Origin of the sequence: Providencia sp. PROV197, from assembly GCF_028479625.1 — a bacterium.
Taxonomy (GTDB): Bacteria; Pseudomonadota; Gammaproteobacteria; order Enterobacterales; family Enterobacteriaceae; genus Providencia; species Providencia vermicola.
This window is the reverse complement of sequence record NZ_JAMPNZ010000027.1, coordinates 1-57,671: the sequence shown is the minus strand read 5'-3', so window position 1 is coordinate 57,671 and position 57,671 is coordinate 1. Positions and strand designations below refer to the sequence as shown.

General features: G+C 39.6%; 54 protein-coding genes, 1 tRNA gene and 1 pseudogene (1 of these 56 running past the window's edge). 28 read left to right on the top strand and 28 right to left on the bottom strand.

Features of this window, described 5'->3' with window-relative positions; all coding sequences use genetic code 11:
• A protein-coding gene (locus PR808_RS15805; protein ID WP_272539628.1) for a 5-oxoprolinase/urea amidolyase family protein crosses the window boundary here: on the top strand, positions 1-327 show its 3' portion. The gene continues 1,260 nt to the left of window position 1, outside the view; the window shows 327 of its 1,587 coding nt (coding positions 1,261-1,587); the start codon falls outside the window, past its left edge; its stop codon occupies positions 325-327.
• 4 nt (positions 328-331) lie between these two features.
• Positions 332-2,074 (top strand): acetyl/propionyl/methylcrotonyl-CoA carboxylase subunit alpha, encoded by a 1,743-nt coding sequence (locus PR808_RS15800; protein ID WP_272539627.1) that lies wholly within the window; start codon positions 332-334, stop codon positions 2,072-2,074.
• A 40-nt stretch (positions 2,075-2,114) separates the two neighbouring features.
• Here PR808_RS15800 and PR808_RS15795 read toward each other — a convergent pair whose 3' ends face one another.
• The gene (locus tag PR808_RS15795) at positions 2,115-2,384 is read right to left on the bottom strand and encodes a hypothetical protein (RefSeq protein ID WP_206082311.1); all 270 of its coding nucleotides are present in this window, start codon (positions 2,382-2,384) and stop codon (positions 2,115-2,117) included.
• A 418-nt stretch (positions 2,385-2,802) separates the two neighbouring features.
• On the opposite strand from PR808_RS15795, the gene PR808_RS15790 reads away from it, so the two are divergent.
• On the top strand, positions 2,803-3,345 hold the full coding sequence (locus PR808_RS15790; protein ID WP_206082310.1) for a DUF924 family protein: 543 nt from the start codon (positions 2,803-2,805) through the stop codon (positions 3,343-3,345).
• A gap of 54 nt (positions 3,346-3,399) precedes the next feature.
• Here the strand turns inward: PR808_RS15790 and PR808_RS15785 are convergent, their stop codons facing one another.
• From PR808_RS15785 to PR808_RS15765, 5 genes are all read right to left on the bottom strand, one after another.
• Positions 3,400-3,993 carry a TorD/DmsD family molecular chaperone gene (locus tag PR808_RS15785; RefSeq protein WP_206082309.1) on the bottom strand — a complete coding sequence of 198 codons (594 nt, stop codon included), beginning with the start codon at positions 3,991-3,993 and terminating at the stop codon, positions 3,400-3,402.
• Between the two features lie 150 nt (positions 3,994-4,143).
• On the bottom strand, positions 4,144-4,920 hold the full coding sequence (locus PR808_RS15780) for a dimethyl sulfoxide reductase anchor subunit family protein (protein ID WP_272539626.1): 777 nt from the start codon (positions 4,918-4,920) through the stop codon (positions 4,144-4,146).
• 1 nt (position 4,921) lies between these two features.
• Positions 4,922-5,539: a DMSO/selenate family reductase complex B subunit gene (locus PR808_RS15775; protein ID WP_206082307.1), complete on the bottom strand. Its 618-nt coding sequence runs from the start codon at positions 5,537-5,539 to the stop codon at positions 4,922-4,924.
• Between the two features lie 11 nt (positions 5,540-5,550).
• A complete protein-coding gene (locus PR808_RS15770) occupies positions 5,551-7,980 on the bottom strand; it encodes a DMSO/selenate family reductase complex A subunit (RefSeq protein ID WP_206082306.1) in 2,430 nt (809 codons plus the stop codon).
• A gap of 283 nt (positions 7,981-8,263) precedes the next feature.
• Complete coding sequence (locus tag PR808_RS15765) at positions 8,264-9,532, bottom strand: mechanosensitive ion channel family protein (protein ID WP_206082305.1); 1,269 nt, start codon at positions 9,530-9,532, stop codon at positions 8,264-8,266.
• A gap of 333 nt (positions 9,533-9,865) precedes the next feature.
• Here PR808_RS15765 and PR808_RS15760 point away from each other — a divergent pair, with 333 nt between their 5' ends.
• Together PR808_RS15760 and PR808_RS15755 are read left to right on the top strand one after the other, a co-directional pair.
• Entirely contained in the window at positions 9,866-10,372 is a 507-nt protein-coding gene (locus PR808_RS15760; RefSeq protein ID WP_241016769.1) for an anti-virulence regulator CigR family protein, read from the top strand.
• A 423-nt stretch (positions 10,373-10,795) separates the two neighbouring features.
• Positions 10,796-11,644: a D-amino-acid transaminase gene (locus PR808_RS15755; protein WP_272539647.1), complete on the top strand. Its 849-nt coding sequence runs from the start codon at positions 10,796-10,798 to the stop codon at positions 11,642-11,644.
• Positions 11,645-11,658: 14 nt separating this feature from the next.
• On the opposite strand, the gene PR808_RS15750 is transcribed toward PR808_RS15755, so the two are convergent.
• The 3 genes from PR808_RS15750 to PR808_RS15740 form a co-directional block, all read right to left on the bottom strand.
• Positions 11,659-12,234 (bottom strand): cysteine hydrolase family protein, encoded by a 576-nt coding sequence (locus PR808_RS15750; protein WP_206082304.1) that lies wholly within the window; start codon positions 12,232-12,234, stop codon positions 11,659-11,661.
• Positions 12,235-12,329: 95 nt separating this feature from the next.
• Positions 12,330-13,691 (bottom strand): sensor histidine kinase, encoded by a 1,362-nt coding sequence (locus PR808_RS15745; protein WP_272539625.1) that lies wholly within the window; start codon positions 13,689-13,691, stop codon positions 12,330-12,332.
• Positions 13,681-14,355 carry a response regulator gene (locus tag PR808_RS15740; protein ID WP_206082302.1) on the bottom strand — a complete coding sequence of 225 codons (675 nt, stop codon included), beginning with the start codon at positions 14,353-14,355 and terminating at the stop codon, positions 13,681-13,683. The genes PR808_RS15745 and PR808_RS15740 overlap by 11 nt, the downstream gene beginning before the upstream one ends.
• Before the next feature lie 171 nt (positions 14,356-14,526).
• On the opposite strand from PR808_RS15740, the gene PR808_RS15735 reads away from it, so the two are divergent.
• Both PR808_RS15735 and PR808_RS15730 read left to right on the top strand, forming a co-directional pair.
• Positions 14,527-14,772, top strand: coding sequence for a hypothetical protein (locus PR808_RS15735; RefSeq protein ID WP_206082301.1), 246 nt, complete (start codon positions 14,527-14,529; stop codon positions 14,770-14,772).
• A 22-nt stretch (positions 14,773-14,794) separates the two neighbouring features.
• Complete coding sequence (locus PR808_RS15730) at positions 14,795-15,586, top strand: MipA/OmpV family protein (protein WP_272539624.1); 792 nt, start codon at positions 14,795-14,797, stop codon at positions 15,584-15,586.
• 54 nt (positions 15,587-15,640) lie between these two features.
• Here the strand turns inward: PR808_RS15730 and PR808_RS15725 are convergent, their stop codons facing one another.
• Positions 15,641-15,901 carry a DinI-like family protein gene (locus PR808_RS15725; protein WP_206082299.1) on the bottom strand — a complete coding sequence of 87 codons (261 nt, stop codon included), beginning with the start codon at positions 15,899-15,901 and terminating at the stop codon, positions 15,641-15,643.
• 261 nt (positions 15,902-16,162) lie between these two features.
• Here PR808_RS15725 and PR808_RS15720 point away from each other — a divergent pair, with 261 nt between their 5' ends.
• Complete coding sequence (locus PR808_RS15720; protein ID WP_272539623.1) at positions 16,163-16,696, top strand: GNAT family N-acetyltransferase; 534 nt, start codon at positions 16,163-16,165, stop codon at positions 16,694-16,696.
• 19 nt (positions 16,697-16,715) lie between these two features.
• On the opposite strand, the gene PR808_RS15715 is transcribed toward PR808_RS15720, so the two are convergent.
• Positions 16,716-17,129, bottom strand: coding sequence for a GNAT family N-acetyltransferase (locus PR808_RS15715; protein WP_272539622.1), 414 nt, complete (start codon positions 17,127-17,129; stop codon positions 16,716-16,718).
• A 206-nt stretch (positions 17,130-17,335) separates the two neighbouring features.
• Here PR808_RS15715 and PR808_RS15710 point away from each other — a divergent pair, with 206 nt between their 5' ends.
• Entirely contained in the window at positions 17,336-17,932 is a 597-nt protein-coding gene (locus PR808_RS15710; RefSeq protein WP_241016767.1) for a pentapeptide repeat-containing protein, read from the top strand.
• A gap of 60 nt (positions 17,933-17,992) precedes the next feature.
• Here the strand turns inward: PR808_RS15710 and PR808_RS15705 are convergent, their stop codons facing one another.
• The 4 genes from PR808_RS15705 to PR808_RS15690 all read right to left on the bottom strand — a co-directional run bounded on the left by PR808_RS15705 (position 17,993) and on the right by PR808_RS15690 (position 20,695).
• Positions 17,993-18,121, bottom strand: a complete 129-nt coding sequence (locus PR808_RS15705) for a hypothetical protein (RefSeq protein WP_263974613.1) — start codon at positions 18,119-18,121, stop codon at positions 17,993-17,995.
• 459 nt (positions 18,122-18,580) lie between these two features.
• Positions 18,581-18,657 (bottom strand) — tRNA-Pro (locus PR808_RS15700).
• Between the two features lie 73 nt (positions 18,658-18,730).
• On the bottom strand, positions 18,731-20,446 hold the full coding sequence (gene yejM, locus PR808_RS15695) for an LPS biosynthesis-modulating metalloenzyme YejM (RefSeq protein ID WP_206082292.1): 1,716 nt from the start codon (positions 20,444-20,446) through the stop codon (positions 18,731-18,733).
• A gap of 21 nt (positions 20,447-20,467) precedes the next feature.
• On the bottom strand, positions 20,468-20,695 hold the full coding sequence (locus PR808_RS15690) for a YejL family protein (protein ID WP_047755730.1): 228 nt from the start codon (positions 20,693-20,695) through the stop codon (positions 20,468-20,470).
• A gap of 241 nt (positions 20,696-20,936) precedes the next feature.
• Here PR808_RS15690 and yejK point away from each other — a divergent pair, with 241 nt between their 5' ends.
• The gene (gene yejK, locus PR808_RS15685) at positions 20,937-21,938 is read left to right on the top strand and encodes a nucleoid-associated protein YejK (RefSeq protein ID WP_272539621.1); all 1,002 of its coding nucleotides are present in this window, start codon (positions 20,937-20,939) and stop codon (positions 21,936-21,938) included.
• 129 nt (positions 21,939-22,067) lie between these two features.
• On the opposite strand, the gene rplY is transcribed toward yejK, so the two are convergent.
• Entirely contained in the window at positions 22,068-22,349 is a 282-nt protein-coding gene (gene rplY, locus PR808_RS15680) for a 50S ribosomal protein L25 (RefSeq protein WP_206082290.1), read from the bottom strand.
• Between the two features lie 167 nt (positions 22,350-22,516).
• Positions 22,517-24,274 (bottom strand): DEAD/DEAH box helicase, encoded by a 1,758-nt coding sequence (locus tag PR808_RS15675; protein WP_206082289.1) that lies wholly within the window; start codon positions 24,272-24,274, stop codon positions 22,517-22,519.
• A 222-nt stretch (positions 24,275-24,496) separates the two neighbouring features.
• Between PR808_RS15675 and rsuA the strand changes: the two genes are divergently transcribed.
• The 3 genes from rsuA to PR808_RS15660 all read left to right on the top strand — a co-directional run bounded on the left by rsuA (position 24,497) and on the right by PR808_RS15660 (position 27,408).
• On the top strand, positions 24,497-25,204 hold the full coding sequence (rsuA, locus tag PR808_RS15670) for a 16S rRNA pseudouridine(516) synthase RsuA (protein ID WP_206082288.1): 708 nt from the start codon (positions 24,497-24,499) through the stop codon (positions 25,202-25,204).
• A gap of 17 nt (positions 25,205-25,221) precedes the next feature.
• Positions 25,222-26,406, top strand: coding sequence for a Bcr/CflA family multidrug efflux MFS transporter (locus PR808_RS15665; protein WP_206082287.1), 1,185 nt, complete (start codon positions 25,222-25,224; stop codon positions 26,404-26,406).
• 660 nt (positions 26,407-27,066) lie between these two features.
• Entirely contained in the window at positions 27,067-27,408 is a 342-nt protein-coding gene (locus tag PR808_RS15660; protein WP_206082286.1) for a hypothetical protein, read from the top strand.
• Between the two features lie 208 nt (positions 27,409-27,616).
• On the opposite strand, the gene mepS is transcribed toward PR808_RS15660, so the two are convergent.
• Both mepS and PR808_RS15650 read right to left on the bottom strand, forming a co-directional pair.
• The gene (gene mepS / locus PR808_RS15655; RefSeq protein ID WP_206082285.1) at positions 27,617-28,201 is read right to left on the bottom strand and encodes a bifunctional murein DD-endopeptidase/murein LD-carboxypeptidase; all 585 of its coding nucleotides are present in this window, start codon (positions 28,199-28,201) and stop codon (positions 27,617-27,619) included.
• 737 nt (positions 28,202-28,938) lie between these two features.
• Positions 28,939-29,538 (bottom strand): YrbL family protein, encoded by a 600-nt coding sequence (locus tag PR808_RS15650; protein WP_206082284.1) that lies wholly within the window; start codon positions 29,536-29,538, stop codon positions 28,939-28,941.
• Positions 29,539-29,867: 329 nt separating this feature from the next.
• Between PR808_RS15650 and PR808_RS15645 the strand changes: the two genes are divergently transcribed.
• On the top strand, positions 29,868-30,212 hold the full coding sequence (locus PR808_RS15645) for a hypothetical protein (protein ID WP_272539620.1): 345 nt from the start codon (positions 29,868-29,870) through the stop codon (positions 30,210-30,212).
• Positions 30,213-30,333: 121 nt separating this feature from the next.
• Here PR808_RS15645 and yeiP read toward each other — a convergent pair whose 3' ends face one another.
• The 3 genes from yeiP to PR808_RS15630 form a co-directional block, all read right to left on the bottom strand.
• Positions 30,334-30,906 carry an elongation factor P-like protein YeiP gene (gene yeiP, locus PR808_RS15640; RefSeq protein ID WP_206082282.1) on the bottom strand — a complete coding sequence of 191 codons (573 nt, stop codon included), beginning with the start codon at positions 30,904-30,906 and terminating at the stop codon, positions 30,334-30,336.
• A 157-nt stretch (positions 30,907-31,063) separates the two neighbouring features.
• Entirely contained in the window at positions 31,064-32,308 is a 1,245-nt protein-coding gene (gene mtr / locus PR808_RS15635; protein ID WP_206082281.1) for a tryptophan permease, read from the bottom strand.
• Positions 32,309-32,459: 151 nt separating this feature from the next.
• On the bottom strand, positions 32,460-32,897 hold the full coding sequence (locus PR808_RS15630; RefSeq protein WP_206082280.1) for a nucleotide triphosphate diphosphatase NUDT15: 438 nt from the start codon (positions 32,895-32,897) through the stop codon (positions 32,460-32,462).
• 165 nt (positions 32,898-33,062) lie between these two features.
• On the opposite strand from PR808_RS15630, the gene fruK reads away from it, so the two are divergent.
• The gene (gene fruK, locus PR808_RS15625; RefSeq protein ID WP_206083006.1) at positions 33,063-33,998 is read left to right on the top strand and encodes a 1-phosphofructokinase; all 936 of its coding nucleotides are present in this window, start codon (positions 33,063-33,065) and stop codon (positions 33,996-33,998) included.
• 50 nt (positions 33,999-34,048) lie between these two features.
• Here fruK and PR808_RS15620 read toward each other — a convergent pair whose 3' ends face one another.
• The 4 genes and pseudogenes from PR808_RS15620 to PR808_RS15605 all read right to left on the bottom strand — a co-directional run bounded on the left by PR808_RS15620 (position 34,049) and on the right by PR808_RS15605 (position 36,780).
• Positions 34,049-34,363: a HigA family addiction module antitoxin gene (locus PR808_RS15620; RefSeq protein WP_272539619.1), complete on the bottom strand. Its 315-nt coding sequence runs from the start codon at positions 34,361-34,363 to the stop codon at positions 34,049-34,051.
• Positions 34,363-34,617: pseudogene (locus tag PR808_RS15615) on the bottom strand (type II toxin-antitoxin system RelE/ParE family toxin); the annotation flags it as partial. The gene PR808_RS15620 and the pseudogene PR808_RS15615, both read right to left, overlap by 1 nt.
• A 140-nt stretch (positions 34,618-34,757) precedes the next feature.
• Entirely contained in the window at positions 34,758-35,603 is an 846-nt protein-coding gene (gene nfo / locus PR808_RS15610) for a deoxyribonuclease IV (RefSeq protein WP_272539618.1), read from the bottom strand.
• Between the two features lie 97 nt (positions 35,604-35,700).
• On the bottom strand, positions 35,701-36,780 hold the full coding sequence (locus tag PR808_RS15605) for a YeiH family protein (protein WP_272539617.1): 1,080 nt from the start codon (positions 36,778-36,780) through the stop codon (positions 35,701-35,703).
• A 191-nt stretch (positions 36,781-36,971) separates the two neighbouring features.
• Here PR808_RS15605 and yieE point away from each other — a divergent pair, with 191 nt between their 5' ends.
• The 8 genes from yieE (at position 36,972) to dld (ending at position 49,410) form a co-directional block, all read left to right on the top strand.
• Complete coding sequence (gene yieE / locus PR808_RS15600; protein WP_272539616.1) at positions 36,972-37,835, top strand: DNA-binding transcriptional regulator YeiE; 864 nt, start codon at positions 36,972-36,974, stop codon at positions 37,833-37,835.
• Between the two features lie 305 nt (positions 37,836-38,140).
• Entirely contained in the window at positions 38,141-39,631 is a 1,491-nt protein-coding gene (locus PR808_RS15595; RefSeq protein ID WP_206082275.1) for an amino acid permease, read from the top strand.
• A gap of 246 nt (positions 39,632-39,877) precedes the next feature.
• Entirely contained in the window at positions 39,878-41,014 is a 1,137-nt protein-coding gene (locus PR808_RS15590) for an ABC transporter substrate-binding protein (protein ID WP_206082274.1), read from the top strand.
• Positions 41,015-41,033: 19 nt separating this feature from the next.
• Positions 41,034-42,128 (top strand): FecCD family ABC transporter permease, encoded by a 1,095-nt coding sequence (locus tag PR808_RS15585; RefSeq protein ID WP_206082273.1) that lies wholly within the window; start codon positions 41,034-41,036, stop codon positions 42,126-42,128.
• Positions 42,122-42,910: an ABC transporter ATP-binding protein gene (locus PR808_RS15580; RefSeq protein ID WP_206083004.1), complete on the top strand. Its 789-nt coding sequence runs from the start codon at positions 42,122-42,124 to the stop codon at positions 42,908-42,910. Before PR808_RS15585 ends, PR808_RS15580 begins: the two co-directional genes overlap by 7 nt.
• A gap of 284 nt (positions 42,911-43,194) precedes the next feature.
• Entirely contained in the window at positions 43,195-45,192 is a 1,998-nt protein-coding gene (locus PR808_RS15575; RefSeq protein ID WP_272539615.1) for a ligand-gated channel protein, read from the top strand.
• 598 nt (positions 45,193-45,790) lie between these two features.
• The gene (locus tag PR808_RS15565) at positions 45,791-47,173 is read left to right on the top strand and encodes an APC family permease (RefSeq protein ID WP_206082271.1); all 1,383 of its coding nucleotides are present in this window, start codon (positions 45,791-45,793) and stop codon (positions 47,171-47,173) included.
• A 497-nt stretch (positions 47,174-47,670) separates the two neighbouring features.
• Positions 47,671-49,410 (top strand): D-lactate dehydrogenase, encoded by a 1,740-nt coding sequence (gene dld / locus PR808_RS15560; protein ID WP_206082270.1) that lies wholly within the window; start codon positions 47,671-47,673, stop codon positions 49,408-49,410.
• Positions 49,411-49,468: 58 nt separating this feature from the next.
• On the opposite strand, the gene sbcB is transcribed toward dld, so the two are convergent.
• The gene (gene sbcB, locus PR808_RS15555; protein WP_206082269.1) at positions 49,469-50,896 is read right to left on the bottom strand and encodes an exodeoxyribonuclease I; all 1,428 of its coding nucleotides are present in this window, start codon (positions 50,894-50,896) and stop codon (positions 49,469-49,471) included.
• A 336-nt stretch (positions 50,897-51,232) separates the two neighbouring features.
• On the opposite strand from sbcB, the gene PR808_RS15550 reads away from it, so the two are divergent.
• Positions 51,233-52,516 (top strand): MFS transporter, encoded by a 1,284-nt coding sequence (locus PR808_RS15550; protein ID WP_272539613.1) that lies wholly within the window; start codon positions 51,233-51,235, stop codon positions 52,514-52,516.
• A 124-nt stretch (positions 52,517-52,640) separates the two neighbouring features.
• Positions 52,641-52,973 carry a PTS system regulator TmaR gene (tmaR, locus tag PR808_RS15545; protein WP_004253179.1) on the top strand — a complete coding sequence of 111 codons (333 nt, stop codon included), beginning with the start codon at positions 52,641-52,643 and terminating at the stop codon, positions 52,971-52,973.
• Positions 52,974-53,030: 57 nt separating this feature from the next.
• Here tmaR and PR808_RS15540 read toward each other — a convergent pair whose 3' ends face one another.
• Complete coding sequence (locus tag PR808_RS15540; RefSeq protein WP_272539612.1) at positions 53,031-53,720, bottom strand: helix-turn-helix domain-containing protein; 690 nt, start codon at positions 53,718-53,720, stop codon at positions 53,031-53,033.
• Between the two features lie 207 nt (positions 53,721-53,927).
• On the opposite strand from PR808_RS15540, the gene PR808_RS15535 reads away from it, so the two are divergent.
• The 3 genes from PR808_RS15535 to PR808_RS15525 are packed head-to-tail and all read left to right on the top strand — an operon-like array spanning position 53,928 to position 57,630.
• Positions 53,928-56,258 (top strand): molybdopterin-containing oxidoreductase family protein, encoded by a 2,331-nt coding sequence (locus PR808_RS15535; RefSeq protein WP_206082266.1) that lies wholly within the window; start codon positions 53,928-53,930, stop codon positions 56,256-56,258.
• A gap of 2 nt (positions 56,259-56,260) precedes the next feature.
• Entirely contained in the window at positions 56,261-56,809 is a 549-nt protein-coding gene (locus tag PR808_RS15530) for a 4Fe-4S dicluster domain-containing protein (RefSeq protein WP_225818851.1), read from the top strand.
• 2 nt (positions 56,810-56,811) lie between these two features.
• Positions 56,812-57,630 carry a dimethyl sulfoxide reductase anchor subunit family protein gene (locus tag PR808_RS15525; protein WP_206082264.1) on the top strand — a complete coding sequence of 273 codons (819 nt, stop codon included), beginning with the start codon at positions 56,812-56,814 and terminating at the stop codon, positions 57,628-57,630.
• The last annotated feature ends 41 nt before the right edge of the window (positions 57,631-57,671 follow it).

Below are 57,671 nucleotides of genomic sequence, written 5' to 3'. Positions count from 1 at the left end.
CAGGAGGCTATTGAGCGACTCACTCACCAATTATGGCAAGTGACTGCTGCATCGAACCGTATTGGTTTGCGACTTCTGGGTGAACAACCGTTTGAGCGAAAAATCCAACAGGAATTACCGAGTGAAGGGACCTGTATTGGGGCGATCCAAGTCCCTGCAAATGGACAACCTGTTTTATTTTTAAACGACCACCCATTGACGGGCGGATACCCCGTTATCGGTACTGTCTGTGAGTATCATTTGGATCTCGCAGGGCAAATTCCAGTGAATGCCTTAATACGTTTTAACCCATTAGGCGAGTTTAAAGAATTACAAGGGAGTGATTGAGCTTATGAATACGAACAACAATAACAAAGACCATAAAGTATTGATTGCCAATCGTGGCGAAATTGCTGTACGCATTATCCGTGCATGTCGTGATTATGGTTTTCAATCTGTTGCCGTGTATGCAGATAGCGATATAGCTGCGTTACACGTCAAAATGGCTGATGAAGCTTATGCTTTAGGGGGGAGCACCCCAGCTGAAAGTTACTTAAATATTGAAAAGCTGATAAGTATTGCCAAGAAATCAGGGGTAACAATGGTTCACCCAGGATACGGTTTTTTATCCGAACGAGCAGAGTTTGCTCGCGCGGTTAACGAGGCAGGGTTAATTTGGATTGGCCCGAGTGCTGAAAGCATTGATATCTTAGGGGATAAAGTGCAAGCTCGTCATATCGCAATGCAGGTCGGAGCCCCTTTGGTTGTCGGGACAAAAGACCCTGTTAAAGACGCGCGAGAAGTGGTGGAGTTTGCCCATCAACATGGCTTGCCGATTGCAATAAAAGCGGCGTTTGGCGGTGGTGGACGAGGCTTAAAGGTTGCATGGCAAATGCATGAGGTCGAAGAGCTTTATCATTCCGCTGTGCGCGAAGCGACCGCTGCATTTGGTCGAGGTGAATGCTTTGTTGAGCAATTTTTGCATAATCCACGCCATATTGAAGCACAGGTTATTGCAGATACGCATGGCAATGTACTGGTCGTGGGAACCCGCGATTGCTCATTGCAACGTCGTAATCAAAAATTAGTCGAAGAATCTCCTGCTCCATATTTATCAGAAAAGCAATTACAGCAAATTATCACTTCATCGACCGATATTTGTAGTAAGGCGGGGTATGTCGGCGCGGGTACGGTTGAGTTTTTGCTTAGCCAAGATGGAACGTTATCTTTCCTTGAGGTCAATACAAGATTACAAGTTGAGCATCCTGTGACAGAAGAAACGGCAGGAATTGATCTGGTTATTGAACAGTTGCGTATTGCACAAGGCCTGCCGTTAAGTATCAATGAAATGCCTAAACCGCGGGGGCATGCTTTTGAGTTTCGTATAAATGCAGAAGATGCAGGAAATGGTTTCTTACCGACGCCAGGGACGATTACCGTTTTTGATGCACCATCAGGGCCAGGTGTACGAGTGGACAGTGGGGTAGAAGCAGGCACAACAATCCCGCGAACTTTTGACTCTTTAATGGCAAAACTGATCGTGGTTGGAAATACCCGTGAACAAGCTATTTCACGTGCTCGTCGTGCTTTGGCTGAGTTTACTATTGAGGGGGTGGCTTCTGTTTTACCTTTCCACCAGGCTGTGATGGAACAGGCTGATTTTTGTGGCGATTTTAAAGTGCACACTCGCTGGATTGAAACGGAGTTTAATGTGGATATTCCTCCTGCGCCACGTCAAATTCCACAAGATAGCAATGCATTAACGCGTACGTTTATTGAAATTGATGGCAAACGCTGTGAATTGGGCTTGCCAGCTGAGCTCCTTTCTGGTTTATCCGTTAACAATGCACCAGTAACAAAAGTGACTTCTAAAAAGGAGAGTAATCCAGATGCTGTTAATGCTCCGATCTCAGGTGTGTTATTTAACTGGTTAATCCCACAAGGTGAAAAAGTGAACGAAGGGGATATTATTGGGGTAATGGAAGCAATGAAAATGGAAGTTCAGGTGCTTGCTCATCAAACAGGAACCTTAGAACATAGTGTCAATAAAGGCGATTTTATCGAAGCAGATTGCCAAATTGCACAAATAAATTAGTTAATCCTTTAGCTAACTTGGGTTCAAATAGGGGCTCAAGTTAGCGTGAATGGCGTTCTGGCAGTGAACGTAGAGGGGGATGCGGTGCTGGAACAGCATGTTTTTCTTCCGCAGTCATTTCTTCGCTATCACGATAGACCTCCCCGCAGAGGAAATACAGATTAGGGCGTTTTGACTCGAGGTAGCTTTTTCTGCTAACACATTGTTCTTGAGTGAAAATGGTGTCAGTGACAGGAAGTGCATCACATGAATCTGTCCCGCAAGGGCTGACCCATAATGCCCAACCAATAAGTACCATATGTCCTGCCATTTACATTGCCATCCTTAATGAGAGCCAATATTAAACGCTGAAGAATTATTAATGTGGCGTCGTGTACTTAAACGCGTTAGCTATACAATTATCTTATCAGTGAAATTCTAACATTAGCTTAACCAAATGTATCTATTTCCTCTTGATAAACAGATGTCCTCACATTAAATAACAAAACATGAAAATTGAAAAAGTTTAAACCTATTATAGTGATAGATACAATAATTTACCTCAGGTATAAACAAGCTAATTTGTTAAATTGTGACAAAAAATGTTGTGCAATTTTTTAGCGTTAGGTCTCAAAAAAACAAAATAATTTGCTGTGAATTGCTGTTTTTAGAGTTTAACTCTGTTAATTAATACGATTATTAACTAGGATTACGATAACGTCTAATAAGAAAATCGATAGGAATATACGATGAATGCCATGGAAGAAGTGCTTTCATTTTGGTTTGAAGAATCAACACCAAAACAGTGGTTTGAAAAAAGTACAAAATTTGATTCGACGATTGCCCGCCGTTTTTCAGCGATTTGTGAGCGTGCAGCGAAAGGAGAACTCGCTTATTGGCGTGCGTCAATTCGTGGTCGTTTAGCGGAAATTATCGTGCTTGATCAGTTCTCTCGTAATTTATGGCGTGATACTCCGCGCGCTTTTGCTCAAGATGCGATGGCGTTGGCGTTAGCGCAAGAAGCCATCAAGCAGCATGATTATAATTTATTGACGCTATCGCAACGTAAATTTGTCTTAATGCCTTATATGCACTCAGAGTCCAGTTTCATTCATTTACAAGCAGTGGAACTCTTCCGTATGTTAGGGGATGACAATACGTTAGATTATGAAATGCGCCATAAAGCGATTATTGATAAATTTGGTCGTTATCCGCATCGTAATACGGTTTTAGGCCGCCCATCGACCCAACAAGAGCTGGCTTTTTTGCAAGAGCCAGGCTCCTCATTTTAACGTTTAAACAACCAAAGAGCAGATAGCTTGAGCTTACTCTTGGGTATAATAAAATTAGCGGAATAACTCAACCTGAATTGGTGTAAGTTCAAGTTGTTTTTGTAAGTCAGTTAAGTAGACTTCAGTGACCTTGGCGATATTTGGGTAGAAGGCGTTTTCTGTTTGCGTTTGTTGAACTAAGGTTAAGTAGCGGTATGCCCACGGTAATAAATGCTGCTCCAACAATTCAACGATAGCGTCATCTTCCCCATGTTCTGCGAGCGCTGAAATTGCCATCAACATCAAGCCAAACTGGTCTTCAGGTTCTCGAATGCCAGTATCAGTAACTAACCCTTTTGATTGCAGTAAGTTGCGATAAGCCGCAGTTGACTCTCCCATGACGGTATTATCATGCTCAAAGTACACTGATCCCCAAGGTGGAGCAGGCATGCTACCTTGCCCTTCAAATAAGACAGAGTAATCATAAGCAATATCATTAGGGGCAGTTTGTGCCAATGAAGCACAAATAGCCTGAATTTGTTCTGAGTCTTTCCATGAGTGTAATTGTGGTAATTCACCTAAGGCGGAATAGACGTTCTGTAAGGTATCTGATTGTGGGGAATAGTAAAAAAACGCACCTAAAATGCGCAGTATAGTGGTGTCTAGCATCGTATTTTATCCATCTTATTTCGCGCTGCAGCATGGCATTTTAATCTGATTACGTTCAATGATATTGTTGCAGAGTAATTTTGGCATTTAATCAAAGAACGCCAAAAGGCGTCCTTTGATAGGTCATTTTAACACAGTAACAACAAAGGGTTACATGGTGATTTGCCATAAATTATAGAAAGCAATGCGACCCGCAAGTTCAGCCAGTAAAACCGCTGCCGCACAGGTAGCTAAGGTCGCTTTCGGTGCGCGTTGTTTCAGTGCGATACCAACAAATGCAGCTAAGGCAATAGCTAAAACAACCACTTGGAAGCCCCAGAAACCTGTTTGCTCGCTACTGAGAACAGGGCCTGTTTCTGTTAGGAACGCTTGATATCCCGCTCGGCTGGCAAAAATAGCGAACGTACCGATAAGAAAAGCAGCAATGCCTAATCCGCGAGCACCAATGGCAATGGCAAGTGCACCACCCCCAACGAGCATGGTCATCCACATTTGCAGTGTGGTATAGCCCGTATTCCAGTTTGCGATTGTTGCAATGCTATATACCTGTGGGATTGACCAGACAAAGGCTAATCCAGATACCACAGCCGCGATATTCGCCAATTCACGCAAGACGGTATTTTTGAAGAACAATGTGAAAAACAAGGTTGCTGCTGCACATCCAACAAATACACCACTTAAGAAGGCTTCGTTACTCATTGGAGAACGACCAACACCTAACAGCATATTAAAGAAGCGCAGTGGTTGACCTACGTGCAATCCACCGATAACTAAACCAATGAGCATAATAATAAACGCAACGATATTCGCCGTTTTTAACTGTTTGTCATCGATGGAACCCATTTTGCGGCTTAAATAGGCCAACAAAAACAGCCCCGCAGCGGATTGCCCTAAGACGGTGAAAAAAACTAATGGTAATTCATGCATTTTACACCTCCGCAGGGTTTTTTAGTTCGCCACTTTTATCACCAAATGGCTTCGCGTCTTTATGGGGTTTGATGACAATGTTCGGATTAGTGAAGCTTGGGTCTGGCATTGGTGCAATCCCACACTCTGTGCCATGTAACTCACGCAGAACATTAATATCATCAAAGTCTAAAGCGCGTTGTGGGCAGGACTCAACACACACGGGCTTCATACCTTTTGCGACACGCTCATAACAGCCATCGCATTTGCTCATCAGTTTTTTCTTCTCATCAAATTGCGGGGCACCATATGGGCAACGCAATTCACAATAACGACAACCTACACAAATAGACTGATCAACAACTACTAGGCCATCTTCTTCTCGCTTATGCATTGCACCTGTTGGGCAACCCGCGACACATGTTGGGTTTGAACAGTGGTTACAGGAAATTGACAGATAATAATTAAAGACATTCTGCTGCCAAATGCCATCTTGTTTTTGCCAACTACCGCCGCCAAATTCGTACACACGACGGAATTTAGGGCCTAAATCTAAATCTTTTTCGTCCTTACAACTGACCTGACAGGTTTTACAGCCAGTGCATTTTGTGGAGTCAAAATAAAAGCCATACTGTTTCATGATTTAACTCCTTAAGCGCGTTTAACTTCAACAAGGTTAGTATGCTGTGGTGTTCCTTTTGCCAACGGAGAAGGCACGTGAGAAGTTAATGTATTGATACAACCACCAACATCTAAACCTTCACTATTTAGAGTACGCCATGCACCCTGTGGAACAGCAATAACACCAGGTAAGACACGCTCAGTGACTTTGACTTTAATTTGGATACGGCCACGGTCATTGAAAATTTCAGCCAGATCACCATTACTTAAACCACGTTGCTGTGCATCAATTGGATTGAGCCAAAATTGGTGTGGGATGGCTTCACGCAGCATCGCAACATTATAATAAGAGGAGTGTACGTGGCCTTTATCATGGAAGCCTGTCATTAATAAAGTGTGCTTTTGGTCTTTAGCTTGTGCTTCAACCCCTTCTTTATTCACACAATATTCAGGAAGAGCAGGGATGCGCTGGCCTTCTGGCAACTCCCAGTTTTTGACTCTTTCAGCTAATTTTTCCGAGTAAATTTCAATTTTTCCAGATGGTGTTTTTAACGGATTGTTAATCGGGTCATCACGGAATTTTTTTAGTGCAATATTTTCGCTACTATTTAGGAACTTACGGTCAATGATACCCGCACCGTCTGTTTCACTAAATTCAGGTAGATGTGGCATTTTTTCACGAGTCTTGTTGTAACAGAACTCAATCCACTCAGCGTAAGTACGGCCTTCCGTGAACTGTTCTTTAACACCCATTTTTTCAGCGATTTCGGCTAACACATCATAGTTAGGACGGTTTTCCCATAACGGCTCAATCGCGTTTTGTAAGCGTACAAGATAATGATACGCACCGCTTGCATAGGAGTTATTAATCAGGTCGTTAGTTTCAACCGTAGTGACATCAGGTAACAGCAGATCAGCATATTTAGCGGATGGGGTATCATGGTTATCCCACACCAAAATAAACTCACACTTAGACTCATCCGAGAGAATTTCATGCGTTTTATTCAAATCACCGTGCTGGTTGCCAATGACGTTACTGGAATAGCACCACATAAATTTGATGTCATTTTCCAGTTTATCGACGCCTTTAATACCAGCATTTTCTGCAGTCAGTTCTTTACCTCGTACAATGGCTTCAGACCACATGTAGGTTGGGATCAACGCTTTCACAGGGTTAGGTAGCGCAAAACCTGCAACAGGATAAGCGTAGCTATTACCCCATAAACCAGTGTTAGTTCCTGCTCGGCCAATGTTACCTGACATCAATGGCAGCATCATGATAGAACGACATGCTTGTTCGCCATTTTCAGTGCGTTGTAAGCCCCAGCCCTGTGAGATCCAAGCGCGGTTTGCATTGCCAATTTCACGTGCTAATTGGGTAATACGTGCAACAGAGATGCCTGTCAGTTTACTTGCCCATTCAGGGGTTTTAACAATGCCATCAGGACCATTACCTAAGATATAATCTTTGTATGATCCATTACGCGGTGCAGAAGCAGGAAGTGTAGACTCATCCCAACCGATGCAATAATTTTTCAGGAATTCTTCGTCAGTTAACTCTTCTTGGATCATCACATAACCCAATGCAGCGACTAATGCAGCATCCGTGCCTGGGTAAATAGGGATCCATTCAGCGCCCAAAGTTGTGACGCTATCCGTGCGGCGAGGGTCAATAATAATGACTTTCGCTTTACTTTTGTCTAAGGCATTGAGTGTTTCATAGAATTGGCCACCACCAGACATCCGTGTTTCGGCGAGGTTATGCCCAAACATGACGACTAAATCAGAATTTTGGATTTCAGATAAATAAGACTCTTCAACGCTACCATATACGTATGGTGTAATTTCCATTAATTGAGCGTACGAATAAGTACCGTAGTCACCTAAAAAACCACCCGTTAAGCTAAGTAAGCGTTTACATGCTGCGCGACCATGCAAATTGGCGCCTGTAGAACCTGAACCGTATTGGTAGTAAATAGCATCACTGCCATATTTATCAATGGTATATTTCAGTTTTTCAGCGATGATGGTGGTGGCTTCATCCCAAGTGATTTTCTTGAATTTACCTTCGCCTCGTTTACCCACACGCACCATTGGGTATTTTAAGCGGTCTGGGTTGTAGGTTTTCCAACGTACAGAACGTCCACGCAAACATGGACGGATTTGGTGCTCGCCTAATGTGGAGTCATCGTACATTGTTTCGTTAGAAATACGGCTGATAACACCGTCTTTAACGTGAACCTTCAGAGGGCAACGACTTCCACAGTTAACTAAGCATGCGCTATAACTGATTTTTTCGCTGACTTCGTCAGGCATGATTGCTGGTGCTTTTGCTTGAGCAGAAAAGGGGAGAGTGATTGAGCCTGCTACTGCGGCGACACCCGCAACAGTTGCGGAGGTTTGTATAAACTCCCTCCTGCTCAGTTCTCCAAATTGAGTATTATTTTTAATTTTATGCATTGACATTGCCTATATGTAAATAACAACACGACTTTCTTGTTTTATATGTTAAAAAAAGTCTCTGTTAAGTGACATGACGTACATCAATGTTACTGCGGATAAATTAGATGTATTCATATAATTTATAAGGTTTTTTTTTTGAACTGGAACCGATTTTAATCCTATTTTTATTAACAATCGTTATGTTTTTTTTTATATAATGGTGGGGTATGAAGCGAGGAAAAGAGGGGGTAAACCCTCTTTTAAAATACTACTTTAGATGTAGAAAAATAAGAAACTTTAACTAATTACTTTGGGTTAACGGTTTTACTGCCGATTGGTTAATTAACCTAACGTCATTTCCGGTAGGTGATTGATGCGGCATTAAATTAAACTGTGGCAAAATGGAGAAAATATGGTCAAAGATATCCGATTGAATCCTCTCATATTCAACCCAAACCGTTGTGTTAGTGAAGGCGTAAATCTCAATTGGAATACCATTTGAGTCAGATTCCAATTGCCTCACCATAATCGTCATTTTTTTATGAATATTGGGGTGTGCTTTTAAATAGGCATCAATATATGCGCGAAATGTCCCAATATTAGTCAAACGTCGCTGATTTAATGGGATTGCTTTATCATCAGGTATTGCGGAATTAAAAACTTGGATTTCAGACACTTTTTGGCCGATATATGGCTCAAGTAAATTTGCTTTTTCGCAATGCGAAATTTCTTCTGGTGTCAAAAAATGTACGCTGGTGGCATCAATACGAAAGCTACGTTTTATCCGGCGCCCGCCAGATTCGGTCATGCCTTTCCAGTTTTTAAAAGAATCTGAAATTAATGCATAAGTTGGAATAGTTGTAACAGTATTATCCCAATTACGGACTTTAACGGTGGTTAAACCGATATCAATAACAGCACCGTCCGCACCGTATTTAGGCATTTCTAACCAATCGCCAATATTGACCATATTATTGGCAGATAATTGTATACCAGCAACTAAGCCCATTATTGGGTCTTTGAATACCAACATCATCACTGCTGTCATGGCACCGAGTCCACTTAAAATAATCAGTGGAGACTTACCAATTAGTAGCGCAATGATCATGATTGCAATCAGTATGGATGCGATGAGCTTAATACTTTGGAAAATTCCTCGCAAAGGAAGGTGAGCGGTTTTAGCAGCACGTTGTAAGATGCCTAACACGATATCGAGTATGGAGTAAATCGTTAATAAGCCAAATAATAGGCACCATGCTTGTGAACCGACTTTAAGCACTATCTGGGCTGTTGACCCAGTAGATAGCCAAAGTGATGCTTGAATGTTAACAACAATACCTTGAATTACAAATGCAATTCGGTTGAAAAGATTATGTTGGGTAAGCAAATGCGGCCAGCTACCTACTGATTTTTGCCCCCGTTTCTCTAATGAGGGTAGCAATATTTTGTGTAAAAAAAGGTGTAAGACAAGGGCGACAATCAGTATGAGCCCAAGCACAATGAGCAAAGAGGCGAGGTTGGCATAGTCTTGATTAAACTGGTGTACCCAGTCGAGCAGTTGCTGCTGCATGTGTTCTCCTTCTATCAAAGGTTTTGTAGAAAATCTCAAAAAAGTGAGCAAAGCCTGAATAGCATATCATATATGCGATAAAAACTCATTAAGGGTGATATTAAACACTGCCTTAAATGTTTTAATTAGTTAATAATTTCATCACATTAATGGCGACTAAGACTATCATTAAAATAGCAGATTTCAAAAGACACAGCCCAGTAGAGAAATAACATTTACATAACATGACAGATGATAAGTATTTTCCGATTGCGAATGAATATGGCACAGAATAATGTTTGCTGAATATTAAAAGCGAGTTTTCTCACAGATCTGCGTATTCAGGGGGTAATCATGAATATATTTAAGTTAAGTAATGTTGGGAGGGGAGTACGTTCTCGTCATCTACTATTTTTCTTTGCGATGGTAATGCCACTATCATCAATGTCTTCACCATATGAAAATAATGAGCAAGGAAAGGGTAAAGGGCATCACCAAGTTCATAATGGAAAGGATAAGCAAACTCAGCGAAACGAAAGAAGTAATGCTAAATGGCATCAAGATACGAATAAGCAGAAACATACGCTGGCAAATTTTAATGTCAGTTTTGGTTATGCTCGTCCACTCGCTATCGAATATGGCTTAACTGGGTATAAAGGCTTACCACCAGGTATAGCGAAACAAATTGGTCGAGGTAAACCATTACCACCTGGTATTGCCAAAAAGGTACTCCCTAGGGAATTTGTATCGCAACTTCCAGTGTATGTTGGTTATGAATGGCAGGTAAGTGGGCGGGATTTACTGCTTGTTGCAGTTGGAACTGCGATTATTGCAGAGATTATTGAAAATGTTTTTGAATAAAAAAGCGGCTTTGAATTCAAAGCCGCTGTGCAAAATGTTTGCAAATTAACGCTAATGATAAGGTAAATGAAAGGTTTGATTGACTAGAAAACAACTAACTTACATAAAACGTTTTGACAGTAATTCAACGACTTCTTGAACACTACTGATAAATTCTTTAATGCTGCTCATGGTTAACTCCGATTATTAAAGTGTGATCTTGATCACGTGAGAGCATTTTAATCTTTGGATTGTTAATGTCAAGTTAATCCTAAAATATATTTTAAAAATTAAACATAATTTTAATGTGGATATTCATCACGGTTATTGGTGCATCCTCTAGACGCTTTATAAGAAAAAAGAGATGAATTTAAACGCAGATAGATAAATATGGTGTATGGTTAATGATATAAAAGAGAATAAAATGGCAGATTAAAGGGATGTATCTCAATGATAAGTTACGTAAATGGTCAATACCTACCTGAAGAACAGGCAACAGTCTCCGTTTTTGACCGGGGTTTTTTGTTTGCCGATGCGGTGTATGAAGTGACAGCCATTATTAACGGTAAATTGGTCGATTTTGAACATCATATTGCACGCTTACAACGCTCATGTCATGAATTGCAACTTGCTTTACCTTATAGCTCAGAAGAAATTAAACAAATTCATACGCAATTAATTGAGCGTAACAATATCAATGAAGGACTTATTTATCTTCAATTCACTCGAGGAAATGCAAAGCAGCGTAACTTTTTATTCCCTGATAAAGATATTCAGCCAACATTAGTCTTGTTTGCACAAAAGACGAATATTGTTGATAACCTAAAAGTAAAAAATGGCATTAGGGCTGTCACAGTAGACGATATTCGATGGGCGCGGTGTGATATTAAGACAGTGGCTTTATTAGCGGCTTCTTTAGCGAAAGAGTATGCTAAACAACAAGGTGCTGATGATGCAATTTTCGTCAAAGATGGAATTGTAACAGAAGGGAGCTCCAGTAATTGTTTCATTGTGAATCAACATGGTCAATTACAAACCCGAGGGTTGAGTCATGAAATATTACCAGGCATTACACGAAAAGCCGTTCTTTCACTGGCTAAAGAGCAGGGTATCGCAATTATCGAAAAAGCGTTTAGTTTTGAAGAAATGCTAACGGCGAAAGAGGTCTTTATGACATCAGCTACAACATTAGTTTGCCCTGTGATCAAGATTAACCATCAGAAGATTGGAGAAGGTAAGCCGGGGAATATTGCCATCCGGCTACGTGAGATTTACCTAGAAAATACAAAATAATAAATTAGGCTTTGCTATTTTAATTGCAGAAATTCCTTAACGGAAGAAACGGTGACCATACCCTCTAATGCTTGGAGACTTTGTTCATGAAGTTCAAGTGTTGGCGCGGCGCATAAGTCATCTAAAATGGTGACAAAATAGCCTAAATCATGCGCTTCCCGTGCTGTGCTCTGAATGGCTTTTACGGTGCTTACACCACCGATAAATAATTGCGTAATTCCATTATTAGTCAGCCATTTATTAAAATGGTTTCCTGCAAATGCAGAGACACCTTTTTTAATCATGATTGGGTCACGAAAACCCACATCAAGGTCATTTACCCAATTGCAGCCATTATCACTTAACTTTAATGCGCCGATTTCTTTGGCATGTTGAAACATGGGGGAGCCAGCGGGAACATCGTGGTAATTATCAGAAAAACCGACTTTTACCCAAATAACAGGAATATGAAGGTTCCTCGCGTGATTGGCTGCTTGATTCGTTTTTTCAATAATTTTGCGCTCATAAGTTTGTTGGTAGCTGGAATTTGATAAGCCATTTTTACCAATTATCTCTTCAATGAGATCAATAATTACTAATGCCTTGGACATTATTGCCTCTTTTTGCTGTAAGTAAATTAACTTAAAGGCGGCTATTTTAACCCTAAAATAGGGAGTGTGTTGTTAACTCAATTACAGAATTAGATTTATGGCAAATCAATAATGAAACCAATCCCTCTATTATCTAACCCATCAGTAACTCTAATTGACGCATTAATTTTCATTGCTAAATTATGGGCGATGGATAAACCTAATCCACTCCCTGTTTCCATTGTGCCAGGAACACGGTAAAAGCGAGAGAAAATGAGTTGGCGACTTTGTTCAGGAATGCCTCGCCCATTATCTTGTAATGAAATAGTGGCACCAAAGGGGGTTAAATCTTTAATTGAAACTTTGATATTTCCTTTTTCAGGGCAATATTTGATCGCATTTTCAATTAAGTTGGTAAAGATATTTGTCAGAGCTAGTTTATCTGTGAGCACATAGAATGATTCTGGGCTTTGCAGTTCAACATCAATATTCTTATTAATTGCATAAGGAACATGGGATGAAATAATGGTGCTGATTAAAGTGGGTATATCGATTTGCTCTTTATTTAAGACGAAATCCTCGGCTTCTAAACGGGCTAAATCAATAAGCTGATGAGATAAAGAAGCTGCACGGTTTAGTGTCTCCTGCATGTCATTAATAATTTCTTCTTTTTCTTTTGGATTATCGATTTGCATTAATAAGTGTAATTGGGCGATAACGGCAGCAATCGGGGTGCGAAGCTCATGTGCGGCATCTGCCATAAAACGCTTTTCACGCTGATTAGCCGCATCAACACGAGCCATTAAATTATTGATTGCGGCAATAATCGGCCGAATCTCTTTATATTGTTCCTTAACTTCGATAGGCGTTAAGTTTCCAGGTTGGCGGCTGGAGATAATTTTTGCCGCTTGTCTTAATGGTCTTAGGCTAAAATAAGCGGTAATTAAAATAGCAAGTAACATTATTCCTAAAATAAAGGCGAGAGGAATTGCAGTGCCTTCAGCAGGGTTTCCTAATAATGATTTTCTATCACTATAGGACTCTGCAATAACAATTTCGAATGTGTTTGTTTTATCCCAAGCAGAGGTGAAATGCCAATCTTTATGTAGGTTAGCTAATTCAGAAACAGATTTTAGTGAAGGAACCTTTAATTTTTCATTATTGCGGTAAAAAACATTGCCTTGTTGGTCCCTGACAACCATAAAAGGACGATAGGTTATTTCATCACCACTCTCCATTGCGTCTGCATATAGATTTTGTAGGTTATCTGCAATTTCTTTGAAATATTCAGGGTTATTTGAAACCACACTTAATGTTTTAGCAAATCCTTGAGTAATAATCTCTTGCTGTTTATCAAGCTCTTCATGAATTGAAGGCCAATAGAAAAACTGTAGCCAGCCAACTAATATTAGCCAGAGAAAAATTACAGAGCTAATTTGTAATCCGAAGATATAAATAAAAAAGGACTTAACTTTCACTTGTTTGAGCTTCTTTTTTTAATAAATAACCGATACCACGGATAGTAATAATGCGTTCTTTACCTATCTTGCGGCGCAAATTATGGATATGAACCTCTAAAGAGTTACTTTCTACATCATCAATACCAAAGAGACGTTGTTCTAAGTCTGTTTTTCGAACAACATTATCGGCATTCTTAATTAATTCATACAGTAATAAATATTCTTTTCCAGAAAGTAGAAGCAGTTGCTCATTAAGTGTGACTTGATGATTTAACGGGTTTAATTGCAGATTATCTAATTGCCAAATCTCAGAAGAAAACCCCGCTATTCTACGGCTTACAGCTTTGACGCGAGATATAAGTTCTGGCATAGCAAAGGGCTTAGTCAAAAAATCATCTGCACCTGAGTCTAAGCTAGAAACCAAATTATCCATCTGATTTCGAGCTGTTAATATAATGATTGGAATTGACTCCCCAGATTGACGCCATGCAATTAATTCTTCCTGACCATCACCATCAGGTAGTCCTAAATCTAATAGCATTAAATCAAAATTACGAGAAGCGAGCTGTGACTTTGCATCTGTAAGCAACCGTACCCAACAGGGGTTAAAACCAGCTAATTCAAGTCCACGACAAAGTGCTTTTCCCAACTGGAGATCATCTTCTACTAATAGGATATTCATATTATCACCTCTGACCGTCAGTATAAGTAGTCAATGGAAACCAGACAATATCTCGCCGTCTCAAGTTCAGCTTAGATTTAAGTTTATCTTAAGGTTGGTTTAACCCAGTTTTAAGGTACAAAAATATAGACAGATTATTATTCTTACACCCTCCTAAGAATAAGAGCATTGATGATGAAACAAGCTTTCTATGAAGTACCAATGTTTATTGCAGTTATTCTCATCGCTTTGATCATCATGGGAAAAGATTTCAATAAAACATCAGGTATTTATCCTTCTAGCATAACAATCAATGAAATATCAACATGTATTGATGTTAATAAATGTATTTCGCAGTCGCATCTTTCTGATGAAAGAAAAAACAAATCAAACCTATTAAAAGAAATTAAAACGTTTTTAAGACAAAAGATTTATTAACTACGATGAGCGTAATTTGAACATGAAAAAAATTGTAGCATTAATGGTTGGCATTTTACCTTGTAGCTATGTGTTTGCAGGGGAAAGTACATTTATTGCAGGGGCGGGGATCAATATAGCACCCGTTTATGAAGGTTCAAAAAAGTACCAGCTTGGACCAAGCTTAGAAGCAACGTATGCATATCTTTCTGATGATTATGGCGTATTTAGCTTAGGTATTGAAGGTGTAGCATGGGGAATAGGCTTAACGGACAATCTCACTTTTGTCAGTTCATTGGGCTATGACTATGGGCGTGATGAAAAAGTTGGATTTTTGGGTAATAAAAATAAAGACCTAAAAGGAATGGGGGACTTAGAAGGCTCCTTGTTAGTTGGCGCTGATCTGTCTTATACACTAAATAATTATGAGTTTTACATCATGGGTGATATAGCAACAAAAGATAGACGCTATGGCGGTCGCCATATAGGTCGAACTGTTACTATAGAATTAGGTATGAATACAGACTATGACATTAATAGCTCATGGGAAATGGAATATAATTTAGCGGCGGTTTGGGGAAATAAAGCCTATAACCAAGCTTATTTTGGTGTTTCCAAACAACAAGCCAGCAAAACTAAATTCGCAGAATATGATGCAGGTAGTGGTTTTAAAGATATACATGGCTCAGCCATATTAAATTACAATATGGATGATAATTTCACGCTATATACTGGTATCGCTGCGTATTATTTAATTGGTGACGCAGGAAAGAGTTCATTAACAGAACAAAAATTAGGTTTTGTGGGGTTAACTGGTTTCCGCTACAAATTTTAAGTATCCAAAAAAGGAATGCTTATTGATTACTAACATTCCTTTCGTTAATGAAGTCTATTCAGCAGTATTTTCTTCGGGGATCCACCCGTCATCTAACCAAATTTCTTCCAATATTTCTTCAATGCGGATTTTATCTTCAGACATTTTGGTTCCTGAAATGTTTACGCGCTGCTGCGAGCTAAAACCAACACGGGTTACCATATCAGGGTATTGATTTTGCAATTTACGTAAAATCTCAGATTCAAGCGCGTGTAAAACGTTTGTGCTTGGTTTTTGTGGTGCATTTTTATCAAATAAAACTTCAATTCTTAACATAATAGCCTCGGCCAATTACTGTGTTAATATACAGTATTTTTGGGCGTATATAGAAAAAAGTCAATATGATCACAAAAATATTTTTTAAATTAATCTGAGTTAAAAACCAATATTTTTATATTAGAAAATAATAAACAATTAAAACAAATAGTTATTTTTTTATAAAAATAGGTTTGCAGTGGATAAAATGATTGTCAGATTTTAAAAAAAACGTATTCTAAAAGTGTAATTATGTTCATATAACGATGAGTCTAAAATCAAATGCTACATTCAATCAGAATTTCTAGGGAAAACATAAACGAGAATAATGTTGTTAATCAGCTATATGATCAGGCATTTCCGCTTTATGAGCAGAGAAGTTATCAAGGTCGTAAGTCAATTTTGAGTCATGACGACTATTATCTCTATTATTTTACAGATAATAACGTATTTGTTGGTTTTATTGGTTGCTGGAAAATTAATGAATACTTTTACATTGAACATCTCGCCATTTCAGATTCTCTCCGGGGGCAAGGGTATGGTCAGAAAGTACTAAAGCAATTCTGCTACGATGTAGGGCTAGTTATCCTTGAAATTGATCCTGTAATTGATGAAATCAGTCAAAAGCGGCTTTCGTTTTATCAGCACTGTGGTTTTCAACAAAACGAATACAACCATGCTCACCCAAGTTATTATCCTGAAAATAAGCCCCATAAGTTAGAAGTATTAAGTTTTCCACAGACAATAGATAAAGAAACGTATCAGCAATTTAACCAGATGCTACAAACTGTTGTGATGGAAAAATCACTACTATAGACCTGATTATTAGGTCATTTTACCTAGCGATGTAGCAGTAAATAAGCTCTGGATCATTATCATCTATGTTTTCAATACAGCCACTAGGAATAAAGCCAGTTTTTATCAATAGCTGTTGAGTGGCTGTATTTGATTTATTAGTTGACGTGAAAACTTTGGCTGTCGGGCTTTTCTTTATCAATTGATTGATTAGTATAAGCCCAAGACCTTGCCGACGATATTGGTTATTGACCATTAATAGTTCAATAAACCCATAGCCAAAAAAATGTGTGTTTATAACACCGTACGCTAATATTTCTTGATTTTTTTCCAATATAAAACAGTCATTCTGTTTTACCCAATGTGTGATTTCGTTTAATCGAACATCTGTCGCTACAGTGTCTATTTTGTAGATATTGTCTATGTCATCAATTGTTGCTAAACGGCAATTCATGTGAAGGTATCTTCTAATTTATTAGGGGGTAGTAGTATAGAGCTAAATAATCTTTATTTTCAATAAATTAGATGTGTTTGTTGGTAAGCAGAACATAAAATAGGTATTTATGTGCAAAGGGCCAGGTTACTATAAAAAATACATGGTATTATATACAGTAAATGTCAGCTTTTAGGTGTGTGATGACATGCATTATGAGGTGGAAAGTGGAAATAGAGAACCATGGTGAATATTTAGAACAAAAATTTTGTAACTTAGAGCTTGAAAACGAAAGACTAGAGCATGTACTTTTTGAGCAGTGTGAATTCATCAATTGTAACTTTACTGGAAGCTGTTTTACAGATTGCCGATTTGTCGAATGTACATTTCTAAAATGCAATTTGAGCCTAATCTCCATCCCTAATTCCCGTTTTTCTATTTGTGAATTTAATGGGTGTAAATTAGTGGGGGTAGATTGGACAAAAGCGCATTGGCCTCGTTTTGATTTTTATTCACAGCTGAGTTTTAAAAGTTGTATTTTAAGCGGTAGCAATTTTTTTGCGCTTAAACTTCATGAAACTCATTTTGATGATTGTCGTTTACACGATATTGATTTTAGAAATGTGGAACTCAATAAGTCTGTGATAACAGATTGTGACTTATCAAACAGTCTGTTTATGCAAACTAATTTAACTTCGGCTGATCTTACAGGTACTCATTCTTTTACGATTGATATTCGACAAAATACCTTAAAACAGGCTAAATTTTCGCGTTTTGAAGCATTAGAGTTGTTATATGGGCTAGATATTCAACTTATTGATTGAGATATAACAAGTCATAAAAATGCCCTTTGCAGGGGGGCCTGAAAGGGCGATTATTTAATATTACATTGCATACATAAGTCCTATTTGCTTATCTTCAACCTCAATACTAATTTTGTCGCTATCAGGCATTTCAATAGTCGCCAAAGAGATGAAAAAAGCAATGACAATGATGGTATATACGAGAAACATAAAAACCTCCCGTAATGCTTGGCGGTGACAGTACTGCACGTAAGCATGTTCGCTCAATTTAAGAATAAATGAGTTTTTTAAATTTGGGAATAGAGAAGGGACATTTTTTAAAAAGTTTATTGTTAAAACAACTTATATTTATCAGGTATTTTATCTGAGTAAACTTCTTTAATGCCCATCCAATCAGCGATTAAGTTAAAGAAATTAAGGCCATTCCTTCGAGCTGATATGAATTCTCGCATTTGCGAGTCTGAAGAGGTAATAAAAAGCGGTGGTTCAAAATTTTGTTTACGTTTATCGCCATGAGTCAAATCTTTTTGATTATCAATAAAAGAAAGACCATGAGCTGAAAAATAGAGCATAGACCATAATTTTTCGGTTTCTAATAACTTTTCTACATTAAAATCAAAGACTCTATAAAAAAACCAACCGTAATAGGTTGGTTTTCTTAGGGAATTTTGGTCGGCATGATAGGATTTGAACCTACGACCCCCGACACCCCATGACGGTGCGCTACCAAGCTGCGCTACATGCCGAACTGTGATTTATACTACCCAATTTGGTCTTAAAATCAAGAGGCTCATGTTGAGACTGATTGATAATTAAGCACTAATTTTCATTAAATCGTTTTAATTCTGTGAAAATTTTCAGAAGCTCAGCCAAGTTAGGTTTTGCTTCTTTTTCAATAACACCTTGTTTATCATAAATATTAAATTGCCCATTATGATCCATATATAAAGTGGCATTGTCAGTGGTAATGACCACATCATTGTCATCACCAGTAATCACCCACGGGTATGTGCGTTGGTTACTGAATAAATCTTCACCTTGGCTGTAATCATCTGTTTGATTATTCACATGCAATAACCGTTGCATCAATGTCGTCATAATGTCTTGATGGCTAGTTAACTTGCCTATTTGTTGAGCAGGTGTATTTGGCCAATAAATAAATAAAGGGACGCGCATTTGATCGCGATTAAAGTTCTTATCGCTTAGCCAATCCTCTTCTTGTTTACCTTGCTTATTATAGTTAGCAGTAATAATGACGATGGTATTTTCAAGGCGGTTATCACGTTTCAATGTTGCGATAACTTGGTCAATTTGCTTGTTAGTTTGTGGGCTGCCTGGTACGCCTTTGATATTCAAGAAAGAGAACCAAGGTGCATCATGTTTAAGGTTATCTAACCAGCTAATCCATTGATTAATAGTTAGGCTATCATTATCTGCTGTTTTAGCAGGTAATGAGTAATCGGATAAAATGGCTTGACGGAACAGTGGTGAGTTAAATCCATCTGTTGAAAACAGACCAAACTGATAACCTTGGTGTTGTAGCGCTTCAACCAAGACAGAAGGGTGACGACCATTAAGAATGTTATCAAGATAAGTAGATGAGATGCCATAGAAGAGACCAAACAAGGCAGTGTCATCGCGTAAACCTGCAGTATAGTGATTCGTAAACTGCGTACTCATCTCTCTAAAGCTGTTAAGGGAGCTCATTGTTGTTTGTTGAGCTTCATTACCGAGATCGTCCACGACCAGTAAGAGTAAATTATACCCTGTACCTTGGTCGTAGTAACTCAAAGGTTTAAGAGGGTAATTAAGCTTCAGAGCGGTAGGACTACCATGTTGGAATACCCGATTTTGGTGCTCGGTAAGATCCAATAAACCATATCGGTCTAATAATTTACGGGCCGTCATCGGTTGTGATAATGGGTAGTTATAACGCTGCATCGTGATTGGACGATAAAAATTCGCATCGGCCCACGCATACATCAAATGCGACATAATGAATGTCACAATGAAAATGCCTGCTAGGGGCTTACCAAACGTTTGGCGGTTTAAACTTCGTAGTTTTTGCCAACTCCAAGTTGCAAACAGCATTTCTACCAAGAAAATAATGGGGATACTGATAAACATCAGTTGCCACTCACGAGCCATTTCTCCTTTGATTGGATTGATGACTAAATCCCAAACTTGTGGTGTTAGATGAAGGCCAAATTGGCTAAAAACACGGATATCAAAGATTAGGAGTGTAATACCTGCAGTGGCAAGTGCAACAAAAATTAGCCTCAGCAGCCGCTGAGACATCACAATAAAGGTCAGTGGAAAAATAATGAGTAGGTAAGCGGCAAAGACCACAAAACTAAAATGACCTAACCAACTGACGAAGGCGTATATACGGCCAGCTAAGGTGTCTGGCCAATCAAAAATAAACAGATAGCTACTACTTAACACGAGGCTAAGCAGTATATTAAATAGTGCAAACCAGTGTCCCCAACCAATCATGTTAGAGACTTTGTCACGGTAGCGCTGATGGGTGACCATACTGTTTATTTCATTAATCTGTTAGTGTGATTTATCTTCTTTTACAGAAGAAAGTAACGCATTGGCAAAGGATTCTGCAATCATTTTACGTTGTGCGGGGGCAACTGACGTATTGAGCAGGTTCGTTACCATGTTACCTAACACCATTAGGGAAAGGTCAACAGGGGTATGGTTTTTTTCTAACACACTCACGAGGTCAGAGAGTAAACCTTCAACTTTTTCATCACTATAGCGAGATGATTGTGGCATAAATTGAGACATCCTAAATTAATGAAAGCTCCATATCATAGCGTATAGCCGCATGTTTTTCTTCTTTCTTCGCAACAAATTTTTGTTTAAGTGATAATAATGCTTATTCAGATTCAAAAAGTGTGTATTAGTTCAGCATTTGCTGATGAAAAATGAGGCAAATGATAGTTTCTATTGCAGCGTATAGATATCAATGTTTGAATACGCGCGATAATATTTCTGCTAGAAGAAGGAGCTAACAATGAGTCTGGAAATTACCCAGATAGCCTTACATCAGTTGATTAAGCGAGATGAACAAACCTTAGAGGTGATGTTACGGGATTCTTTATTGACGACTGATGATGTCGTGCAAGACATGATGGCAGAATTGCACCGTGTTTACAGCGCAAAAAGTAAAGCCTTTGGTGAATTCAATGAAGAAAGTGAATTAGCTGATGCATTAAAGCTCTTACGCAAGGGTGAAGAAGAATTTTTAGGTTTTAGCCGTGCTATGACGGTTCGTTTAAAGGATGAACTCGCGAAATACCCATTTGCTGAGGGGGGGATTGTTCTTTTTTGCCAATACCGTTACCTTGCCGTTGAATATTTATTGATTTCTGTTCTTAATAGCTGCGATAGCATGTTTGTCACAGATACATTAGATTTAGGGACGACACATTATTTAGATATTCCACACGCAGATATCGTTGCACGCATTGATTTAACCGAGTGGGAAACTAATCCAGACTCGAAACGCTACTTAACATTCTTAAAAGGTCGAGTAGGGCGTAAAGTATCTGATTTTTTTATGGATTTTTTAGCGGCATCTGAAGGTTTGAATGCGAAAGTGCAGAACAAAGGTTTAGTCCAAGCGTTGGATGATTTTTGTGATAATGCTCAGATGGATAAAAACACTCGCCAAGCATATCGTCAACAAGTGCATAGTTACTGCACTGAACAGCTGCAATCTGGCGAAGAAATTGAATTACAGGAATTGGCGAAAGAGTTGCCACTGGTAGAAGAACAAAGCTTTGATGATTTTGCTCGTCAAAATGATTACCAATTGGAGGAAAGCTTCCCAGCAGATAGGGGAACACTTAAACAATTGACTAAATTTTCAGGTAGTGGTGGCGGTATAACGATTAGCTTTGATGCTATGTTGATGGGCGAACGTATTTTTTGGGACCCAGTGACAGATACACTAACCATTCGTGGTACGCCGCCAAACTTACGCGACCAATTACAGCGTCGTGGCAGCAAATAAAATATTTTGTTAGCGTATTGGTAATATTGATTGATGCAAAAAATAAAGTTTTAGAAATAAATAACGCCGCAATTGCGGCGTTATTTACTCGGCGTCCCGAAATTTCTAAAGCTCGGCTGTGGGCTTTAATTAAGCGCGCAGGAAGTCAATGTGCGTCACTTTTGGCTTAAATGGGTGACGTTGAACAGCCTGAACTTTTACTTTTGTTTCTTTACCATCGATAACCAGAGTCAGAACTTCGTAAAATTCTGCTTTGCTTTCTTGGTTAATAACTTCATCGTGGCTCAGAGTGATAGAGATAGGCTCTTGGTTACCACCGTAAACGATAGCTGGAAGCTGATTATCTCTGCGCAGGCGGCGGCTCGCACCCTTACCCTGCTCTTTACGTTCAATTGCATTGATAGTTAACATTACTATTTCTCTATAAAAAGAAAATATAAATTCCTGCTACAGGCGACCCAGCAGCAGGTTCGAGATTAGGCCTAGGAATAACGCATTTTGGAAAATGAGAAATTGGAAGGCGGCGGCATTTTATCGAAAAAACCGCCATCCAGCAATCTTTAAGATCGTTTATTGCGTCAGGAAAGGGAGTTTGCGATGCGAAACCGCCCTTGATAATCAAAAATTTTCTCTCTAATTTCCCAATAGCGGTCTTTTTTCCGTGCCACGATAAATTGTGGGTAACGTAATAATGATTGCTGCAAAATAATGTCATTTGCATTATTCCATTTAAATGGAATGCCTGGCGCTCGTTGGTGCTCACGCAAAAAACGGTATTCAAATACACGACGCTGAGAGGGAGTTGTTAAGCGATAACGTTCTGAGACGCTAGTGCCATCTTCATCATAATAGTTTATTTTTATCCATTCACCTTTTGCATCATTACCAGAGATAAATTGCATACCACCACAACGAATAATCAGTGCATCTTTTAATTTTAATGCTGCTTTGAGCATGTCATCAGGATCAGTAAGGACTTCTTGGCACTTTTGGCAACGGCGAGCTGCGATATCATTTTCAGCACCACAGTGGGGGCATTGCTTAAAACGAAAGCGGAACTCACATTGTTGCTTTTGACCATTATCATCTTCTTCCCAGCCTTGGCAACGACGGCCATAGTGCTCAATAATTTGCCCATCAGTAGTACATTTTCCCCAAAACACATTAGCAAATTGGCAAAGAGGGCAAAAAACTTGAACAGGGACACTGGCAGAGTTTGGTTTACTGCAACCGACTTCAGGGCGATATAAATCATGAGGATTACCCGCATAATCTAAAATCAAGCATTGGGTTTTCCCCTGGCAAAGACGTAACCCACGACCAACAATTTGCTGATATAAACTAACTGATTCAGTTGGGCGCAAAATTGCAATCACATCAACATGGGGGGCATCAAAGCCAGTGGTTAGAACAGAAACGTTGACAAGATAATGTAATTCTCTGTTTTTAAATTGATTAATAATAGCTTGTCTATCAGACGCAGGTGTTTCGGCGGTGACTAATGCGGCAGACTTTACTGGTAAATAACCCAAAATTTCTTTTGCGTGCTCGACGGTAGCCGCAAAAATCATACAGCCTTGCAGTGGTGTTGCATATTCAATGATTTGTGCAACAATTTTAGGTGTAATACGTTGTTGTTTTTGCAGTGAAAGGTTTAATTCTTGCTCATTAAAAATACCTGCAGATGTCAACGAAACTTGGCTAAAATCATACTGCAAAACAGGCATATCTAAGCGTTCAGGGGGAACTAAAAACTTATTTTTAATCATGTAATGCAGTGGCAGCTCATAAATACAATCTCGGAAAAAACAGTTTTCATCACCCCGAACTATGCCATGATAATGATATTGGTAAATCCACCCGCTACCTAAACGGTAAGGGGTAGCGGTTAAGCCTAGAATCCGTAAGGCTGAATTGCTTTTTTGTAGATGCTGAATGATTTGCTGGTATTGGCTTTTATCATTCAAACTGATGCGATGGCATTCATCAATAATCACTAATGAAAACTGTCCATTGAAAGCAGCAAGATTACGAGCGACAGACTGTACGCTGCCAAAAACCACTTTATTTTGTGATTCTTTTCGGTTCAGCCCTGCAGCAAAAATATCCGCCTCGAGGCCATAGGCGAGGTATTTACTGTGATTTTGCTCGACCAATTCTTTAACATGGGCCAAGACCAGTACTCGTCCACGGGCAAGACGTGCCAATTCAGCAATCACCAAACTTTTCCCTGCACCGGTAGGCAGCACAATAACGGCGGGCTGAGTGTGTTTGCGAAAGTAGTGGATCGTCGCGTCGACGGCTTCTTGTTGGTATGGGCGTAAGGAAAAAGACATATTGCTCAGTATTGGTTAAAAAAACAGGTGAATGAGGTTAAATTTAATTTAAAACAATGACTCTGTCTAAAGATGTATGTTGTTTCATGGAAACTATCCCTTAACTAGGGTTATTGTTATAATGAATTATGTGATAGTAATCACAGCAACCTTTCATTCTTTATTCTGACAGTTAAGCGTTATTGTACGCTTCGCTGGCAATCCATCAAGTTAAGAGAATCTATGCGACTGGATAAATTTTTGTCCCAGCAATTAGGGATAAGCCGGAGTTTGGTAGCACGTGAATTGCGTGCAGGTCTTGTTACGATTGACGATGAAGTGGTCAAATCAGGAGCATTCCAAGTCACGCTTGACCATGAAGTCGCTTATGATGGAAATGTGTTAGTACAAGTCACGGGGCCGCGTTATTTTATGTTGCATAAGCCCCAGGGGTACATCTGTTCTACCGATGACCCAACACATCCTACCATTCTTTATTTTATTGATGAGCCGCTTGCACAAAAGCTTCATTCTGCGGGGCGCTTAGATATTGATACGACAGGGTTAGTGTTGCTCACCGATGATGGACAGTGGTCACATCGCATTACATCGCCTAAACACCATTGTGAGAAAACGTACCGTGTTCAATTAAGTGAAGATATTGCCTCCGATGTTGCCAAACAATTCGAGCAAGGCATCATGTTAAATGGTGAAAAGTACCCAACAAAACCCGCACAACTCGAAATTATCAGTCCTCGTGATGTTCGCTTAACTATCAGTGAAGGCCGTTATCACCAAGTTAAACGAATGTTTGCCGCGGTAGGAAATCATGTTTGTGGACTGCACCGTGAGCGAGTAGGGGACATTTACTTGGATGAGACCCTTGAGCAAGGCGAGTATCGCCCACTGACAGATGAAGAAATTAATAGCATTAATGTACCACGTAAATAAAAGCAGGAGTCTATAGCGTGCAACAGCAGCGTTCATCCTATTTGGGGCTGATTTTAATATTAGGTTTATTGTCTATGCTAATGCCGTTGGCTATTGACATGTACCTACCTAGCTTTCCGACGATGATGCAATATTTTAATGTTGATGAGGGGCGGATTCAAATGACGCTCAACAGCTACATTTTTGGTTTTGCGATTGGGCAACTTTTTTATGGACCAATGGCGGACAGCATCGGTCGTAAACCCGTGATTTTGGGTGGAGTAATTGTTTTTGCTATAGCATCGGCTGCTTGTGCAATCACCGAATCAATTGATTCACTTATTTGGTTACGTTTTTTGCATGGTTTTGCCGCCGCAGCCGCCAGTGTGGTAATTAACGCATTGATGCGTGATATGTTTACGCGCGACGAATTTTCTAGAAGTATGTCATTTGTGGTATTGGTGATGACGATCGCACCTTTATTGGCTCCTATTTTAGGTGGCGAATTGATGCGTTGGTTCTCATGGCATGCGATTTTCTGGAGCATTGCCATTGCGGCAGTTATTGCAGTGATTTTAGTGAGCTTTTTTGTGCGTGAAACATTACCCGTTACGAAAAGGCAAAAATTCCACATTGGCACAACATTACGCCAGTTTGCGACCTTATTTAGGGCAAAGCAAGTTTTGTTCTATATACTCGCGAGTTCATTTTCGTTTGCAGGGATGTTTTCATTCTTAAATGCAGGTGCATTTGTTTATATCGACCTAAATGGCGTTTCTCCTCAACATTTCGGTTACTATTTTGGTATTAACATCATTTTTCTCTTTATTATGACGACTATTAACAGTCGCTATGTTAGGCGCTTTGGCGCAGAGAAGATGCTGTATTTTGGTATTATTATCCAGTTTATTATGGGGATTTGGTTATTAGGCACAACCGCATTTAGTCTTGATTTTTGGACGTTAGTTATTGGCGTCGCCATTTATGTCAGTGGAATTGCAATGATTACATCTAATGCGATGGCAGTGATCCTTGATAATTACCCACATATTGCAGGAACGGTCTCTTCCTTAGCAGGAACGATTCGTTTTTCAATTGGCGCACTAGTAGGAACGTTATTATCACTGATCCCCGCTAAAAATGCGTGGCCAATGGTAGGTTCGATGGTGGCTTGTGTCGCTTTATCGATGCTTTTTGTTTTGTTAGCTAAAAAAGCGAAATAATCTCTGAGTTATCAGCTTCATGGATGAAACTGATAATTTGTTCTCACCTTTTATTTCCCCGAATATTCTTATTTTCCCTTAAGTAATCTCTTATCATTCACATTATATTGAGTTTTTTCAGTGTTACTGTTCGGTAATTTCGATTAGTTTATCATCGGTATTAAATTACGTGATGAAAAATGATCTAAATCAATTATCATTAGTGTGCTTTTTGTTAAATTTATGTTTTTAATGACACCCAAAATGGGATTGACTGAGCTAATTGAAAAATAACTATTCATCAAAAATTTGAATGGTTGTTGCTATTTTTATTTGGTAAATGTAAAAAATAGTTAAATGATTTACCTATCATGTTGAAGGTTGATGTCAAAATTAATTTAATTTTTAATATTTTTAGCAGAAAAATAGACGTGCAATGATTTGCGTCACAAAAATTTAACGACACATCATAATTTTAATGTTATATTTAGGTTCTAATATTTAACATTGTTGTTACTTTTTATTGTGTTAAAGCTTCGGTTTGAACGAGTAATATTTTGAAGTCAAAAATTGACTTCAAAGAACACACAGGATATAGGGTCATTACTCAATGTTAAGTTTGTTTGCAGGGCTATTTCCTGTAATTAGGCAAAATACCAATTGTTTTAATAGGATATTTTTGTGGAAAAATTAGGTCTTTCGGTGGTGCACAGGCTACCGCAAAGCTACCGCTGGTTATCAGGCAAAATAGGAACAGACGTAGAAGTTGTGCCTATGAATGATGTTGATAGCGATAATCTTGTGGGGCTAAAATTACTTAGTCATGACTGTGCAACAGATTGTATTGCGATGCAGAAACTGTCTGAATCGTTATCCGATATGCAGATTTCAAGTGCTATCCTAGAATGGCAGAAAGAGGTTTGTCTGTTCATTCATGCGAATGATGAATTAGCTGCAATGTGCCGTTTAAAAGCAACGGGTGTTGCAATTGCGGAGCTATCTTCAGGGTTTTATTGTGCTTAGTTAGCTTGAGCTGTAATGTTTTTAATGGGGGAGATATTGTATCTGACTCATTTTGTGGTGGCTAATAAGGGCTAGTATTTATACTGGCGTTAAAAAGATTATTCTACGCAATAATGGCAGTTTTCATTTTTACTTGATAGCAAATATAAAAAAAGCTTCCAATTTTGGAAGCTTTTTTTATAGGTAAGGGGGAGTGTTTTACTGAAAATTAGGAGCCGTTGATAATACGACGACTTGCATAATACCTTTTACTCCAATAACTATTAGACATTTCAGAAACAATGACACCACTGCTGGTTGATGCATGAACAAATTTTTCATCACCAATGTAAATGCCAACGTGTTTCATTGTACGACCTGTTTTAAACAGAACAATGTCACCCACTTTTAAATTATTACGCTTTACGCTTTTGCCTGAAGACTCTTGTTCTGACGTTGTACGAGGTAATTCTACGCCGAATTGTTCAAAGAAGGTGCGTTGAACAAAGCTTGAACAATCAATGCCGCTTTTAGTGGTTCCGCCTAGGCGATAAGCAACACCTTTCCAACTTGCATATTGATTCATGATTTTAGATTTAGTGTCAACACTTTGCACTAATTCTTCAAATTCGTCTTGGGATGCCATTGTTAAAGAGTCGCCTGCAGCACCGTTTAACATGCGAACATCTGATTTAGCAGTATATTGTGTATTTTTTGTCGACTTCGGGTTGGTACATGCTGTGAGTGTTACGGCAATAGCAACTGCCGGAACAATGCGCCAAGCATAGCGCTTAAGTTTTTCAGAGGTTAACATTCTTATATATATCCCTTACCATTTCTTTATCGCATTATTGTGTAAAGAGACACAACAAAACTAAACTTTTCCCTGTGAAAAACGCATTGATAAATAAGAGTGTGCTTTTCGCAGAAAGTGTTTATCACGCCATCTAAATCTTTACTGGATCAGAGGTTTCTTGTGACCTTATTGAGTATAGATGAAAGCTCAATATTTACTAATTCAGTTATTGCTTGAAGTTAGTACCGTAACAGCCCGAATACCAAACCTTTAAGAGCATACATAAACAAAACCGAAATGGCGAGTTAATAGGGGGATAATTTACAAAACATTAGATAAAAGTGCATATGTGCCATTGAGTTATGTGATTGCTGTCATATGTAGCGTATTTTTGCGTATAATTGCGCCGATTATTGATAATGAAATATGATCTTTCTCACATTTATTATTACTCTGTTTCAGTTTATTTACGTAATAAGCTTTTTTTGCACTTCAAATGTAAAGAAGTTTAAATTTATGCAAGGTGAGCTCAAATTTTAGCACGTGTAGAAAGCTAAATTTTGACGGTCAATTCTTCTCTTGGTGGTTAAATAGGCGAGTTTAATTAAGATATGCAATAACTACTGTGTATTTATCAGTATTTATTGAGGGGGCCTTAAACAATAAAGGAATAATATATAATCACTCCTTTATTGCGTAGAGGGATAAAATTATCGAATAAAAATTAAATAAAAAAGATAACTAAAAATGGATATTTATAATTTGACATGGAACTCTTTGTATAGCCGTTTTTCAAAGTCCGCAAAGCGGCGGTCTAACGTTGAACGTGCAATTGTGGATGAAAAATAATCGAGCGGAATTAAATTAGACGACCCAAGGTTATCGATAATTAAAAATTGCCCATGTGGTTTATAGCCTAATTGATAAACGATATTATAGGTTTTTAGCGCCATGGTGGCGATTGCTTCTTTATAAATAGATTTTTTAAATTGAGCATAAGCAATTTTCATATTTTTTTGATGCTTTAAGTAGGCATTTTTATTTTTTAGATAATAATCTAAAGTATGCGATACATTCCCTGTTTTATCCTTAATTAATTGAAACACGTAACCTAGCCCAAGATTGGTTTCTTGTGTGCCAAAATAGTGGGACACTGTTGTCGCTTGGTATTCCTTTCTATAAAGGCGCTTATAGTACCGCACTTCTCTGAGTGTTTCTTTATCATCGCGGCCTTTTAGGTGAATCTTAATACAAAGCTCATCATAATCTGGGTGCTGGTAACAGGCTCGTTGACGTCCAGAAGCAATTAAGTTAGTCGGTGATAAATTAATTTTGTAGTTGAGTTTTTCATTCATATCTAATAACACTATTTTTGATACATCGAATACAAATAAATAGAAAAAACACTAATTTCGACGAAGATTGCTATATTTTCGTCTTATTTTAATAGACTTAATTTTATATGTGTTGCAATACGTGTGGTCATTAAAAGTGTGATCTAGTCTAATAATTATATATTGAATATCATCCAATATTAAAAATAAAAAACTACGACCATAAGTGAAATCTCTAGCTGTTCATTAGGAATAAGATGTCGTCCTCATTCAGTTGAACTGAATTATTCATTTAAGAGTAAATAAATTACTAAAAATGACGATAACTTAATTTTAAGAGGAAAATTCTTATGAATGGCTTAGTAAAAAAAACAATATTAACATTTTTAGCAGCGACTACATTAATGACCAGTATCTCAACATTCGCTTCACACAACAGTGGTCAACAACGTTCTAATACTGCGGTTATTCGTTTTACAGGCTCGATTGTTGCTGCTCCATGTATCATTAGTACAAATCAAAATTTTGTCGAAACAAAGTGTTGGAGTGACTCAGGAAAAGAAAAAACACAGTCTGTTGATGTTTCCAAGTTAAAAATGACAGAACAACTATTACCAAATTTGAAGGGCTCACAGCAGTTTAACTGGATTAATAAAGAAAAAACGATGGGTATTTACACTGTTAAGTATGATTAATGACAATAAATGAAATGAGGAAGTAGTAGGCTAGGAGAGTATGATGTTAAATAAAAATGTATGCCTATGAGCATGTTGTCCATAGGCATACACATATTAGTATTATTTTATCGATATAAGATTAATCACAACGTCCCATATAGCGGCGTTCAGGGATATGAATACGAATTTTTTCACCACTGGTGAGATATTCAGGAACCTGAACGGTTAACCCCGTCGGCATCAAAGCGGGTTTTGTACGTGCACTAGCGGAAGCACCCTTGATACCTGGTGTTGTTTCAGCAATAACCATATCAACAGTTTGCGGTAATTCTAAGGCTAAAACTTGCCCATCCATTGTTAGAACTTGCATGCCTGGTAACCCTTCTTCAGGGATAAACAGCAGTTCATCTTCAATATCTGCTTTTTTGAAAATATATGGCGTGTAGTCTTCGTTATCCATGAAAACATATTCATCACCATCAATATAAGAAAAGCTGACACCACGGCGAGTTAACGAAATCGTTTCTAAAATATCATCGCCTTTAAAGCGTTCTTCAACTTTCTGGCCCGTTTTGATATCCGTAAAGCGCATTTTGTATAAAGTACTGGCACCACGAGCGCTAGGTGCTTGAATATCAATATCTTTAACGAGTAGTAACTTGCCATTGTAGTTGATTGCTAAACCACGTTTGATTTCGTTGGCCTTGGCCATAAATAACCTTCTTTGGTATTGTCAAAAAGAGTGCGACAAAATTACTCGCACAAACGGGATTAGGCAAGATGTTGAGGTCAATTTTCAGTGAAAATTTTTTGAAAAATAACTGATGGGAAATAATATAGCCCCGCAGGGCTATATTAAGAATGGCAAATTAGTAAATAGGGAGTAGACCAGCTAAGGACATGATGTGCGCAACGGCGTTGATTAAACCAAATAAAATAACAAAACCGATAATAAACATGCCTCCAGGTGCTTTATAGCTATTATTTGGGTAACGTCTACGACTTGCTTTTGCCATCAATGCAGGGACAATCACAGCCCAAATTGTTGCAGCTAATCCAGCAAAGCCAATAGCATAAATAAAGCCATTAGGAAAAATCAGTGCTAAAACGGTTGGTGGCATAAAGGTGACTAAAATAGATTTCAGTCGGCCTTGCTTATCATCAGAGAATTTAAAAAAGTCAGCAATAAAATCAAATAAACCTAATGACACACCTAAGAAAGAACTTGCTAAAGCCATATAGGAAAACAGATTCAAAAATTGGGAAATAAAGCTGCTTTGTGTAGAAATATTCATCTGAGCCAGTAGTGCATCGATATTGTTACCATTTTCTCTGATTTCAATGAATGAAGAGCGTGGAATGTTTCCTTGAATCGCATACTGCCATAAGATGTAAATAACAACAGTAATGATGGCACCGTAAGTTAAGCTTTTCACTACACTACGACTGTCTTTATTATAATATTTCACCAGCCCAGGCACGTTACCATGGTAACCAAATGATGTTAACAAATAAGGCAGCGCAGCTAAGGCATAAGGTAGATATTGTGTTTCGTTTTGCTCTACTTGGTTAAATAAAATTGCGGGCGAAGCCGTTGAGATCATCCCACCAATTGACATGATAAAGGTAATAACCATCCCACCAATTAAAATGGTACTTAACCTATCCACTGCACGGGTAGATAACCAAACAAAGAATGCAACAATGAATGCAAAAACTAACCCCGCTCCAGCTTGTGGAATCTGAATATGTTCTGCTAAGTTTGCGGTAATAATTGAACTGCCTGCAGAAATATAAGCGTAAGTTAGAATATACAGGACGAAAGTCACTGATAAGCTATTAATGGTGTTCCAACCAGTGCCGAGTAAATCTTTTACTATGGTGTGAAAACTAGCACCCGCTGGATAATTCATATTCGCTTCTAAAATCATTAGCCCAGAAAGTAACATACAAATAAAAGTATAAATTAGCAGGATAACTGAGCCTGAAAACCATACGCCAGAAGTCACCATTGGAATTGAAAACATGCCTGCACCAACAGCGGTACCTGCAATGATCATTGCGCCTCCTAATATAGAAGGGCTTTTTGGTTGTGTTGTCCCATTAACGGCCATGGTGGCTCCTAATAAATTGTTTCACTGTACTAGCTAAATGATACGGTAGTGGCGAAGTCTTGTAAACAACGAAAATAAAATAAACTGAACAATTTGAAAGGGATGGTGAATAAACATACAAATTAATCTAATTTGTATGTTTTATGGGGTGTTAAATAGATTGGTTGTAAAAGCGCTGATTTAGCCAAAGATTGATTGCGTTACGACTTGCCTCAAAATGCGGTTCAGGCAGGGAATTAGGAGAAACCCACATAAGACTTTCACATTTATCGATTTCCATGATTTGCGGTTGTTTATCTCCGTTATATTCAACATGCATGCAAATGGAAACGGTATGTTTACCTTCTTGCTGATAGGTTTGTAAGTTATTGCTGATACCAAATACAGAAGGTGTGGTGATATCAATGCCAATCTCTTCTTTTATTTCCCGAATAGCACAGGCTTCGAATGTTTCACCTGGATCGACATGACCACCAAAAATAGACCAATAGGGTGCATGTTTGCTGCTACGTTTACCTAGTAAAATCTGCCCTTGTTTATTGGTGATAATGACACCGACGCCAACGACGACGTTAATTGACTGAGACATATTTTCTCCCATTTATTTTCATTTTTAGCGTGAGAATTTTGCCATGGGGTCTGAGAAAAACAAGCAGGAAAAAGTATAAATAGCACTGAAAACAACACGTTTTAATGTTATAACTATGGCATACATCTAATGACATGATAATCATGATAAGGGAGATTAGTGGTTATGACTCGCCGGGTTGCTACAATTACATTAAATCCTGCTTACGACCTTGTAGGGTTGTGCTCGTCTATTGAAGTGGGTGAAGTTAACTTAGTCAAAACCGCTAGCCTGAATGCCGGAGGGAAAGGCGTCAACGTGGCGAAAGTGCTGCGTGATCTGGGCATTGATATTACTGTTAGTGGTTTTATGGGAAAAGATAATCAAGAAGAATTTCAACATTTTTTCAGTGAAAATGGTATGGCAAACCGTTTTAGTATGGTGCCTGGACGCACGCGTATCAATGTAAAGCTCACTGAAAATGATGGGAAATCAACTGATTTTAATTTTTCTGGCTTTGATGTGAGTAAAGAAGACTGGAACCGTTTTTCAACTGAATCACTAAATTGGTTAGGTCATTTTGATATGGTCGTGGTGAGTGGAAGCCTACCCAATGGGATTGACCCTGAGGAATTTACCCGTTGGATGACTCGCTTGCGCCAATTGTGTCCATGCATCATTTTCGACAGTAGCCGTGAGGCATTAAAAGCGGGCTTAAAGTCTTCTCCTTGGTTGGTAAAACCTAATCGCCATGAATTAGAAAGTTGGGTGGGCCGCAAACTGCCTGATTTAAAAGATGTGATTGCTGCGGCTCATGAACTAAGAGATAAAGGCATTTCTCACGTTGTAATATCATTGGGAGAAGAAGGAGCATTATGGGTTAATGCTTCGGGCTCTTGGTTAGCTAAGCCGCCTCATTGTGAGGTCATCAGCACAGTAGGGGCAGGCGATTCGATGGTTGCTGGCCTTGCTTATGGGCTGCTCAATGGTGAATCAAGCGAGCACACATTGCGGATGGCAACTGCAATTTCAGCGTTATCAGTTTCACAAGCGGATGTCGGTTTAAAGAACCGCAGTAAGTTAGCTGACATGATGGCTAAGATTGAAATGAAGTCGTTGTAATTTTTGAACATTTGAAAAGAAACCCTGCGTTATTCACGTGGGGTTTTTTGTTAGTGTTTAGACGTTGATTGTTGTGGTTGCGGCAGATTTTCGAATAAAACAACCCCTGAGATATCGATTTTATCTTCGAGTAAGCGTAAATCGCAATGAGTTTGTAGCCGTAGCCAAAACTCGGGGTTACTACCTAAAGCCGCTGAAATACGGATCGCGAGAGCAGGGGGGAATGCAGTTTTTCCTGAAAGAAAGCGGGAAATAGCCGCGAATGTGACACCAATATTTCTGGCAAATTGCTGAACTCCAGCGCCTAAGTCATCTAAGATGTTTGCAACCATAATACCGGGATGGGTAACAATAACCTGTTTCATTAGTGGCAGTCCTCTAGACTTAAAATGTAAGCATCGCCATTAATGAACTCAAATGTAATACGCCAATTTGCACGAACAGTAATTGACCAAATATTGACTCGGTCGTCTTTTAATTGATGAAGGTTAAATGTGAAAATATTTAAATCATCAATAAAGTTTGCGGAATCAATAGCCCGAAGCCTATCATTTATACGTAAAGAATCTTTAGGGGAAATACCTGAAAGTGTCCATTTTTCAAATGGTTGCTTTAGTCCTTTGTGTTTAAATTATTTAATCATATCACCTTCCGTTACGTGACTTGTAACACCTTATTAGGGTGTTACAAGCTGTGCAACATAAAGGTGAGCTAAGCAAATAGAAATGAGCCCTAAATTTTAATAGGACTCTATCAATGTTAGCTATTTTGCTGCGATTTCAACCATGCAATTTCTTGTGACCAGATGTCTGGGTTGATCGTTTCTAAAATCAGCGGGATCCCATCAAAACGGCTGTCTTGCATAATATACGTGAATGGCACAAAACCAATATTACCTTCACCTAAGCTGTGGTGGCGGTCAACGCGGCTGGCAAATTCGCTTTTAGCATCGTTCAGATGCATGCCTTTTAAAAATTCAAACCCCACAATCTCTGAAAACTGCGTAAATGTTTTATCGCAATCTTCAATCGTGCGTAAATCATAGCCTGCGGCAAAGGCATGGCAGGTATCAATACACACACCCACACGGCTTTTATCCTTTACGCCTTCGATAATTTTTGCGAGGTGTGTAAAATCAAAGCCTAAGTTAGTCCCTTGTCCTGCGGTATTTTCAATGACAGCGGTGACACCTTCGGTTTCGGCTAACGCAATATTAATTGACTCAGCAATACGTGCTAAGCAATCATCCACCTCAATTTGTTTTAAATGACTGCCCGGATGGAAATTCAATAAATCAATGCCAAGTTGTTCACAACGCTGCATTTCATCAATAAAGGCAACTCGTGATTTTTCTAAAGCTTCAAATTCAGGATGGCCGAGATTAATTAAATAACTGTCGTGGGGCAGAATTTGGTGTTTACCATAGCCGTATTTTGCACAGTTTGCTTTAAACTTTTGGATAACCTCTTCACTCAATGGTGCCGCTTTCCATTGACGTTGGTTTTTAGTGAATAATGCGAATGCCGTTGCATTAATCTCATGGGCGCGAATAACGGCTTGATCAACGCCGCCAGAGGCGCTGACGTGTGCTCCAACATATTTCATTTTTGACTCCTTTTTATGGAAGTATGCCATTAATATGCGCACAAATGAAATCAACAAAAAAGCCGCTTAATAAAGCGGCTAAAGTCGGAGGTACATATTAAAAGATATTTTGTATCAGCAGATTAATTAATAAACCACCAATGATTAACCAAGCAAATAAAATCAGTGCCATTAATAATGGTTTAATACCTGCTTGTCGAATTGCGCTTACATGGGTGGTTAAACCTAATGCCACCATAGCCATAGCAAGTAAAATCGTATCTAACGCAATGATTTGTTGGACTAATGCTTGTGGTAGTAAATGTAATGAGTTAAACCCTGCCACTAAGATAAAGAACACGGCGAACCAAGGGATAGTAATTTTGCTTTTTTCTGTTGAATTGCCACTTTTGGCCGCCGCTTTACGGCTTAAAAATGCAGATAAAATAATTAAGAATGGTGCAAGCATCATAACTCTAATCATTTTTGCGATAACTGACGCATTTTCTGCATCAGTCCCAATAGTATGACCAGCGGCAACCACTTGCGCGACTTCATGCACTGTTGAGCCAATATAAATGCCGAATGTTTCTTGGGTCGCTGGGAACCAGCCAAAGTGCGCATTTAATTGGTAAATCCAAGGGTAAACAAAGATACAAATTGTGCCGAAAATGACGACAGTAGAAACCGCAACAGCGACTTTGCTAGCTGACGCTTTCACAACAGGCTCTGTTGCCATAACCGCTGCTGCACCGCAAATACTACTGCCTGCGCCGATCAAAATGGTTGTTTCCTCATCTAAACCAAAAACTTTCTTTCCTAGCCAGTAGGCTAATAAGAAGGTTGATGTTAGGGTCAATGCATCAATAATAACGCCAGTGGCACCGACATCAGTAATTTGTTGGAATGTTAAACGGAAGCCATAAAGGATGATCCCTGCACGTAAAAAATAGTGTTTGGCGAATTTGACACCAGTATCACAAGATTTACTTGCTGTTGGGTAAAAGGTGTTACCTACAACAATCCCCAATAAAATGGCGAGTGTTAACGCACCTAGACCTATATCCATAAACCATGATTGTTCACCAAGGTAGATGGCGATAGCCGTTAAAATACCTGCTAACAAGAGCCCTGGTAATAATTTCAAAACAGGGTGAAAGCTATTTTGATTTAGGGTGTGAATGTCGCTTTTATCCATGATAATGCTCTTTATTGCTGCTTATATGATTTGGTAATAAGCATATAATAAAAAATATAATAATTTAAATTGATTGTTTATATATAATCTATCAAAAAAAGTGATTATAAGTTTCTTCTGGAATATTGCTAATAAATCATTAATATTAACAATATTATTACAACGACTAAAAACACGTTGGGGCGACCTTTATGCGAATAACACTTAGGCAACTTGAGGTTTTTACAGAAGTATTGAAAAGTGGCTCCACGACGCAGGCATCTCAATTATTAGCGCTGTCCCAATCAGCGGTCAGCGCGTCGCTAACGGATTTAGAAGGTCAACTTGGCGTTCAGCTTTTTGACCGTGTGGGTAAACGACTTGTTACAAACGAGCATGGAAGACTTCTTTATCCCAAAGCATTAGCTTTATTAGAGCAAGGGGCAGAAGTTGAGCAATTATTCAAAAAAGAGATGGGCGCAGTGCGTCTGGCGGCGAGTACCACAATTGGTAATTACATGTTGCCAGAGATCTTAGCGGGTTACCGCCATGACCATCCTGATATCCCTCTAGAGCTTTTTATTAGTAATACTGAAGAAGTTATTAAAGCGGTGATGGAATTTCGGGTGGATGTGGGACTTATCGAAGGGGTTTGTCATAGCCCTGAATTGATTTCGAAACCTTGGTTGAAAGATGAGCTGGTTGTTTTTGCTTCACCACAAAACCCATTAGCAAACAAAAAGGTGTCATTAAAAGAACTTAAAGACGCACCATGGATTTTACGTGAGCGCGGTTCAGGAACGCGAGACGTGCTTGACCAACTGCTATTTGCACATCTACCAGGTTTCCATATCTTAATGGAACTGGGCAATTCAGAAGCAATTAAACATGCAGTGCGTTTTGGGATGGGCATTAGCTGTTTATCAAGAAGGGTGATAGCCGAGCAACTAGAAAATGGTACTCTAGTTGAGCTTGAGGTAGACGAACTTCAATTAGAAAGAACGTTGTATTTGATTTATCACCGTCAAAAGCATCTTTCGAGTGCGATTACTAATCTTCTAGCCTACTGTAATTAAAAATCCTCGTTATCTTTTAACTTGCCGCGTTGTTGGCTGCAATCGACTATCCAAGTCACATACTGATGTATGCTCCTTGGGTAGTTTCATATGCCGCCTAGCAGCAAGCCAAAATATTTAGAGGATTAGAGACGGTATTTCTTTATTAAAAGCCACGGTTTAATTTTTTGGCAATAACGCGTTTTACTTATAATTCTGCGTGAATTATGAAGGTATCTTATAACAGTGAAGAGTTACTTAGTTCTCACAGCCTATTTTGCTAGAATTCACTCGATATTGGCTGAATAATAAAATACAGGGAACAAATGTCAGAACAACATACCAATACTATCACGCAAGACCGACCACAAAAGTTGCGCCGTGAATTAAAAGCGCGTCACCTTGCGATGATTGCTATCGGTGGCTCTATCGGTACCGGTTTATTTGTGGCATCGGGTGCAACCGTTGCACAAGCAGGCCCCGGAGGGGCACTACTCTCTTATGCCATCATCGGCTTAATGGTCTATTTCTTAATGACGAGCTTGGGCGAATTGGCTGCCTATATGCCAGTTTCAGGCTCATTTGCTACTTATGGTGCAAAATATGTTGATGAAGGTTTTGGTTTCGCATTAGGTTGGAACTACTGGTACAACTGGGCGGTAACCATCGCAGTTGACCTCGTTGCCGCACAATTGGTGATGACCTATTGGTTCCCTGATACGCCTGGTTGGATTTGGAGTGCTATATTCCTTGCTATCATTTTCTTATTGAACTTTATTTCTGTTAAAGGTTTTGGTGAAGCAGAATATTGGTTCTCGCTGATCAAAGTCACCACCGTAATTATTTTTATCGTTGTGGGCGTATTAATGATTTTTGGCATCATGAATGGGGCCGAAAACGCAGGTTGGCATAACTGGGAAATTGGTGATGCGCCATTTGCTGGTGGTTTTTCTGCCATGATCGGCGTGGCAATGATTGTCGGGTTTTCCTTCCAAGGTACTGAGTTAATTGGTATTGCAGCGGGTGAGTCAAAAGACCCTGCTAAAAATATTCCTAAAGCGGTACGTAAAGTATTCTGGCGTATCCTGTTGTTCTATATTTTTGCCATCTTAATTATTAGCTTGATCATTCCTTATACTGATCCTAACTTGCTACGCAATGATGTTAAAGACATTAGCGTGAGTCCATTTACTTTAGTATTTGAAAATGCAGGGTTATTATCAGCAGCGGCAGTCATGAATGCGGTTATCTTAACCGCGGTATTGTCTGCGGGTAACTCAGGTATGTATGCATCAACCCGTATGCTGTATACCTTAGCGCGTGAAGGCAAAGCGCCGCGCATTTTTGCTCGGTTATCAAAAGGTGGCGTACCACGTTATGCATTATTAGCCACGACGGTTGTTGCGGGGCTGTGCTTCTTAAGTTCCATGTTTGGTAACCAAACGGTCTATCTCTGGTTATTGAATACCTCAGGGATGACAGGCTTTATTGCATGGTTAGGGATTGCTATCAGCCATTACCGCTTCCGTAGAGGGTATATTGCACAAGGTAAAGACTTAAATGACTTGCCATATCGTTCTGGTTTCTTCCCAATTGGGCCAATTTTTGCCTTTATTTTGTGTTTAACAATAACACTGGGCCAGAACTACCAAGCCTTCTTAGAAGATAATATTGATTGGATTGGTGTTACAGCGACGTATATTGGTCTCCCACTCTTTTTAGCCATTTGGTTTGGTTATAAAATTGCCAAGAAAACAACCTTTATTCGCTATAAAGATATGAGTTTTCCAAGCTACCGCGAGAATTTAAATAAATAATCGATCATTATTTATGAGTTGAATAACAGCATCCTTTATAGGGTGCTGTTTTTTTGTATATAGCGCAATAAACCCACGATTTGCGGGTTAGTTCTTCTAAATGTTTTGCTTTTCGAGGTAGCTCACACAATTCCATTCGCTATACCCATTATTAAATCAATAATCGTATTGATAAGTATTCTTATTTGCTTTATTGTTACCGCATTAAAATGTAAGTCAATGAGTTTAATTGTGGAGCTTAATACTATGTCGTCGGTAGCCAAGAAGTCAGTAGCTAGGTCGGTAGTAAAGGGAATAGGTTTAGCGTTATTAGCCAGTGCCAGTTTGAGCGCGTGGTCAGCAACAGTGACTGACATGGCGGGAAGAACCGTTGAAGTACCCGATAATGTTAACCGTATTTTACTTGGTGAAGGCCGCCTATTTAGTGCGGTTGCTCTACTTGAAGGCGACAAGCCGATTGAACGTATCGTAGGGTGGCAAGGGGATTTGCGTAAATTAGACCCACAAACTTATGCGGCTTATAAAGCCAAGTTCCCTGCGATTGACAATATCCCATTGATAGGTAATACCAGCGCAGACAGCGTCAGCTCTGAAAAAGTATTAACCTTAAACCCAGATATCGCTATTTTTGGTTTATCAGGCCACGGACCAGGTAAAAACAGCGAATTAGTCAATCAATTGGAAAAGGCAGGGGTGCCTGTTGTTTTTGTCGATTTCAGAGACAACCCATTAGAAAATACCCTACCAAGTATGCGTTTATTAGGTAAAGCACTAAACCGTGAGCAAGTGGCAAATAAATATGTAGATTTTTATGAAAGAAACCAAAAAATTGTCACGGATATCACATCAAAAATCCCAGAAGACAAAAAGCCAAGTGTCTTTATTGAGTTACGTGCAGGCGCCTTTGAAGATTGTTGTGGCACCGCAGGTGACGGTAATATGGGTAACTTTATTGACTTAGCAGGTGGTAAAAATATCGCGAAAGGTGTTTTACCTGGCGCATTAGGCACTATGAATTTAGAGAAAATCATTGCTGCAGACCCGAATATTTATATTGCAAGTGGCGCAAAAGCACCAGGCAGTAAAGATGCGGGCGTACAATTAGGCGCACAAAGTACATTGCAAGATGCTAAAGAAAGTCTGAAAAAGATCACAGATCGTAAAGGCATTCGTTCATTATCCGCCATTAAAGATAAGCAAGATTATGCTATCTGGCACAATTATTATAATTCACCCTATAACGTCATTGCGACACAAGTTTTCGCCAAGTGGTTCTATCCTGAGCAGTTTTCAGGCCTTGATCCACAAAAAACACTGGAAGAATTGCACAGAGAGTTTCTTGCTGTAGAGCCAACTGGTGTATATTGGGTTAGCGAAAAGTAATGAGAGTAGGTAAGAATTAATGAGTATTACAAGCGAGCCAATAGCGGCGGTGGAACAAGCCGCTAAACAGGCTGATGATGGTGTGAAACAACATTATCAAAATATGTTGCGCCGTCGTTTTACATGGATAGTGGTAATTATTGCGGCAATTTTATTGTCGCTGGTTATTGATTTTACGTTAGGACCATCAGGCCTATCCTTAGAGCGATTATGGCAAACCTTGATGACGCCAGAAGCCGTAGATGCAGGGACCCGTGTGATTGTATGGGATATCCGTTTACCTTACGCCTTGATGGCGGTGGTCATCGGTATGTCTCTGGGGTTAGCGGGTGCAGAAATGCAGACCATATTGAATAACCCATTAGCGAGCCCATTTACACTTGGGGTTTCTAATGCGGCGGCGTTTGGTGCTGCACTCGCCATTGTGTCGGGGATTGCGATCCCAGGCGTTCCTGACCAATGGGTGATTTCAGCGAACGCATTTATTTTTGCTTTATTAGCGGCATTAATGTTGGATGCCGTTACTCGCTGGACGCGCGTTGCAACATCAGGCGTTGTTTTATTTGGTATCGCGTTAGTATTTACCTTTAATGCATTGGTTTCGATGATGCAATTCATCGCCACAGAAGACACATTACAAGGCCTTGTGTTCTGGACGATGGGAAGTTTATCAAAAGCAACATGGGTGAAGTTAGGTGTAATGGCGCTGGTTTTTGCACTGATTTTCCCGATTGCTATGATGAGCTCTTGGAAATTAACAGCATTAAGGCTGGGTGAAGACAGAGCGATTAGTTTTGGTATTGATGTCCGTCGCTTAAGACTGACTACCTTATTACGGATCAGTATCTTATCTGCGTTAGCTGTGGCATTTGTTGGGCCGATAGCGTTTATTGGTTTAGTTGCGCCGCACATTGCACGTTTGATTTTTGGTGAAGATCACCGCTTTTATTTACCTGCAAGTGCATTAATTGGTGCGTTGATATTATCGATGGCTTCAATTGCCTCGAAGAACATTATCCCTGGTGTAATTATTCCTGTGGGTATTGTCACCTCATTAGTAGGGGTACCGTTCTTCCTAAGTATTATTTTACGTCATCGAGGTAACGTATCATGAGTGGCCTGATTATTAACCAATTTAATGCGGGCTACCCAAAACGCGCAGTGATTGAGAACCTGACGACGGATGTGTTGCCAAGGGGCAAAATCACCGTATTGCTTGGCCCAAATGGTAGCGGTAAATCCACCTTATTACGTTCATTGGCAGGGTTAAACAAAGCCACGGGGCAATTACTGTTGGATGGCTTAGATCTTACGCAGCAAAATTTTGCCCAGCGTGCACAAAATGTGGTGTATTTACCCCAAACATTACCCGCAGGTGTGCACCTGTATGTTTTAGAGTCGGTGATTGTTGCCCAGCGCGCTTCTGGCGGTTTAAGCAATGAAAACCATAAAGACGAAGTGATGCACTTATTGCGCCAATTAGGTATTGAACATCTGGCGTTAAGTTATTTAGACCAGCTTTCAGGTGGGCAAAAACAATTAGTGGGTTTGGCTCAATCGTTAATTCGCCAACCTAACTTATTATTATTGGATGAGCCACTGAGTGCACTGGATTTAAATTATCAATATCATGTTATGGATTTAGTGGCGAAAGAAACTAAACGCCGAAATATTATTACTGTCGTGGTCGTTCACGATATTAATATTGCATTGAAACACGCAGAACATGTATTGATGTTAAAACAAGGCAAATTAATTGCACAAGGTGAACCTGCCGAGGTGATTACGCCAGAAAGTCTTGCTGAGGTCTATGGTGTAAGAGGGCGCATAGAACGCTGCTCTCAAGGTGTACCGCAAGTGTTGATTGATGGGCTAGTGGATAAACTCGCCAGTTAATTTGTGATTAATAATAAATATGCTTGTTATTCTGCAAGCATATTTAATAATCCACAGGAGCAGAAATAAAAAAGATTATTAAATATTTACTCGCAGAAATTAATTAATAAAGATTAATTACCCACAGGAAATTTAATTGTATTAGGAAATGGTTTTTACCATAAATTTCCTATGGGTATTTATTATCCAAATAATAAAAATAATCATAATTATTAGGTTCAAAGAAACCAATGTTGAGCATATCAATTCATATATAAAACAGAATATTTCTTGGAGAGTTGGGAATGGTTGTTTTTAATAAAAGAAAAGTGGCGATTTGCATTATTGCTGCCATCGCTGCATCACCTGCATTTGCTGATGATAGTAAAGATAAAATCTATGTGACAACAGCATCAGGTTACCAACAGCAAATTGAAGATGCACCAGCATCAATTTCTGTTGTGACGCGCGAACAACTTGAAACGAAAGCTTACCGTGATGTGACGGATGCGCTAAAGGATGTACCTGGCGTGTTAGTGACAGGTGGTGGCAGCAGCTCAGATATTAGTATTCGGGGTATGGATGCAAAATACACCATGATCCTGATCGATGGCAAACGTGTCGATACACGCAGCACACGTCCAAATAGCGATAATTCTGGCGTAGAGCAAGGCTGGTTACCGCCATTGCCAGCAATTGAACGTATTGAAGTAGTACGGGGACCAATGTCCTCCCTTTATGGTTCGGATGCGATTGGCGGTGTTATCAATATTATCACGCGTCGTGTACAACAAGAGTGGACAACCAGTTTACGTGCAGATACCACAATTACAGAACGTAAAAATTCAGGTAATACTGGGCAAGGGAGTTTCTATACATCAGGGCCACTAATTGATGGTCTATTAGGTGTAAAACTGAATGGTCAATATTCTCACCGTGGCGAAGATAAAAATGAAGGTGGTTTTAATCGCCAAATTATGACGAGTGGCGGCGGTACATTGTCTTTGACGCCAGATGAGCAAAATACATTTGATTTAGACTTTAAAAAAGATAATCAGCACCGTGACTCTCGATTTGGTTATTCAAGACCAAGTACATCCAAGGAAGCGAATCTTGAAAAATTTGAAAACACCCATGCAGCCTTAACCCATTACGGTGTCTATGATGGCATCTCTACTGATACTTATATTCAGCATGACGAATCTAAGAATATTGGTCGTAAGATGAAAGCACAAGATACGATTATCCGTAATCAAAGTGTCTTTTTATTGGGTGACCATAGTTTAAGTTTAGGTGGCCAGTATCGTAAAGAAAAATTAGAAGGCAGTGATAATAAACTGGCTGCAACTCATGGTGCATCAAATGAACGTGATAGATATAGTTGGGCTTTATTTGCTGAAGATGAGTGGTTAATGACCAATGACTTTGCGCTAACGGGTGGTCTTCGTATGGATAAAGACGAAAACTATGGTACGCATTGGACACCACGTGTTTATGGTGTATGGCATGCAGATGAACAATGGACAATTAAAGGTGGTGTTTCTACGGGGTATAAAGCGCCTGATTTACGCCAATCTTCAGCAAGTTGGGGGCAGGCAACAGGCGGAAATGCAGGGAATGCAGTTATCTATGGTAACCCTGATTTGAAACCAGAAAAAAGTATCACAGAAGAGATTGGGGTAATTTGGAATAACCAAGACAACATTACTGCGGGCATTACTATCTATAATACGGACTTTAAAGATAAAATTACTGAAGTTAGACGTTGTGAAAAAAACAACCCAAATCTAAGAGAATGTAGTGTTGATCTCGATGGCCCTGGTGATAACGGTAAAGATCCATACAGATTTATTAGCGATAGAAAAAATGTGGATAAAGCCAGAATGCGTGGTGTTGAGTTAACATTTAATTGGGGTATTTTAGATAACTTAGATTTTGCAGCGAACTATACTTACACAGACACGGAACAAAAAAGTGGTGTAAATAAAGGCAAACCTTTGAATAAACAGCCTAAACATATGGCAAACACGACCTTAACATGGGAAACAACCGAAGATTTGCAAACTTGGACGCGCATGAACTTCCGTGGCAAAACCTCAGACTATCAAGGCCGTGGTGAAAAAATGAGTAATGGTACACCATCATATGCTTTGTTTGATTTAGGTGCGAGTTATCAATTAAACAAAAACGCAAATTTAGTTGGTGGTATTTATAATGTATTAGATCGCCGCGTTGATAATGCGAATTATGGCGCAGAACTCGAAGGTCGACGTTATAATGTCGGCATCAACTATAATTTCTAAGACAACTATTTATCGTTGTTGACTAAAACCCTTTGGTTTGCGCCAAAGGGTTTTTTGTATCTCGTCAAATACAGCCGTTAAAATAAATAAAAGTGGTTTTTGGGGTAAGAAAATAATGGGAAAAACGCAGTTATTAGTTACCTCGCCAAAATAGGATAAACCATCAAAATTTCTCATCGGAAATAGGGCTATTTGTTAACAATTTAACTTGCTATTTGGGGTTATGGCGTGCAAAATGCGCGAACTAAAAAATAACTGATGCTCAATAAACTTAAGCATCGGTTTTTTTGTTTTTAGGAACGTTCATTCTAGCGGGGCCGGACATAGAGCCGGAGAGATAATTTTAATATTTACGTGTAGCAAACATTTTACGCTACCGATTTGAGGAATGCTTTTATGGCTTACTTTTTCGCTATCGCAGCAGGGCCAAGCGGCCGTCGTTGCCGCATCGATGACTACGGAGCTCCGCGCAGCTTCGCACACACTCTTCTAACCTCTTCTACGTTTTTTTCTGCCTATAGGCAGATGCAAAGTCTTCCCAGTAACTGTCGATTAAGCCGAAGTAGCTTGCAATCGAAAGTTATGGGAGGGCTTAGACATGCCAAATAATTCAATACCTTTATCCATCGGTCCAAACCAAACTGGCGCCAATAACCGCGTGCAACTTGCGAAAACCTTAACCTTGGTGCAAGTCGTGATGATCGGTCTGGCATACATCCAGCCAATGACTATCTTTGATACATTCGGCATGGTATCGGACAAAACAGGTGGACACGTCCCGACTTCATACATTATTGCACTGGTTGCGATACTGTTTACTGCTCTGAGCTACGGCAAGCTGGTGAAACGCTTCCCATCTGCTGGCTCGGCGTATACCTATGCTCAAAAATCAATGAGCCCACACATTGGTTTCCTTGTGGGTTGGACATCATTGCTGTCCTATATTTTTATGCCAATGATCAACATTTTATTGGCTAAAATTTATTTACAAGACATTTTCCCTAACGTGGAACCCGCGATATTTGTTGTCGGCCTTGTCATTGTTATGACCGCAGCAAACTTACGTGGTATCAACGTGATTGCTAATTTAAGTACGGTTATTGCGATTATTCAAATCGGTGTGATGGCAGTATTTACAGGGCTGGTGATCCACGGTGTTTCTAACGGTGAAGGTTCGGGCGAAATTTGGACATTCAACCCATTTGCCAATGAAAAGACGGAAATGATCCCATTGATTGCTGGGGCAACCATACTCTGCTTCTCATTCTTAGGCTTCGATGGTTTAAGTTCACTATCGGAAGAAACGCCAAACGCAGGTAAAGTGATCCCTCGCGCCATTTTCTTAACGGCATTAATTGGTGGAATTATCTTTATCACGGTTTCATTCTTCTTACAGCAATACTTCCCAGACGTATCACGCTTTAAGAATATCAATGAGACGCAGCCTGACATTATGCGCTTTGTTGCTGGGGCATTCTTCCAGTCAATTATTCTGGTTTTCTCATGCGTAACAGTATTGGCTTCTGGTATGGCTGCTCACGCAGGAAGTGCGCGTTTAATGTACGTAATGGGTCGTGATGGTGTATTCCCAGAGAAAGTATTTGGTTATGTCAGCCCGAAATGGCGTACTCCAGCGTACAACGTATTAATGGTCGGTGTTTTAGCATTAGGTGCAATCTGGTTTGAAATGGATTTTGCGACCGCGTTAATTAACTTCGGTGCATTAATCGCGTTTACCTTTGTAAATATTTCGGTGATCAGCCAGTTCTTTATTCGCGAACGCCGTATGACAGGTATCAAAAACATTGTTAACTATTTGATTTTACCTATTATCGGTACACTAACAGTATGTGTTTTATGGTTAAATATTGAAGAAGATTCAATGGTTTACGGCTTGATTTGGACGGCTGTTGGCTTAATCTATATGGCAGTATTGACGCGTATGTTTAAGCGGCCTATGCCGCAAATGAGCGACATCTAAATATATTCTTCATATTTCACGCTGTAGCGGTGTTGCGTTCTCAAAACGACATGGGTCACATACTTGTGTATGCTCCCCATGATCGTTTGGCTCCGCGCCTTGCTACAACGCGAACTATTTTGAATATACAGGGTGTAAGAAAAACAGAATAGACTCCTCATATTTCACGCTGTCGTTGCGTTCTCAAAACGACATGGGTCACATACTTATGTATGCTCCCCATGATCGTTTGGCTCCACGCCTTGCTACAACGCGAACTATTTTGAATATACAGGGTGTAAGAAAGATAAAATATATTCTTTATATTTTGCGTTGAGAAGTCGTTCAAATCAGTCCGAAATTAAAAATAGCGCCTTAGGCGCTATTTTTTTGCCTGTTAAGAAATTTTTAAGATAAAACGTGTAGCCTATTAACATCATAATGTTATGTGATATTGTTGTTAGCACTAATATTGCATAACTCATAATCAACATGAATTCGAGTAAGAAGGCGCGCACATGAAAGATGCACAAAAACCTGAGAATCAACGATTATTACTCACACTCAGGAACATTGTTGGTAAGAAAAATATTCTCACTGAGCCACACAAAACAGAACGTTACCGCAAAGGGTTCCGCTCCGGCACTGGAGATGCGATTGCGGTTGTGTTTCCAACCACCTTGCTAGAGCAATGGCATGTATTCAAAGCCTGTGTAGAAGCCGATAAAATTGTTTTGATGCAAGCTGCAAATACAGGACTGACTGAAGGCTCGACACCAAGTGGTTATGATTATGACCGCGATATCGTGATTATCAGCACATTGCGATTAAACCAAATTCAAGTGCTTCCCGAATTTAACCAAGTGGTTGCCATGCCAGGCAGCACCTTATATGACCTAGAAAAAATCCTTAAACCCCTTGGGCGTGAGCCGCACTCTCTTATTGGTTCCTCCTGTATTGGCGCATCTGTTGTTGGGGGAATTTGCAACAGTTCAGGTGGCTCATTAGTGCGCCGTGGCCCTGCGTATACCGAGCTAGCGTTGTATGGTCGTGTTAATGATGATGGAAAGGTTGAGCTAGTTAACCATTTAGGGATTGATCTAGGTAATACACCAGAAGAGATTTTAACCAACTTACAAAACCGTGGTTATAGTAGTGAAGATGTGCAAGTTAGTGATAAATTAGCGTCCGACCATGAATATGCTGAACGTGTGCGGGATGTTGATGCTGATTCGCCATCGCGTTTTAATGCTGATGAACGTCGCTTATTTGAAGCGTCAGGGTGTGCGGGTAAATTGGCCGTATTTGCGGTTCGCTTGGATACTTTCCCAGCGGATAAAAAAACGCAGGTTTTTTATATCGGCTCAAATAACCCAGATGTACTGGAAGATATTCGTCGCTATATTTTGAGTGAATTTAAAAATCTGCCAGTTGCAGGTGAATATATGCACCGCGGCTGCTTTGATATCGCGGAAATATACGGTAAAGATACTTTCTTAATGATTGATAAATTTGGCACCGATAAAATGCCAATGTTCTTTACTATTAAAGGGCGTATTGATGCTGTATTAAATAAAGTTCCTTTTTTACCGTCTAATTTAATTGACCGCACAATGCAGGTGCTTAGCAAATTATGGCCATCGCATTTACCACCTCGAATGAAAGAATTTCGTGACCGTTATGAGCATCATTTAATGCTAAAAATGGCAGGGGATGGAATTGATGAAGCAAAAGTTTGGCTAAAATCTTATTTTGCACAGGCAGATGGTGGCTATTTTGAATGCACTCCAGAAGAGGGAGCAAAAGCCTTTTTACATCGCTTTGCGGCGGCAGGTTCTGCGGTTCGTTACCATGCGGTTCATAATAAAGATGTCGAGGATGTATTGCCGCTGGATATCGCATTACGCCGTAATGATAGGGATTGGTTTGAAAAACTCCCCCCTGAAATTGAAGATTTATTAGTGCATAAATTGTATTGCGGTCACTTTATGTGCCACGTTATGCACCAAGACTATGTTTTGAAAAAAGGGGTTAACCCGAAAGACCTAAAAGAAAAAATGTTAGCTTTATTGGATGAACGTGGTGCGCAATATCCTGCGGAGCATAACGTTGGGCATTTATATAAAGCGCCACCGCAGTTAAAGTCTTTCTATAAAAATGCAGACCCGACTAACACAATGAACCCAGGTTTAGGAAAAACCACTAAGCGTAAACATTGGGAAGGAGATTGTGGTTGCGGTCAATCAGGTGAACACTAGTCTAAATTAATGTAAACCTAAAAATGGGCAGAGAGTTTCTATTCTGCCCATTTCTTATTTAACTCGCTAATTCCATCGCATAATTGACCAACGCTTTTAATTGCTGACAGCGTTTTTCATCATGTTGATGTTCTTCTAATAAGAATTGTATTTGTTGCATATATTCCGTTAATCGAGCTTCGCTGAAATAATCACGGCGATGTTGCAGCCAGCGTTGCTGTTCTTCGAAAGATAACGTTGCTGGGTAATTACGCGCTTTATAACGGAAAAAGAGTTCTTTCATCCGCTTATCTTCAAAACTTAAATCTAATGCAGGTAAGTTTTGTGGTGGGGTTTCACGAATGATGTCCATGGTGGAGCGGTCTGATGGACTAAAAAAGCCATTATATATTTGTGCATCCACATCATCTGAAACTTCAAATTGTTGTGGTTCACTAAATAACTCAATGAGTTTATTACGGATATCGGGGGTCTTACGCAAAATCTCTAAATTGCGATGACAAAGATCCCTATCTAACCCTGTACGTAGTGCATCTTCATCACGTAATGTTTTTTCAGGGGCTAAAATTGGGCATTTATTGATGTGCACTAATTTTACAGGAACGGGAAGCTCACCGTTTAGCTCAGATTTAGGTGTGTATAAACGCTCGCGTAGTTCTTGGGTATTTAAGGTTAATAATGGCGAAATATCCGCGGATAAATCACACATAATGACCGCATTGCGGTTTTCAGGATGCCAAGCAAGCGGGGCGACTAAGCTCACATAGGAACGCAATGCGCCAAACATACCAGAGACATGTACTAAAGGTTTTATTTCCACAATATCAATAAGTTGGCTTACCTTGTTTTTATTGCGTAGTTGATAAAAATAATCAAACATACGTGGTTGAGCCGCTTTAAGTAATTTTGCCATGCTAATTGTTGCAATGACGTCTGACATTGCATCATGGGCATTCTCGTGGGAAACGCCATTGGCTTTTGTTAAGTGCTCTAAGCGCATGCTTGGCAAGCCGTCATCATTTTCAGGCCATTCAATGCCTTCAGGACGTAGCGCAAAACAAGCACGCAGCGGGTCAAGTAAATCCCAACGTGAATTATTTTGTTGCCAGCTGTATGCGTAGGGGTCGTAAAAATTACGGTAGAGAATATTGCGAGTGACTTCATCATCAAAACGAATATTGTTATAGCCCATAATACAGGTGTTAGGCACACTAAAAGCGTGATGGATGCGTTTAGTAAACTCCGCCTCGTTAACGCCTTGGGCTAATGCTATTTGTGGGGTGATGCCTGTGATCATCACAGCCTCTGGCTGCGGTAAGTAATCATCCGCGGGCGCGCAGTAAAACACTTCAGGTTCTTCAATAATATTAAAGTCTAAATCAGTGCGCACACCTGCAAATTGGGCTGGCCTATCAAGTGCAGGGCGTTTACCAAAAGTTTCGTAATCATGAATAAAGAATGAGGGTTGTTTTTTATTATCTTGCAACGTTATCACCGTTTGAATTGTGCGCATTTAAATCTGATAGTGGAGTGCCTTCAGACTCACTATTTTATATAAATCAATGATACCCTATCTATTATCAAAGCTAAACCAAGGCCATCTGAAATAGCAGGTAAATTAAATTGAATATCAATAAGGTATTTTCTGTGTCAGAAAGGGGTACTATTAGGTTATAGCGCGTGAAATGTTATGTTCATCACATAAATAAATTGTTAACGTTAACATTGGTGATTAACATCACAAAGTAATTGTTTTTGAGTGGGAATTGAAAAATGTTAACCTTAACATTTACCAAAAGTAAATTAATAATAGGTGATTAACATGAATAGCAGTGCAAGGAAATACTATGCGTCATTGAGCGCATTGTTGTTTTTTTTCTTTTTTACATGGTCATCTACATTTTCAGTTGTCGCCATTTGGCTGCGTAAATATGTTGGCTTAGAAGGGGCGGACACAGGGTTTATCTTTGCCTGTATTTCAATTGTGGCGTTATGTGCTCAGCCATTGTACGGCTTCTTGCAAGACAAATTAGGGTTACGCAAAAACTTATTATTATTTATTGCAGTTTTACTGATTGCATCTGGGCCATTTTTTATGGTGTTCGGGACATTATTACACTGGAACATAGTGATTGGCAGTATTGTTGGTGGGTTATTTATTGGTATGACGTTCCATGCAGGAATAGGTGTTCTTGAATCTTACACCGAGCGTGTAAGTCGACAACGTAATTTTGAATATGGTAAGGCGAGAATGTGGGGGTCTCTTGGTTGGGCGGCCGCGACGTTCTTTGCAGGGCGCAACATTAATATCGACCCTGACTATAATTTTATTATGGCTACAGTATCAGGTGTACTTTTCTTAATCATTCTATTAAACCTTAAAAGTGCGAATGCAGATGCCTATAATAATTTAGAACATGGTAATTCGTCTGCTATTACATTGCGTGATGCACTGCAACTTTTTGCTTTACCACGTTTTTGGGCGTTAATACTATTTGTATTAGGCACATGTATTTATAGTGTGTATGACCAGCAATTTATGGTGTATTTTTCGCATCAATTCCCAGATGAAAAATTAGGGAATGAGATGTATGGTTATCTGAATTCATTGCAAGTATTCCTTGAAGCTGGTGGGATGTTCTTAGCGCCATTCATTGTTAACCGAATAGGTGCTAAAAATGGATTACTATTTGCTAGCTCAGTTATGGCATTACGGATTATCGGCTCAGGTTTAGTCGAGGGACCTGTTCTTATATCCGTTATGAAATTGCTACATGCCGTTGAGTTACCTATCTTGCTGGTGGCAATTTTCAAGTATAACAGCCACCATTTTGATAAACGCTTGTCCTCAACACTTTATTTGGTTGGGTTTAGTTGTGTGAGCTCGGTGGTTGCTAGTGTGTTATCACCATTGGCAGGATGGGGGTATGACAAAATTGGTTTTGCGCAGACCTATTTGATTATGGGGATGTTTGTGGTCATCACAACGATATTGTCTGCTTTTTGTCTTAGAAATGATAAAACTGATGATATAAAGCTTAGTCTTAATGAGAAACCAGCAAAGTTAAACCAACATAATCAAGAAATACAGGTGGAAAAAGCATAACCCAATGATCTTTTTCGAGAGATTAAATCAATAAATATGTGAAACTGACTTGTAACGTAAGGCGATTAGATTGTATTGTGTAATGAGATTATGCGTTTTGAATATTGACTAGAGGGTTTTAAACATGGACAACGCTAACAAGCCGTCTTTCCAAAATGTTCTGGAATTTGTGCGTATGTTTCGTCGCAAAAATAAAATTCGTCGTGAAATTACCGATAATGAGAAAAAAATTCGTGATAACCAGAAGCGTGTTTTATTACTGGATAATTTAAGCGAATATATTAAGCCTGGTATGTCAATTGAAGACATTCAGGCGATTATTGCCAATATGCGCAGCGACTATGATGACCGTGTTGATGATTATATTATCAAGAATGCAGAATTGTCGAAAGAACGCCGCGAAATTTCTAAAAAATTGAAAGAGATGGGCGAACTGCCACGTATTGACGTAAAATAGAATAAATGAGCCGAGTTTATCTCGGCTTTTTTGTCAGTTTTTAATCGACAAGAAAAATTATAATGTGAGTGTTTTTACCTGCTTAATGAGCGCGTTCGCTAACCGCTCCATTTCTGTTTTATCAATAAACCCCATCGTAACGGCTGCCGCGATTAAATCCCCACTCTGACTAAATACAGGGCAGGCGATAGACTGTGCACCTGGGATCCCTTTTGTGGGTTCATAACGAATCGCATAACCTTGGTTAATGACTTTATTGAGTTCATCTTGCGAATAATCATCACACACAAATTGCTTATCAAAAGCCGCATAGATTAGACCCGCTGCACTTTTGACTGTGGGCAATGGAGTATTTGGTAAGAAATCAATTTCGATATTTTTAAAACTACGGTTGTATTTAACCAGTGATAACACTTTTCCAGAGCGCAATGCAACACCCGTTGAAACGTTTTGTTCATCACGAAATTGAACCAAACTGTTATTGATAACCTCAATAAAAGACCCTTCAGGCTCCACAAAATTCGCTAAAAAAGTGAGGTTGCGCCCTAATCCATAACGGCTCGTTTGTGTATCTTGATAAAGCATTTGAGTACGACAAAGGGATACCAAATATTTATGTAAACGGCTTTTGGATATTTCACAACCTTTGGAAATATCTGCAGCTCGCGCTATCCCGCCATTTTGGGCAATAAAATTCAGAATGCTTACAGCGATATCAACAGAATTAACACCTTGCAGGGTAGACATACATAAACCTCATTTTAACAAGTTCATCTATTTTATCATGAGTCACGGATCCCTGCTAATAACTGAAGATATGGATAGTCTAATCATTAAGAGGTAGATATTTAGTACCTATAAATAATAGCAAATTTTGATTAGCCTCAAGTTCACTATTAATGAGTAAGGTATATATATAGTGTACTTCTAAAAGCAATGTCGAGGTTTATTATAATGAAAACAATAAATGAATTACGCCTAAAACGCCGAACACTCCTAAAAGGACTTGGTGTTATTGGATTGGCGTCTATCACACCGTGTTCTTTTGCGCAGGGAAACAATAACCAGCCTCTGCCAAAAGTACGATTAAGGTTATCTGACTACAAAACTTTCCGTTCAACGTGTGCAATGGAGTGCTTACACTGCAACTTAACAGCGTATACTTACCAGGGTAAGTTGATGAAAATACAGGCAACTGAGGGCTTTAATGTCAAATGTTGTTTACGGGGAATGAGTCGAACAAAATGGGTATATCACGACCAGCGTATCACGACGCCGTTATTACGTGTAGGAGAGAAAGGTAAAGCTGAATTTAAACCGATTAGCTGGGATGAAGCTCTTGATCTAATAGAAAAAAATATTCGTGACACTATCGCTAAGTATGGTAACGAAGGGTTATTTATCTCTACCCATGCGGGAAACATGGACTCCATTAAAAATGATATGGGCAAGGCATTTTTTGATTACCTAGGCGGCTCAACAAAACAAGCGGGTTCTTTGTGTTGTTCGGCGGTAACAGCGGCAATGATCCCAATGGTGGGATTACGATACGCTGACACGCGAGATACGGTGGCGGATAGTCGTTATATTTTGTGTTGGGGAAATAATCCCGCGGTAACCATGCAGGCGTACTTTAAAAACTATAATCAAGCACGGAAAAATGGTGCGCGACTCGTGGTCATTGATCCGAGATTTAATGAGACTGCAGCAAAAGCAGATGAGTGGATCCCTATCATTCCTGGAACCGATACTGCGTTAGCACTTGGAATGATTAAAATTATCATTGAGGAAAATCGTATTGATGAGGGTTTTCTTCGTGCACACACTGGCGCTGTGTATTTAGTGGATGAGAATCAACAGCAACTTAGGCAAGACGCCCAAGATCCTGATAGCTATTTGGTGTTTGATATTCTCAGTCAGCAACTTGTTCGCCATGATTCAGCAGGGATTAAACCTGCATTATTTCAGCATGAATTACCTAGTCAGTTTAGTTATACCACCGTTTTTGAGCAAATTTATCGACAAGCGAAAGAGTGGGATATCGCACGAGTCAGTGCAGAAACAGATGTGCCTGCCGAAACTATCGTGCGTCTTGCGCGAGATTATTCCTCGATTACGCCATCAATGATTGTGCAAAACATGTCTGGAGCACAGCGTACAGAGCATGGTGCATATGTGGCTGCAAGCCAGTTTTACCTTGCTTTGCTAACAGGGAATATCGGTAAACGCGGTGCGGGTGTCTGTGATGCAGGCGGTGCAAGACAGATGGCTAAATTTAGTCCCATTGTTCCTCCTGCACCGAATGCAAAAAATATCCCACCCATTCCAGTGGCAAAAGTCGGTGACTATATCGTGAATGAAAAACCGCATCCCATTAATTTTTGGTGGATTATGACGATGGGGGTAATGACACAATTACCCAATACCAACAAAGTGCGGGAAGCGCTGAAGAAAGTTCCTTTTGTTGTTGTTGCTGATAATTTAATGAGTTCAACGGCGTTATATGCAGATTTAGTCTTGCCAGTGACGACGATTTTTGAAGATACCAGCCTGATGGCAGGGGTACGCAGTCAATATGTCCAATTGATGGAAAAAGCGGTTGAGCCAGTTGGGGAAGCAAAGCCTGATTACTGGATTTTTGCTCGTTTAGCGGAGCGCTTCGGGTTTGGTGAGGTGTTTAATAAGCCGATTGAACATTATATCGATGCTTGCCTTGTAGGCTCTGGCATTACGCGTGAAATGTTAGAAAAAGGCCCTGTAAGACCTGTTGAAGGTGATTGGATCCCATTCAAGGATGGTGTATTTAGAACGTCGACTAAAAAAGCCCATTTCTTTATTGAGGATTGGCAAAAGAAAAATTTTTCACCCGTGGTGGCTTATTATCAAGTGAAAGAGTCAGTGAAGGGATCCCCCGAACTGGCTAAAAAATATCCATTAATGGCAGTGCAACGTAAGTTAGCACGCAGTGTTCACTCTAGTCATGGGATGAATGAATGGATCCTCGAAGTACAACGTAATCAACCCAATGTGTTAATTCACCCTGAAGACGCGCAAATTCGTGGTATTAAAAATGGCGAATGGGCGGTAACGTTTAATGATAGAGGGGAGCATCGAGCGATAGCGGTGGTCACGACGCACATTAAAAAGGGTGTTATTTCTCTCGATAATGGCTGGTGGGAACAGCAAGGAGGGAGTAGTAGCCATGTGACAAATGACCAAGTGGAACATTTAGGAACAGGCCATTGCTGTAATAGTACGCTCGTTGATGTCAGAAGGGAGGCATAATCATGGTTAAGCAATATGGTTTTTTAATCAACACAAAAGATTGTTATGGCTGCCGCACTTGTTCTATGGCATGTAAATCAGAGAATGTCACTCCTCCTGGCGTTTTATGGCGCCGTGTTCGTGAGTTCAATGATGACTCACCGAATACACAGGCATTTATTACGATGTCGTGTAACCACTGTGATGACCCACAATGTTTAAAAGTTTGCCCAGCGGATACCTACACTAAGCGTCCTGATGGAATTGTGGTACAAGACCATGAAAAATGCATCGGTTGCCAAATGTGTATCATGGCGTGTCCATACCATGCCCCTGTTTTTGACCCTGCGGAAGGGAAAACCAGTAAGTGTAATATGTGTGCTGAGCGTTTAGATGAGGGGTTATTACCTCGATGTGTTGAGTCTTGTCCTACAGGTGCAATTGAGTTTGGCGAAATTTCTGAACTTCGTAAAAAACATACGACAAACTGGGCAGTATTGGAGAAACGCTACAATATGCCAGATCACACAATCAGCCAGCCAAATATTGTGATTATTGGAATGGAGGACTAATCATGAATATTCATCATATGGAGCTCCCATTGGTATTTTTTACTGTGATGAGTCAGTGGGGGATCGGCGCAGTACTTGCATTGACGTTGTACCAAATGAAAGTTAGTACGGAACATAAACTCGTCGGTAAATCCCTGCGTACCGCGGTGATAATTATTTGGTTAATTGAAGTGGTGGGTTCATCTATGTCTATGGGACATTTAGGGGTGCCGTTAGAAGCTTATCGTTCAGTACTTGGACTAAGCCATTCATGGCTAAGTCGAGAAGCAGTTACATTTGTCTTGCTTAATGGTCTAGTCACGCTTTGGGCACTTTCTTGTTGGTTACAACCAACGGTAAATATACGTAATATCGTGCTGGGCTGGTTAAGTGGTATCGGCGGACTAGCCGCAATTCTTGTCACTGCTCAAGTCTATTACCAGATGGTTGCTCATCCGCTTTGGCATAGCTCAGCAACACAAATTGCTTTTATTGGTACTGCAATCGTATTAGGCTTCGTTTCTATCACACTGTTTGTTCAAGCTTTAGCAAAGCCTGTGCCAAAAGCTATTAAAGTCGGTGTGTTATTAGGGGTCATACTTGTCTTAATATCTCAAGTTATCCGATCGCAAATACCAGCAAGCCAAGGAGAAAGCTATCTCTTATGGTGGCAAGTGGTAATGAGCATGGTTTTACCTTGTGCGATAGCTGTTAGAGGGGGCAAAGGTAAAGTGCCATCAGTACCACTACTTATAGCATTGATGGTGGTTATGTTTAGTGGCGAGCTAGCCGGTCGCGCATTGTTTTATGGTTCGGTGATGATCCAAGCACCTTGGTTCTAAAAATCCTCGTCATATTTCGTGCTGTGGCGTTGTTGGCGTCA

What these genes read in the sequence shown, in the direction of transcription:
- PR808_RS15760 (WP_241016769.1), top strand. Translation starts at nt 9,866, where the DNA reads ATGAATATATTTAAGTTAAGTAATGTTGGGAGGGGAGTACGTTCTCGT.
- PR808_RS15550 (WP_272539613.1), top strand. Translation starts at nt 51,233, where the DNA reads ATGAATAGCAGTGCAAGGAAATACTATGCGTCATTGAGCGCATTGTTG.
- PR808_RS15590 (WP_206082274.1), top strand. Translation starts at nt 39,878, where the DNA reads ATGTCGTCGGTAGCCAAGAAGTCAGTAGCTAGGTCGGTAGTAAAGGGA.
- PR808_RS15675 (WP_206082289.1), bottom strand. Translation starts at nt 24,274, where the DNA reads ATGTCTTTTTCCTTACGCCCATACCAACAAGAAGCCGTCGACGCGACG.
- PR808_RS15650 (WP_206082284.1), bottom strand. Translation starts at nt 29,538, where the DNA reads ATGAATGAAAAACTCAACTACAAAATTAATTTATCACCGACTAACTTA.
- rplY (WP_206082290.1), bottom strand. Translation starts at nt 22,349, where the DNA reads ATGTTAACTATCAATGCAATTGAACGTAAAGAGCAGGGTAAGGGTGCG.
- yieE (WP_272539616.1), top strand. Translation starts at nt 36,972, where the DNA reads ATGCGAATAACACTTAGGCAACTTGAGGTTTTTACAGAAGTATTGAAA.
- PR808_RS15735 (WP_206082301.1), top strand. Translation starts at nt 14,527, where the DNA reads ATGATGAAACAAGCTTTCTATGAAGTACCAATGTTTATTGCAGTTATT.
- PR808_RS15585 (WP_206082273.1), top strand. Translation starts at nt 41,034, where the DNA reads ATGAGTATTACAAGCGAGCCAATAGCGGCGGTGGAACAAGCCGCTAAA.
- rsuA (WP_206082288.1), top strand. Translation starts at nt 24,497, where the DNA reads ATGCGACTGGATAAATTTTTGTCCCAGCAATTAGGGATAAGCCGGAGT.
- nfo (WP_272539618.1), bottom strand. Translation starts at nt 35,603, where the DNA reads ATGAAATATGTTGGAGCACACGTCAGCGCCTCTGGCGGCGTTGATCAA.
- PR808_RS15595 (WP_206082275.1), top strand. Translation starts at nt 38,141, where the DNA reads ATGTCAGAACAACATACCAATACTATCACGCAAGACCGACCACAAAAG.
- mtr (WP_206082281.1), bottom strand. Translation starts at nt 32,308, where the DNA reads ATGGCCGTTAATGGGACAACACAACCAAAAAGCCCTTCTATATTAGGA.
- PR808_RS15740 (WP_206082302.1), bottom strand. Translation starts at nt 14,355, where the DNA reads ATGAATATCCTATTAGTAGAAGATGATCTCCAGTTGGGAAAAGCACTT.
- PR808_RS15770 (WP_206082306.1), bottom strand. Translation starts at nt 7,980, where the DNA reads ATGCATAAAATTAAAAATAATACTCAATTTGGAGAACTGAGCAGGAGG.
- mepS (WP_206082285.1), bottom strand. Translation starts at nt 28,201, where the DNA reads ATGTTAACCTCTGAAAAACTTAAGCGCTATGCTTGGCGCATTGTTCCG.
- PR808_RS15775 (WP_206082307.1), bottom strand. Translation starts at nt 5,539, where the DNA reads ATGAAACAGTATGGCTTTTATTTTGACTCCACAAAATGCACTGGCTGT.
- PR808_RS15765 (WP_206082305.1), bottom strand. Translation starts at nt 9,532, where the DNA reads ATGCAGCAGCAACTGCTCGACTGGGTACACCAGTTTAATCAAGACTAT.
- PR808_RS15800 (WP_272539627.1), top strand. Translation starts at nt 332, where the DNA reads ATGAATACGAACAACAATAACAAAGACCATAAAGTATTGATTGCCAAT.
- yeiP (WP_206082282.1), bottom strand. Translation starts at nt 30,906, where the DNA reads ATGGCCAAGGCCAACGAAATCAAACGTGGTTTAGCAATCAACTACAAT.
- PR808_RS15605 (WP_272539617.1), bottom strand. Translation starts at nt 36,780, where the DNA reads ATGGATAAAAGCGACATTCACACCCTAAATCAAAATAGCTTTCACCCT.
- PR808_RS15725 (WP_206082299.1), bottom strand. Translation starts at nt 15,901, where the DNA reads ATGTTAAGAATTGAAGTTTTATTTGATAAAAATGCACCACAAAAACCA.
- PR808_RS15705 (WP_263974613.1), bottom strand. Translation starts at nt 18,121, where the DNA reads ATGTTTCTCGTATATACCATCATTGTCATTGCTTTTTTCATCTCTTTG.
- dld (WP_206082270.1), top strand. Translation starts at nt 47,671, where the DNA reads ATGAAAGATGCACAAAAACCTGAGAATCAACGATTATTACTCACACTC.
- PR808_RS15750 (WP_206082304.1), bottom strand. Translation starts at nt 12,234, where the DNA reads ATGTCCAAGGCATTAGTAATTATTGATCTCATTGAAGAGATAATTGGT.
- PR808_RS15630 (WP_206082280.1), bottom strand. Translation starts at nt 32,897, where the DNA reads ATGTCTCAGTCAATTAACGTCGTCGTTGGCGTCGGTGTCATTATCACC.
- fruK (WP_206083006.1), top strand. Translation starts at nt 33,063, where the DNA reads ATGACTCGCCGGGTTGCTACAATTACATTAAATCCTGCTTACGACCTT.
- tmaR (WP_004253179.1), top strand. Translation starts at nt 52,641, where the DNA reads ATGGACAACGCTAACAAGCCGTCTTTCCAAAATGTTCTGGAATTTGTG.
- PR808_RS15720 (WP_272539623.1), top strand. Translation starts at nt 16,163, where the DNA reads ATGCTACATTCAATCAGAATTTCTAGGGAAAACATAAACGAGAATAAT.
- PR808_RS15575 (WP_272539615.1), top strand. Translation starts at nt 43,195, where the DNA reads ATGGTTGTTTTTAATAAAAGAAAAGTGGCGATTTGCATTATTGCTGCC.
- PR808_RS15525 (WP_206082264.1), top strand. Translation starts at nt 56,812, where the DNA reads ATGAATATTCATCATATGGAGCTCCCATTGGTATTTTTTACTGTGATG.
- PR808_RS15645 (WP_272539620.1), top strand. Translation starts at nt 29,868, where the DNA reads ATGAATGGCTTAGTAAAAAAAACAATATTAACATTTTTAGCAGCGACT.
- PR808_RS15690 (WP_047755730.1), bottom strand. Translation starts at nt 20,695, where the DNA reads ATGCCACAATCATCTCGCTATAGTGATGAAAAAGTTGAAGGTTTACTC.
- PR808_RS15620 (WP_272539619.1), bottom strand. Translation starts at nt 34,363, where the DNA reads ATGAAACAGGTTATTGTTACCCATCCCGGTATTATGGTTGCAAACATC.
- yejK (WP_272539621.1), top strand. Translation starts at nt 20,937, where the DNA reads ATGAGTCTGGAAATTACCCAGATAGCCTTACATCAGTTGATTAAGCGA.
- PR808_RS15790 (WP_206082310.1), top strand. Translation starts at nt 2,803, where the DNA reads ATGAATGCCATGGAAGAAGTGCTTTCATTTTGGTTTGAAGAATCAACA.
- PR808_RS15785 (WP_206082309.1), bottom strand. Translation starts at nt 3,993, where the DNA reads ATGCTAGACACCACTATACTGCGCATTTTAGGTGCGTTTTTTTACTAT.
- PR808_RS15795 (WP_206082311.1), bottom strand. Translation starts at nt 2,384, where the DNA reads ATGGCAGGACATATGGTACTTATTGGTTGGGCATTATGGGTCAGCCCT.
- PR808_RS15730 (WP_272539624.1), top strand. Translation starts at nt 14,795, where the DNA reads ATGAAAAAAATTGTAGCATTAATGGTTGGCATTTTACCTTGTAGCTAT.
- PR808_RS15780 (WP_272539626.1), bottom strand. Translation starts at nt 4,920, where the DNA reads ATGCATGAATTACCATTAGTTTTTTTCACCGTCTTAGGGCAATCCGCT.
- PR808_RS15530 (WP_225818851.1), top strand. Translation starts at nt 56,261, where the DNA reads ATGGTTAAGCAATATGGTTTTTTAATCAACACAAAAGATTGTTATGGC.
- PR808_RS15715 (WP_272539622.1), bottom strand. Translation starts at nt 17,129, where the DNA reads ATGAATTGCCGTTTAGCAACAATTGATGACATAGACAATATCTACAAA.
- yejM (WP_206082292.1), bottom strand. Translation starts at nt 20,446, where the DNA reads ATGGTCACCCATCAGCGCTACCGTGACAAAGTCTCTAACATGATTGGT.
- PR808_RS15535 (WP_206082266.1), top strand. Translation starts at nt 53,928, where the DNA reads ATGAAAACAATAAATGAATTACGCCTAAAACGCCGAACACTCCTAAAA.
- PR808_RS15565 (WP_206082271.1), top strand. Translation starts at nt 45,791, where the DNA reads ATGCCAAATAATTCAATACCTTTATCCATCGGTCCAAACCAAACTGGC.
- PR808_RS15540 (WP_272539612.1), bottom strand. Translation starts at nt 53,720, where the DNA reads ATGTCTACCCTGCAAGGTGTTAATTCTGTTGATATCGCTGTAAGCATT.